Origin of the sequence: Brachyspira alvinipulli ATCC 51933 (genome assembly GCF_000518245.1) — a bacterium.
Lineage (GTDB): Bacteria > Spirochaetota > Brachyspiria > Brachyspirales > Brachyspiraceae > Brachyspira > Brachyspira alvinipulli.
In genome coordinates, this window is sequence record NZ_KI912405.1 from 24,110 (window position 1) to 81,780 (window position 57,671).

At 27.3% G+C, this 57,671-nt stretch carries 45 protein-coding genes and 2 pseudogenes (1 of these 47 cut by a window edge); 18 read left to right on the forward strand and 29 right to left on the reverse strand.

The genetic code is table 11. The features are described 5' to 3' along the window. From T324_RS17340 to T324_RS0112130, 4 genes and pseudogenes are all read right to left on the reverse strand, one after another. Window positions 1-1,352: pseudogene (locus tag T324_RS17340) on the reverse strand (periplasmic flagellar collar protein FlcA); the annotation flags it as partial. A 107-nt stretch (window positions 1,353-1,459) separates the two neighbouring features. Next, on the reverse strand, window positions 1,460-1,882 hold the full coding sequence (locus tag T324_RS0112120; RefSeq protein WP_028330493.1) for a FoF1 ATP synthase subunit delta/epsilon: 423 nt from the start codon (window positions 1,880-1,882) through the stop codon (window positions 1,460-1,462). Between the two features lie 16 nt (window positions 1,883-1,898). After that, window positions 1,899-2,204 (reverse strand): hypothetical protein, encoded by a 306-nt coding sequence (locus tag T324_RS0112125; RefSeq protein WP_028330494.1) that lies wholly within the window; start codon window positions 2,202-2,204, stop codon window positions 1,899-1,901. Window positions 2,205-2,216: 12 nt separating this feature from the next. Further along, window positions 2,217-2,630: an acyl-CoA thioesterase gene (locus T324_RS0112130; protein WP_028330495.1), complete on the reverse strand. Its 414-nt coding sequence runs from the start codon at window positions 2,628-2,630 to the stop codon at window positions 2,217-2,219. A gap of 346 nt (window positions 2,631-2,976) precedes the next feature. On the opposite strand from T324_RS0112130, the gene coaD reads away from it, so the two are divergent. Together coaD and miaB are read left to right on the forward strand one after the other, a co-directional pair. Beyond that, on the forward strand, window positions 2,977-3,465 hold the full coding sequence (coaD, locus tag T324_RS0112135; protein ID WP_028330496.1) for a pantetheine-phosphate adenylyltransferase: 489 nt from the start codon (window positions 2,977-2,979) through the stop codon (window positions 3,463-3,465). A gap of 19 nt (window positions 3,466-3,484) precedes the next feature. Then, the gene (gene miaB, locus T324_RS0112140) at window positions 3,485-4,792 is read left to right on the forward strand and encodes a tRNA (N6-isopentenyl adenosine(37)-C2)-methylthiotransferase MiaB (RefSeq protein WP_028330497.1); all 1,308 of its coding nucleotides are present in this window, start codon (window positions 3,485-3,487) and stop codon (window positions 4,790-4,792) included. A 38-nt stretch (window positions 4,793-4,830) separates the two neighbouring features. Here miaB and T324_RS0112145 read toward each other — a convergent pair whose 3' ends face one another. After that, on the reverse strand, window positions 4,831-5,355 hold the full coding sequence (locus tag T324_RS0112145) for a hypothetical protein (protein WP_028330498.1): 525 nt from the start codon (window positions 5,353-5,355) through the stop codon (window positions 4,831-4,833). A 146-nt stretch (window positions 5,356-5,501) separates the two neighbouring features. On the opposite strand from T324_RS0112145, the gene mfd reads away from it, so the two are divergent. Beyond that, window positions 5,502-9,146: a transcription-repair coupling factor gene (gene mfd, locus T324_RS0112150; protein WP_028330499.1), complete on the forward strand. Its 3,645-nt coding sequence runs from the start codon at window positions 5,502-5,504 to the stop codon at window positions 9,144-9,146. A 67-nt stretch (window positions 9,147-9,213) separates the two neighbouring features. Here mfd and ispG read toward each other — a convergent pair whose 3' ends face one another. Then, window positions 9,214-10,281, reverse strand: a complete 1,068-nt coding sequence (gene ispG, locus T324_RS0112155; protein WP_028330500.1) for a flavodoxin-dependent (E)-4-hydroxy-3-methylbut-2-enyl-diphosphate synthase — start codon at window positions 10,279-10,281, stop codon at window positions 9,214-9,216. Window positions 10,282-10,530: 249 nt separating this feature from the next. Between ispG and T324_RS0112160 the strand changes: the two genes are divergently transcribed. Both T324_RS0112160 and T324_RS0112165 read left to right on the forward strand, forming a co-directional pair. After that, window positions 10,531-11,088, forward strand: coding sequence for a phosphatase PAP2 family protein (locus tag T324_RS0112160; protein ID WP_028330501.1), 558 nt, complete (start codon window positions 10,531-10,533; stop codon window positions 11,086-11,088). A 111-nt stretch (window positions 11,089-11,199) separates the two neighbouring features. Continuing rightward, entirely contained in the window at window positions 11,200-11,568 is a 369-nt protein-coding gene (locus tag T324_RS0112165; protein ID WP_028330502.1) for a PepSY-like domain-containing protein, read from the forward strand. A gap of 2 nt (window positions 11,569-11,570) precedes the next feature. On the opposite strand, the gene T324_RS0112170 is transcribed toward T324_RS0112165, so the two are convergent. The 3 genes from T324_RS0112170 to T324_RS0112180 form a co-directional block, all read right to left on the reverse strand. Beyond that, on the reverse strand, window positions 11,571-12,245 hold the full coding sequence (locus T324_RS0112170) for an ABC transporter ATP-binding protein (RefSeq protein WP_028330503.1): 675 nt from the start codon (window positions 12,243-12,245) through the stop codon (window positions 11,571-11,573). Next, the gene (locus T324_RS0112175; RefSeq protein ID WP_028330504.1) at window positions 12,242-12,805 is read right to left on the reverse strand and encodes a hypothetical protein; all 564 of its coding nucleotides are present in this window, start codon (window positions 12,803-12,805) and stop codon (window positions 12,242-12,244) included. The genes T324_RS0112170 and T324_RS0112175 overlap by 4 nt, the downstream gene beginning before the upstream one ends. 79 nt (window positions 12,806-12,884) lie before the next feature. Next, window positions 12,885-13,973, reverse strand: a complete 1,089-nt coding sequence (locus T324_RS0112180; protein WP_028330505.1) for a PP2C family protein-serine/threonine phosphatase — start codon at window positions 13,971-13,973, stop codon at window positions 12,885-12,887. Between the two features lie 180 nt (window positions 13,974-14,153). Here T324_RS0112180 and T324_RS0112185 point away from each other — a divergent pair, with 180 nt between their 5' ends. The 3 genes from T324_RS0112185 (at window position 14,154) to T324_RS0112195 (ending at window position 16,746) form a co-directional block, all read left to right on the forward strand. Next, the gene (locus T324_RS0112185; protein ID WP_028330506.1) at window positions 14,154-15,050 is read left to right on the forward strand and encodes an N-acetylneuraminate lyase; all 897 of its coding nucleotides are present in this window, start codon (window positions 14,154-14,156) and stop codon (window positions 15,048-15,050) included. 61 nt (window positions 15,051-15,111) lie between these two features. Beyond that, complete coding sequence (locus T324_RS0112190) at window positions 15,112-15,576, forward strand: NanQ anomerase/TabA/YiaL family protein (protein ID WP_028330507.1); 465 nt, start codon at window positions 15,112-15,114, stop codon at window positions 15,574-15,576. A 219-nt stretch (window positions 15,577-15,795) separates the two neighbouring features. Next, on the forward strand, window positions 15,796-16,746 hold the full coding sequence (locus T324_RS0112195; RefSeq protein ID WP_028330508.1) for a flavodoxin family protein: 951 nt from the start codon (window positions 15,796-15,798) through the stop codon (window positions 16,744-16,746). An 85-nt stretch (window positions 16,747-16,831) separates the two neighbouring features. Here T324_RS0112195 and T324_RS0112200 read toward each other — a convergent pair whose 3' ends face one another. The 5 genes from T324_RS0112200 to T324_RS0112220 all read right to left on the reverse strand — a co-directional run bounded on the left by T324_RS0112200 (window position 16,832) and on the right by T324_RS0112220 (window position 23,250). Continuing rightward, a complete protein-coding gene (locus T324_RS0112200) occupies window positions 16,832-18,580 on the reverse strand; it encodes an NADH-dependent [FeFe] hydrogenase, group A6 (protein WP_028330509.1) in 1,749 nt (582 codons plus the stop codon). Between the two features lie 29 nt (window positions 18,581-18,609). Beyond that, window positions 18,610-20,298: a NuoF family protein gene (locus tag T324_RS17345; RefSeq protein WP_051436849.1), complete on the reverse strand. Its 1,689-nt coding sequence runs from the start codon at window positions 20,296-20,298 to the stop codon at window positions 18,610-18,612. A gap of 18 nt (window positions 20,299-20,316) precedes the next feature. Beyond that, entirely contained in the window at window positions 20,317-20,820 is a 504-nt protein-coding gene (locus tag T324_RS0112210; RefSeq protein WP_028330510.1) for an NADH-quinone oxidoreductase subunit NuoE family protein, read from the reverse strand. Window positions 20,821-21,186: 366 nt separating this feature from the next. Beyond that, on the reverse strand, window positions 21,187-22,077 hold the full coding sequence (locus T324_RS0112215; RefSeq protein ID WP_028330511.1) for a DUF4261 domain-containing protein: 891 nt from the start codon (window positions 22,075-22,077) through the stop codon (window positions 21,187-21,189). 57 nt (window positions 22,078-22,134) lie between these two features. Further along, on the reverse strand, window positions 22,135-23,250 hold the full coding sequence (locus T324_RS0112220; protein ID WP_028330512.1) for a hypothetical protein: 1,116 nt from the start codon (window positions 23,248-23,250) through the stop codon (window positions 22,135-22,137). Between the two features lie 327 nt (window positions 23,251-23,577). Between T324_RS0112220 and purH the strand changes: the two genes are divergently transcribed. Continuing rightward, on the forward strand, window positions 23,578-25,107 hold the full coding sequence (gene purH, locus T324_RS0112225) for a bifunctional phosphoribosylaminoimidazolecarboxamide formyltransferase/IMP cyclohydrolase (RefSeq protein WP_028330513.1): 1,530 nt from the start codon (window positions 23,578-23,580) through the stop codon (window positions 25,105-25,107). 42 nt (window positions 25,108-25,149) lie between these two features. Here purH and T324_RS0112230 read toward each other — a convergent pair whose 3' ends face one another. The 4 genes from T324_RS0112230 to adhE all read right to left on the reverse strand — a co-directional run bounded on the left by T324_RS0112230 (window position 25,150) and on the right by adhE (window position 30,306). Then, window positions 25,150-26,616: a B12-binding domain-containing radical SAM protein gene (locus T324_RS0112230; protein ID WP_028330514.1), complete on the reverse strand. Its 1,467-nt coding sequence runs from the start codon at window positions 26,614-26,616 to the stop codon at window positions 25,150-25,152. Between the two features lie 14 nt (window positions 26,617-26,630). Further along, on the reverse strand, window positions 26,631-27,059 hold the full coding sequence (locus tag T324_RS0112235) for a YkgJ family cysteine cluster protein (RefSeq protein ID WP_028330515.1): 429 nt from the start codon (window positions 27,057-27,059) through the stop codon (window positions 26,631-26,633). A gap of 63 nt (window positions 27,060-27,122) precedes the next feature. Beyond that, window positions 27,123-27,563 carry a MarR family transcriptional regulator gene (locus tag T324_RS0112240; RefSeq protein WP_028330516.1) on the reverse strand — a complete coding sequence of 147 codons (441 nt, stop codon included), beginning with the start codon at window positions 27,561-27,563 and terminating at the stop codon, window positions 27,123-27,125. 139 nt (window positions 27,564-27,702) lie between these two features. Beyond that, window positions 27,703-30,306: a bifunctional acetaldehyde-CoA/alcohol dehydrogenase gene (gene adhE, locus T324_RS0112245; RefSeq protein WP_028330517.1), complete on the reverse strand. Its 2,604-nt coding sequence runs from the start codon at window positions 30,304-30,306 to the stop codon at window positions 27,703-27,705. A gap of 245 nt (window positions 30,307-30,551) precedes the next feature. On the opposite strand from adhE, the gene T324_RS0112250 reads away from it, so the two are divergent. Next, window positions 30,552-31,424: a glycine--tRNA ligase subunit alpha gene (locus T324_RS0112250; protein WP_028330518.1), complete on the forward strand. Its 873-nt coding sequence runs from the start codon at window positions 30,552-30,554 to the stop codon at window positions 31,422-31,424. Window positions 31,425-31,484: 60 nt separating this feature from the next. Here the strand turns inward: T324_RS0112250 and T324_RS0112255 are convergent, their stop codons facing one another. Both T324_RS0112255 and T324_RS0112260 read right to left on the reverse strand, forming a co-directional pair. Continuing rightward, window positions 31,485-32,006, reverse strand: coding sequence for a shikimate kinase (locus tag T324_RS0112255; protein WP_028330519.1), 522 nt, complete (start codon window positions 32,004-32,006; stop codon window positions 31,485-31,487). After that, window positions 31,999-33,108 (reverse strand): chorismate mutase, encoded by a 1,110-nt coding sequence (locus tag T324_RS0112260; protein WP_028330520.1) that lies wholly within the window; start codon window positions 33,106-33,108, stop codon window positions 31,999-32,001. Before T324_RS0112260 ends, T324_RS0112255 begins: the two co-directional genes overlap by 8 nt. A gap of 222 nt (window positions 33,109-33,330) precedes the next feature. Between T324_RS0112260 and T324_RS0112265 the strand changes: the two genes are divergently transcribed. The 3 genes and pseudogenes from T324_RS0112265 to T324_RS17350 all read left to right on the forward strand — a co-directional run bounded on the left by T324_RS0112265 (window position 33,331) and on the right by T324_RS17350 (window position 36,911). Then, window positions 33,331-34,068 carry a DeoR/GlpR family DNA-binding transcription regulator gene (locus T324_RS0112265; protein WP_028330521.1) on the forward strand — a complete coding sequence of 246 codons (738 nt, stop codon included), beginning with the start codon at window positions 33,331-33,333 and terminating at the stop codon, window positions 34,066-34,068. 23 nt (window positions 34,069-34,091) lie between these two features. Beyond that, complete coding sequence (pfkB, locus tag T324_RS0112270) at window positions 34,092-35,009, forward strand: 1-phosphofructokinase (RefSeq protein ID WP_028330522.1); 918 nt, start codon at window positions 34,092-34,094, stop codon at window positions 35,007-35,009. Between the two features lie 25 nt (window positions 35,010-35,034). Beyond that, a pseudogene (locus T324_RS17350) lies at window positions 35,035-36,911 on the forward strand (PTS fructose transporter subunit IIABC). A gap of 66 nt (window positions 36,912-36,977) precedes the next feature. Here T324_RS17350 and T324_RS0112280 read toward each other — a convergent pair. The 9 genes from T324_RS0112280 to murJ all read right to left on the reverse strand — a co-directional run bounded on the left by T324_RS0112280 (window position 36,978) and on the right by murJ (window position 52,806). Further along, complete coding sequence (locus T324_RS0112280) at window positions 36,978-38,591, reverse strand: peptide ABC transporter substrate-binding protein (protein WP_028330523.1); 1,614 nt, start codon at window positions 38,589-38,591, stop codon at window positions 36,978-36,980. 47 nt (window positions 38,592-38,638) lie between these two features. After that, window positions 38,639-40,255 (reverse strand): peptide ABC transporter substrate-binding protein, encoded by a 1,617-nt coding sequence (locus T324_RS0112285; RefSeq protein ID WP_028330524.1) that lies wholly within the window; start codon window positions 40,253-40,255, stop codon window positions 38,639-38,641. Between the two features lie 71 nt (window positions 40,256-40,326). Beyond that, complete coding sequence (locus T324_RS0112290; RefSeq protein ID WP_028330525.1) at window positions 40,327-41,724, reverse strand: methyl-accepting chemotaxis protein; 1,398 nt, start codon at window positions 41,722-41,724, stop codon at window positions 40,327-40,329. 59 nt (window positions 41,725-41,783) lie between these two features. Continuing rightward, a complete protein-coding gene (locus T324_RS0112295) occupies window positions 41,784-43,736 on the reverse strand; it encodes a methyl-accepting chemotaxis protein (protein ID WP_028330526.1) in 1,953 nt (650 codons plus the stop codon). A 177-nt stretch (window positions 43,737-43,913) separates the two neighbouring features. Continuing rightward, window positions 43,914-45,869: a methyl-accepting chemotaxis protein gene (locus T324_RS0112300; RefSeq protein WP_028330527.1), complete on the reverse strand. Its 1,956-nt coding sequence runs from the start codon at window positions 45,867-45,869 to the stop codon at window positions 43,914-43,916. Window positions 45,870-45,950: 81 nt separating this feature from the next. Continuing rightward, window positions 45,951-47,321 (reverse strand): MATE family efflux transporter, encoded by a 1,371-nt coding sequence (locus T324_RS0112305; protein WP_028330528.1) that lies wholly within the window; start codon window positions 47,319-47,321, stop codon window positions 45,951-45,953. A 384-nt stretch (window positions 47,322-47,705) separates the two neighbouring features. Then, window positions 47,706-48,086 (reverse strand): rod-binding protein, encoded by a 381-nt coding sequence (locus T324_RS0112310; RefSeq protein WP_028330529.1) that lies wholly within the window; start codon window positions 48,084-48,086, stop codon window positions 47,706-47,708. Window positions 48,087-48,208: 122 nt separating this feature from the next. Next, complete coding sequence (locus T324_RS0112315) at window positions 48,209-51,103, reverse strand: methyl-accepting chemotaxis protein (protein ID WP_028330530.1); 2,895 nt, start codon at window positions 51,101-51,103, stop codon at window positions 48,209-48,211. 89 nt (window positions 51,104-51,192) lie between these two features. Continuing rightward, window positions 51,193-52,806 (reverse strand): murein biosynthesis integral membrane protein MurJ, encoded by a 1,614-nt coding sequence (gene murJ / locus T324_RS0112320; RefSeq protein ID WP_028330531.1) that lies wholly within the window; start codon window positions 52,804-52,806, stop codon window positions 51,193-51,195. 852 nt (window positions 52,807-53,658) lie between these two features. On the opposite strand from murJ, the gene T324_RS0112330 reads away from it, so the two are divergent. From T324_RS0112330 to polA, 5 genes are all read left to right on the forward strand, one after another. Beyond that, window positions 53,659-54,087, forward strand: a complete 429-nt coding sequence (locus tag T324_RS0112330) for a rhodanese-like domain-containing protein (protein ID WP_028330532.1) — start codon at window positions 53,659-53,661, stop codon at window positions 54,085-54,087. Between the two features lie 122 nt (window positions 54,088-54,209). Next, window positions 54,210-54,650 (forward strand): DUF2752 domain-containing protein, encoded by a 441-nt coding sequence (locus T324_RS0112335; protein ID WP_028330533.1) that lies wholly within the window; start codon window positions 54,210-54,212, stop codon window positions 54,648-54,650. A gap of 130 nt (window positions 54,651-54,780) precedes the next feature. Beyond that, on the forward strand, window positions 54,781-55,464 hold the full coding sequence (locus T324_RS0112340; RefSeq protein ID WP_028330534.1) for an outer membrane beta-barrel protein: 684 nt from the start codon (window positions 54,781-54,783) through the stop codon (window positions 55,462-55,464). Window positions 55,465-55,666: 202 nt separating this feature from the next. Beyond that, window positions 55,667-57,199: a TonB-dependent receptor domain-containing protein gene (locus T324_RS0112345; RefSeq protein WP_245580709.1), complete on the forward strand. Its 1,533-nt coding sequence runs from the start codon at window positions 55,667-55,669 to the stop codon at window positions 57,197-57,199. Window positions 57,200-57,249: 50 nt separating this feature from the next. After that, on the forward strand, window positions 57,250-57,671 hold the start of the coding sequence (gene polA / locus T324_RS0112350) for a DNA polymerase I (protein WP_028330536.1). It continues 2,341 nt past the right edge of the window; the window shows 422 of its 2,763 coding nt (coding positions 1-422); its start codon is at window positions 57,250-57,252; its stop codon lies beyond the right edge, outside the window.

Below are 57,671 nucleotides of genomic sequence, written 5' to 3' on the forward strand. Positions count from 1 at the left end.
AGAGATTCTTCCTCTGATTTGCTTTCTGCTGGAGGCTCCTCTTTATCTTCTTCTTCATCTGGAATTAAATTATCCAAGTTCAAATCATTTTCATCATCTAATATATCATCTAAGCTATCAGATATATTATCAATATCTAAATCATTTAAAATATTGCTTGAATCATCATCAATATTTTCAATATCATTAATTTCCGGCATATCTTCTGAAGCACTAGCCACATCATCAACATAATCATCATCTATATCAGGCAAACTATTAGGTAAAGGAAGATCATCTAAAACTGGTAATTTTTCACTTTTTATATCAGAATTTTTAGATTTTAAATCTGAATCATTAATATCCATTGCAATTTTATCTTCTAATTCCTTATCCTCTGGTAATTCCAATGAATCTAAATCTCCAGAAATTTTATCATCATTTACACCTAAATCGTCATCTATACCTAAATCTTCAGGTAATCCTAAATCATCTATATTAGCTGATACTTTATCATCTTCTAAATCTTCAGGTAAATCTAAATTATCTACATCAGCTGATACTTTATCATCCTCTAAATCTTCAGGTAAATCTAAATTATCTATATCAGCTGATACTTTATCATTCTCTAAATCTTCAGGCAAACCTAAATCATCTATATCAGTTGATACTTTATCATCTTCTAAGTCTTCAGGTAAATCTAAATTATCTACATCAGCTGATACTTTATCATCCTCTAAATCTTCAGGTAAATCTAAATTATCTATATCAGCTGATACTTTATCATTCTCTAAATCTTCAGGCAAACCTAAATCATCTATATCAGTTGATACTTTATCATCTTCTAAGTCTTCAGGTAAATCTAAATTATCTACATCAGCTGATACTTTATCATCCTCTAAGTCTTCAGGCAAACCTAAATCATCTACATCAGCTGATACTTTATCATTCTCTAAATCTTCAGGCAAACCTAAATCATCTACATCAGCTGATACTTTATCATTCTCTAAGTCTTCAGGCAAACCTAAATCATCTATATCAGTTGATACTTTAGAATTTTCTAAATCTTCAGGTAATCCTAAATCATCAACACCCAAATCTTCAGGTAATCCTAAATCATCTATACCCAAGTCTTCAGGTAAATCTAGATCATTCACTGAATTTTCTTTATCATCAGTATCGTCCAAATCATCTAAATCATCAATGGAAGGCAAACCATTATCCTCACCAGGCATAGAACTAGCCATATGTTCATCTGTAAAAACTGACTTAAAACGATCATAGTCGCTTTGTGATATTTCTTCTGGTAAATCTTTATTACCTATTAAAAAGGCAATACTTCCTAATCTTTCTAAATCTTCTATTTTAGGCATATTCAATCATCTAATGTAAATTTTTTTAGTTAACATATTAAATTATATTAAAAATTAAAAAATATGTCAACTAAATTATCGGATAATAGAAAATTTACAATAGCATATTATTTAGAAGAAATCTCTATTTGTTTATTAAGTTTTTTTATTTGCTCACTATTTCTTCTAGCTTCTTCTTCATTTATAACCATTTGTTTAGATAATTTATTTATTTTTTCTTTATTAAGTGCTACGTCTATATCTTTTGGGTACAAAGCCGATTCAACTAATATACCAATAACATTTTGCATCACCTCTGCTATACCCTCTTCAACATACATATTAATAAGTTTATTATCCTCTGTATATATTCTAAGTTCACCGTAGCCTATTCTAACAATATATGGACAATGATCCAAATATATAGAAACATATCCGTCATAAGAAGGTATCTCAACATGATCTATACGCATGGATCTAAGTATAGGACCATTTCTAGTAATTACAGAACAAGTTAATGCTTTTTGATTCTTTTTAGCAGCTGTAGCCATATTAATACTCACAAAATTAAATTATATTCTTATATTTTAAAATAAAAACAATAAATATCAATGATAATATAAATAAAATAAGTAAAACAATAGAAATAAAAAAAAGAAATTTTACAACAATTTTTAAAGAATTCATCTCTGAATATACATGTTCTAATCCCTTATTTATTTTTGAATCTACCATATCCATAATCTCTTTTTCTCTTTCGTCTATTCTACTGTATATTTTTTTAGCTTTATTCTCCATTGCATTGTTTTTCACCAAATCTCCAACCATATTTGCTGAGGATAGAACAGTTAATATTATATTAATCCAATTCATAATACCCCCTATTTAAATACCTTTAGACATTATACTATATAAATGTTCATCTGGTTTTACTATCTGCCCCATTCTATTAACAAAAGGATGCAATGTATAGCCTGTACTATATAATATCTTCTCATCCTCTTTACTTCTTATTTCATATTTTAACTTTAATGATACATTTTTAAGTTTTTCAACTTTTGTATGTACAACTATAATATCATCATATTTTATAGAAACTTTATAATCAACAAAAGCCTCTTTTACAGGCAATAGTATATTATATCTATTTTCCATATCTTTATATGAAATTCCTAATTCTCGTAATAATTCTGTTCTTCCTATCTCAAAGTATCTAAGATAATTTGAATGATATACCACACCCATTTGATCTGTATCAGCATATATTACTCTTATTTCCGTTTTATTAACATGAGCCATGATAAACCCCTATTTGTAATTATATTAATTATCATTATAACACATAATAGAAAATATCAAATATTATTTTTACAATTTAACTGATATTGCATAATTTAATAAAATACTGCAAAATATCTTAATAAATTATTATACTTACAAAACATTAATTTATATAGTAAATTTAATTATACTATTTAAGATATAAATATGGTTTAGTAATTAGATATTTACTAAAAATATAGTAAAAATAGAACTATAAAACAATTGTTATAAAATTCTAATATAGTTTCTATATTATATAAAAACTATTAAAAATAATGCTTTTATATTGATATTATATTAATTTTGTATATAATGTTTCATTATGAAAAATGGAAAAGTAATATTCCCCGGAACATTTGATCCTTTTACATTAGGACATTTAGATGTACTTTATAGATTAGCTGATATATTTGAAAAAGTTTATATATCAGTAGCTGTTAATCTAGAAAAATCTCCAACTTTTACTGTAGAAGAAAGAAAAAATATGATAAAAAAAGTAATAGGAGAAAATGAAAGTATAGAAATAGTATCTATATCAGGACTTGTTACAAATTATATGAGAGAAAATAACATAAAAATATTAGCCAGAGGAATTAGAGACAGTGAAGATTTATACTATGAATTGAAAATGGCTAGGATGAATAAACTTTTATATTCAGAAATGGACACTATATTTTTGCATACATCTGAAAATTATGCTTATGTAAGTTCATCTTTAATAAAAGAAGTTCTAAAATTTAACGGTCCTATAAATGGTTTAGTTCCAGAAATATTAATAGATGAAATAAAAGCTAAATTCAATAAAAATTGATAATATAAAGATAAATAATATGAAAAATTTTTACCTAGAAAATTACGGATGCCAAATGAATAAGGCAGATTCAAACAGTTTAATTAATTCCCTTATGCAGGAAGGTTTTATACAGACAGAGAATTATGAAAATGCTGATAATATAATAATTAATACATGCAGTGTTAGAGCTCATGCTGAAGAAAGAGTGTTTTCAAGAGTTAAATTATTCAATGCAAATAGAAAAAAGAATAAAAAAGACACAAAAATAATAATTATGGGCTGTATGGCTCAAACTTCTAAGGAACATCTTGAAAGTCTAGGAGTTGATAAAATATTTGATGTATACAATGAAGTTAATATTATAGATTACTTAAAAGATGAGGAAGTTTTTGTAAGAAAATTTAATGATAATTACATATTTAATAAATCCTATGTTGACGAAGATAAACCTCATAAAGCATTTATACCTATATCTCATGGCTGTAATAATTGGTGTACTTATTGTATAGTGCCTCATACAAGAGGAAAAATGGTAAGTAGAAAATCAGATGATATAATAGAAGAATTAAAAAGATTAATAGATGATGGTGCTAAAGAGATAACTTTACTTGGACAGAATGTTAATTCTTATGGGCTTGATATTGATAATGAGATTAATTTTACAGAATTGTTATACAAATTAGACAAAGTTATTGATGAAAAATCTAAAAATAAAGTGTGGATAAGATTTTTAACTTCCCATCCTAAAGATTTTGATAAAGATTTAGCAGATGCTATATGGAATCTAAATAGTTTATGTAAGCATATACATTTACCTTTTCAAAGCGGTTCAGATAGAATATTAAATCTTATGAATAGAAAATACACAAAAGACGAATATGTAAAAAAAGTATCATATTTAAGAAATTATGCCGATGATTTTCCTATTTCAACGGATATAATAGTGGGTTATGCTGATGAAACAGAAGATGAGTATCAAGAAACATTAAATTTACTTGAAAGTATAGGTTTTGAAGAGGCTTACCTATATAAATATTCAGAGAGAGAAGGCTCTATTGCCTATAAAAAACATGTACAGTATGATAAAGCTGCTGGGTCAAGAAGACTTACTAATCTTGTAAATTATCAAAGAGAATTAGCTCAGAAATTATTATCAAAACAGGTTGGCAAAAAAACTTCTGTAATGGTAGATGATATAGCTAAAGATAATATGCATTATTTATGCAGAAGCAAAGAAAACAGAATAATTTTAGTAAAAAAAGAAAAAGAACTTAATATGGGTGATATTTTTGATGCTGAAGTTACAGAAATAAAAAGCCATACATTAATAGGTGAATTTATTTAATAAATTAATTATAAATATTGATTAAAAAATTAAGCAAATTATCTTAATTGTCCAAACTCTATAGTATTATTTAAATTTACTTCTTTCATATATGGAATAGGATACTCTCTCATATCCTTTCCTTCTCGTAAAGTATAATATATAGTTAAATTATTCTTTTTCCAATTATCTAATCTATCATTATATTCTTTTGTATATCCGGATGTCATTTTTATTTTATCATTTGAAATTATAAATCCAACAAACATATTAACATTACTTTCAGGAAGTCCATTTATACCATTAGCAACATAATCTAAAGGCATATTCTCGTAATAGTAAGCATTTGTTTCACTTTCAGCACATACAAATACTCCTTTTCCACGCACCATACCATTTATTTTATATTCAACATTTCCATTTTCTTTGAATGTATAAAGATAACCATTAGGAGCCATTACGCTTTTACCGCTTACAGTTTTTATCCATAAATCATTATAATTAATATCATTGTCAGAAAGTTTTACATTAGAAGCACAAGATGTTATTAAAAATAATAAAACAAAAGTAATATAGAGTCTCATATTCTTTCATCCAAATAAAAATATTATGTATATATTTTCGGAATAAAGAAATTATAAATTATAATCTATTGCTTTTTAATAAAATTTTATTTATTATATAAAAATATGTAAAATCATTTTTAAATTCTAAAGTTAATAAAGTTGATATGGAACAGAATAATAATATAAGTCAAATATTAATAAATAAATTTTCAGAAAGTGAAGAGTTTAAATCTTTTGATATAGAAAATACAAAAAGCATAACAGGACTTAAAGGCGGAAGTGATGCTTTATTTTTCGCATCACTTTTTAATGATAAGGACAAATCAATTCTAGTAATAAAAGAAAATGAAAGCGAGGCAATGCTTCTTAGTCAGTCTTTAAATTTTTATAATATTCCAAATTATTATTTTCCTGACTATGATACTGTACCATTTACAAAGATGTCCCCTATTACAGATATAGCACAAGATAGAATAAATATTTTATATAAATTAATTAATAAAGAAAAATGTATAGTAATAGCAACTATCAATTCTATAACAAGAAAAATAGCAAATAGAGATGATTTAAAAGATTTTTATATACCAATAAAAGTGCATGATAAATTGGATTTAGAAAATTTAAGATTAGCATTATATGATTTAGGATATGTAATAGAAAGAGAAGTATCAGAGAAAGGAACAGCATCTGTAAGAGGAAGTATAATAGATATATTTTCAATAGAATATGATAATCCAATAAGAATAGAAATGTTTGATGATGAGGTTGAAAGTATAAGATTATTTAATATAGAAGACGGAAGATCATTTCAAAACATAGAAGATATTATAATATATCCTGTACGTGAAGTGGTTTATGATGATTCAGCAGTAGAAGAGTTTATTAATAATAATGATATTCAAGATGAACTTAAAGATAATATAAACAAAAGAAAATATTTTGCCGGAAGCGAAAATTTACTTCCTATGTTCTATTCAAATTTAGAAACTATATTCGACTATTTTAATGATGATTATATATTTATTGATGATGCTTTAAAATTGAAAAGCAAACTTATAAATATATTAGACAGCATAAGAGAAAATTTTAATGATATAGATAATATATTTACAATAATAGGTGGAGTTGAAAAGTTATATATAGACAATAATTATTTTGCAGAAATCATAAAAAAATCCATTAATATTTCTCCGTTTATAGTTGACAGTCAAATTCATAAATTTAGTTTTAATGAAGGCGTATCGTTTAAATCAAAATTGACAGAGTTTTTAGATTATGTAAAGGAGTATAGGGAAAAAGATTATTTAATAATTCTATCTACCGGACATTATGATCAGGCTAATAGATTCTATAAAATAATGCATGACTTAGAACCAAAAATTATAATTCCAGAAGATGCAGAAATTAATAATGATGATACCAATAATATAGAAATCATAAAAGAAGAAGAAGAAATTGATTTATCACAAAATGAAAATGATTTTTATATTATAACAACTCAAGCCTCTTCAGGATTCATAAAAGATGATATAAAAACAATATTCATAGCAGATTGGGAAGTATTTGGAAGAAAAAGAAAAAAAATACGAAAGATACCAAAAGTCAATAAAAATTTGATAGAAACGTTTGTTGATTTGAATGTAGGAGATTATGCTGTACATGTTAATTATGGTATAGGTAAATATTTAGGACTTACAAGAAAAATGTCCAATGGAAAAGAAAAAGATTATCTTACATTGGAATACGCAAAAGGCGATAAATTGTACATACCTGTTGAACAGATGAACTTTGTACAGAAATATATATCCGGTCATGGAGAAGCACCAAAATTAACATTATTAGGAGGAAGTGCTTGGGATAAAATAAAGAGCAAAGCCCGAGAGGATGCATTAGCTACTGCAAGAGAATTAATAAAATTGTATGCCATAAGGTCTAATATTCAAGGAAATGTATATGGAGCTGACACTCAATGGCAGGATGATTTCGAGGCCTCATTCCATTATGAAGAAACTGTTGATCAATTAAGGGCTATAAATGATATAAAAGAAGATATGGAAAGCGGAAAGATGATGGACAGGCTCGTATGCGGCGATGTCGGATTTGGTAAAACAGAAGTTGCTTTCAGAGCAGTATTTAAAGCTATAATGGCAGGAAAACAATGTGCCATACTCTGCCCTACTACAATACTTTCTCAGCAGCATTATAATAATGCTAAAAAAAGATTTGAGGATTTCCCTATAAGAATAGAGGTTCTAAACAGATTTGTAACTTCAAAACAGGCTAAAAGAAATAAAGAATTATTAAAAAATGGTTCATGCGATTTAATAGTAGGTACTCATATGCTTTTATCAAAAGATATCGAGTTTAAAAATTTGGGGCTTATAGTAATAGATGAAGAGCAGCGTTTTGGTGTTAAACATAAAGAGGCTTTAAAGAGATTAAGATTAGAAACAGACGTACTTACTCTTTCAGCTACTCCTATACCTAGAACTTTAAATATGGCTTTAACCGGTATAAGAGATATCAGTATAATAGAAACACCTCCTTTGAATAGAATACCAGTAAAAACCTTTGTAACAGAATTTTCTGAAGAAGCTGTTACTAATGCAATAGAAAGAGAGCTAAAAAGAAACGGACAAATATTCTATCTCTACAACAGAATAGAAACAATAGAATCCTTTGCCCTTATGATAAAAAAATTATGTCCAAAAGCAAGAATATGTGTTGCTCATGGAAGAATGTCAGGAAATCAGCTTGAAAAAATTATGAATGATTTTATTAATCATAAGTATGATATTTTAGTATCAACAACTATAATAGAAAATGGAATAGATATACCTAATGCAAACACCATATTAATAGATAATGCCAATAAATTAGGATTATCAGAACTTTATCAATTAAGAGGACGTGTAGGAAGAAGCGACAGAGAGGCTTATGCTTATATGTTCTATCCTAGCGATTTAGCATTAACTGAAGTAGCATATAAAAGACTTGAAGCTATATCCGAGCATACAGATTTAGGTGCAGGATTCAAAATTGCTATGCGTGATTTGGAGATTAGAGGAGCAGGAAATATATTAGGTAAAGAACAGTCTGGAATGATATATCAAGTAGGATATGAACTATATACTCAAATGCTTGAAGAAGCTACAAATGAATATAAAGGAGAAATAAAAGAAGTTACATTTGATACTGTAATAGATTTAAAGCATGATTTATTTATACCAGACAGCTACATATCGGATATTAAAGAAAAAATATCAGCATATAAACTCATAATGCGTTCTCAAAGCAATGATGATATTGACTATGCAAAAGATTATATGATTGACAAATACGGTAAACTTCCGAAAGAACTTGAAGATATTTTTGACATTGCAAGACTTAAAGTTCTATTAAAGAAAATAAGAGTACTATCTGTAATAGAAGGTCAGTACAATATATATATAAAACTAGACAAATATTCAAAAATAGATATGAATAAACTTATAAATCTAATTAACACAAAAAATTCAGGTGTGTATTTCGATAAAGATAATCTTAATCAATTAATAATACCTGTTATAAATGAAAAAGAAAATGATCTTGATTGGAAAATAGAAAAAATAAGAAATACAATATTAGAAATAGAATCAGATAAAATAGATGAAATAAGCAGTTCTATAAAAAATGAAATTAATAGTAATGATGAAAATACTATAAGCCTTGCTGAGGCAAATATAAAAAATAATAAATCCAACAAGAAAAGAATTTCTGTTAAAAGAACTAAGGCTCCAAAACTTATAAAGGTTAATAAAGATAAATAAATTAATTTTATTAAAAAACTTTATTTGTATTCTATGCTAAAATGATAGAAGAATGTATATCAAATAGTTAAAATTCCTCTATTTTTTTGGTAAGGAAATTTATGATATTATCTTTAGTTACCTTTATAGGTTCATTTTCTTTTTCAAAAAATATAAAATTACCATCTCCTGTTCCAGCTACTCCAAAATCAGCATGCCTTGCCTCACCAGGTCCATTAACAACACAGCCCATAATAGCTATAGTAATATTCTTTTTTATATTCTGTACATGTTTTTCTATAAAGCTAGCCACCTCTTCAACATTAACCTGACATCTTCCGCATGTAGGACATGATATTATTTCTATGGAAGGCTCGTTTCTTATACCTAAAAATTTAAGAAGCATTTTTCCTGCCATTACTTCCTCTACAGGATCGCCTGTTATAGAATATCTTATAGTATCTCCAATACCCTGCATTATTAAATATGATAAAGCACTTGTACTTTTTATAAGAGAGCTTCTTAAAGTACCTGCCTCTGTTACTCCTAAATGTATAGGATAATCGAATTTTTCTCTGAATAAAGTATTAGCTTCTATTGTAGTTTTTATGTCCGAAGATTTTAAAGACACTTTTATATTTGTGAAATCTAAATCTTCCATTAATTTTATATGTTCAGCTGCACTTTTTACCATGTTTTCAGGAGTTACTTCTTTATATATGCTTCTGTCCAAACTTCCGCCATTTACTCCAACTCTTATTGTAAGGTTTCTCTCTTTGGCTTCTTTTATAACTTCTTTTACTTTTTCTTTATCTTTTATATTACCCGGATTAAGTCTTAAAGAATCAATACCGCTTTTCATACTTTCTAAAGCCAAACGATGATCAAAATGTATATCAGCAATTAAAGGAACTTTTGTTTGTTTTTTTATTTCTTTAATGGCTTTGGCAGCATCAATATCCAAAACAGCAAGTCTTACTATATCAACGCCGGCATCCTCAAGCGATTTTATCTGCTCAACAGTGTCTTTTATATTTCTAGTATCTGTATTGGTCATAGATTGTATGCTGATAGGATTATTTCCGCCTATTAGTACATTTCCAATTCTTACAGTTTTTACTTTTTTTCTTATATCATTAATATTATCTATATTCATTTTGTTTCCTTATACATTTTCTATTTTAATAACTTTCAATTATAGTATCATTTTCAAATATTTTTGCAAATATATTTTAACGTTTATATGTTTTTATAATTAATTCTAATAGAATAAATACTGCAACCAAAAATACTTGATAACCAATAATTAAATAAAATAATAATATTACAACAAATAAAATTAACTGTTTTTATTTCTATCACTTCAAATGATTTTAGTAATTATACAAACAAAGGAAAACAAATAATGAATATAATAAATATTTTTGATAAAACAATAATAGAGTTCGCTCATAGTTTACATAATAATTACAAAATATTAGATTTATTTTTCTCTTTAATAACTAATTTAGGGGAATCAATACCATTAATGATATTGACCATAATTTTAATATTTATAAAAAGAACAAGACTTTGCGGAATTAACATGATGGCAAGTTTATTTATATCAATATTTATAGGAGCAATAATATTAAAACCATTAATAGCAAGAGAACGTCCTTTTGTTGATCCTGTTTATAATGAATATTGGGCTGCTGTGGGAAAGCATTTAGAAACATCATTTTCATGCCCATCTTCACATACTACTGCTTCATTTGCTGTACTTTTCCCTATTTTTCTATATTTTAATAAAGAGTATAGTTTCATAGCAATAGTAATAGCATTACTCATAGGTTTTTCAAGGGTTTATCTAATTGTACATTATCCAAGCGATGTTCTTTTCGGAATGTTTATAGGAATAAGTGTATCATGCATTACATATTTATTAATAAAAAAAATTAATAAAAAATATTTGCATTTATAAAAAAATTGTTATATTAAAAATATAAAATAGTATTTATAATTGAATATTGATTTTTTACAGAAAAATACGAAAATATTATTGGAAGTATAAAATTATTTATTGGAGCAAAAAATGGATAGAATTGTAAAATCAATAAATACTAAACTCCCTTACAATGCCGAAATATTTATAAAGAGTAAATTTATTAAAGCTGAAATGATATACTTAGAAAAAACAGAAACAGGATATAATGTTGAACTTGATAATGAAATATCAATTACATTTGATGAAAATGGTAATTGGACTTCGATTAACAGCAGTAAAAAACTTCCTGACAATATTATTCCTAATGCTGTGAAAGAAAAAATAAATAAGCTAAAAAGATTTGAACCCGAATATAAAAATAAAGATCTAAATATAAATGAAATAAGAAAAATCATTAATTCGTATCGAATTCTAATAAATCACTATTTAGAAATGCATATATATAGTAATAGTTAAATTTATTTTAAACATCTTACTATTTTGCCATTAGACATTTCATAAACATTATTGGCATGTGCTGCTATATTATGAGCATGTGTAACCATAACAATAGTAGTACCTTGTTTATTAATTGTTAAAAGTATTTCCATTAAAGTTTTTGTAGTTGCAGGATCTAAATCACTTGTAGGTTCATCTGCTATCAAGCATTTACATCCATAAGCTAAAGCTCTCAATATGGCAACTTTTTTCATTTCTCCGCCTGATAAGTTAGAAGCCTTAGAATACATTTTATCTTTAAGAGAAAATAACTCTATATTTTCTTTTGTTTGATTAATCTTTTCTTCTGTAATCTTATGTTTAAAAGCTAAAGGCATAAGAACATTATCTATAATACTGATAGTTGGTATAATAACAGGATATTGGAATATATAAGAAAAATATTCCCTTCTAAAACTAGCTAAAACATCTTCAGAAGCACCATTTAATTTATATGAATCATAATAAATTGTACCGCTGCTTGGCTTAAGTATTCCGCCTACAATACTAAGCAATGTACTTTTACCGCTTCCCGTATGTCCTACAAAACTAATAAAATCTCCCTGATTAATATCCAAACTAATATCTTCGCAGGCATTGCATTGAGTAACACCTAAAGGGAAAGTCTTTGAAACATTGATTATTTTTATATTCATAGTGTTCCCCTCAAATCCTCATAAGGGTCTTTATATAAAAGTACAGAATTAGATACAAAAGCCCCTATCATAAATCCAACCATCAAAACTACATTAGCACATAATACTACAAATGCCCCATTAATAACATCAGAAACTTCTATTAAAGTAAGTATATATGATCTATATCTTAAATATAGTATAGACATCTCTATCACACAAATAATGGATGATATTGTAGGATATAATAAACTTATAAGCATAGCCAATTTCTTTATGGCTAATTTTGTAGCTCCGAATATACGGAGTGTAGAAAACATCCTATTATTTTTAGAAAATATATATGAGCTGGATATTACAGAAAATAGTACACCAATTATTAACAATACAATCAGCAAAGCATATATAGAAAACTCTCTAAAAAATGGTATATTATCATTTAATAGTATTTCATATTTCCACATCAAACTAAATATAGAAGCTATTGTCATAAGCTGAGACAAAGCAATAAATATTACTATAGAAAATACAATACTTCCTTTTATAAGTTTAGAAGCATATCCAATTGTAGAATTATACACAATAAAACCTTTACCTTTTTAAATATATCTTTCCATTTATAAGTATCAATATTATATCACATTACTTAAATAATTCAAATTAGTTTATCTTAAATAAAACAATAGTAAAATCATCATCAGGCGACATATATGAAAGATATTCATAAAAATCTTTTTTTATTAATTCAATACATGACTCTGCCTTGGAATGTCTATTGTCATAAATTGCTTTTTTCAGTCTATTAATACTGTAAAAATCATATTTATTTTTCGATCTTGATGCTTCTGTCAAACCATCTGTATAAAAGAACAATATATCGCCTTTATTTATATAAATAACTTCCTCTTCATAATACGCCTTAGGAAAAAGCCCTACTATTGTACCTCCTTTACTGTATTCTATTACATCTTCTCCCTTACTTAATAAAAGCGGAGTATGAGATGCATTAGAATATGTTACTTTATAATTTAATAAATCTATTTCTGCCACTATCATAGTTAAATAATAATTTATTGGAAGCGTATTAATTAAAATACTATTTATTTCACTTATTATGGAGCTTACAGATTCAAAAGAATTAGCTAAATTCCTAAAAGTAGATTTAAGCATAGCTGTTACAATAGCAGCCTCTACCCCATGTCCGCTGATATCTGATATAATGAATAAAATTCTATCTTGATCTATATATACATAATCGAAAAAATCTCCTCCTATAACTTCAAGAGGCTTATAAAGATAGGCGGAAGATATAAAATTATTATTAGGCATCTTTTTAGGAAGCATAGATTCTTGAAGTTTTCTAGCTTTCTTCATGTCTTTTTTATATTGATTTTTTAGATTATTTAGTACATCATATCTTCCTAAAATATAACTGTTTTTTTCTTTTAAATCTATTATAGCTCTTTGATAATCATTTATTATTACGCTGTTAATTTTTGAAAATCTGTAAACTTTTCCATTTAGTGATTGCTCTTCTATCTCTTTATAATCTCTAACAATATACAACCTTAGAATATATTTATAAAATATTAGAGATGGTATAAAAAATAGTATAAATAAAATAAATAATAATATAAAAATAAATTTATTTTGATAATGAATTATAGAAACTATATTAAGAAATATAAATAGTACTAAAAATACTATGGAAGTAAATCTAAGAAAAATTAAAACACGTTCATCTTTCATAAAAGAGCTAATAAAAAAACAATTATTACAAAATTGATATTTAGAAAATTAATTATATCAAAAAGATTATAGTTTGCAAATATTTTTTATAAAATAAATACCATATATATTGCAAAAATTAAACTTAATTTATACAATATATATATATATATAATCAAAAAATATTATAAGGAGTAGAGTATGAATAAATGTTCCGGTATATTATCCGCTCTAATGACACCTTTCACTAAAAATGGAAAATTAGATGAAAAAGTGTTAAGAAAATATGTAAGACATAATATTGACCGTATGAAAGTAGACGGTTTATATGTAGGTGGTTCTACAGGAGAAGGACTTTTAATGTCTAAAGATGAAAGAATAGCAGTTCTTGAAATAACAAAAGAAGAAGTTAATGGTAAAATTCCATTGATAGCTCATGTTGGCACATTAAATCTTAATGAAGCATGTGAAATGGCACAAAAGGCAGAAGAATTGGGATATGATTTAATATCAGCCGTTACTCCATACTACTATCCTTTTTCATTTGCAGATATAAGCAAATACTATAACACTATATTAAAGTCTACAAGCAAAATTCCTCTTGTAATTTATTTTTTACCTAGTCTTTCAAATAACAGCATATCTTTAGATGATTTCGGAAAATTATTTGAAGATAAAAGAGTAATGGGAATAAAATATACTTCATTTGATTTATTCCTATTAGAAAGATTAATACAAAAATTCCCAGATAAAATGATGTGGGCTGGTTTTGATGAAATGTTATTGGCTTATGCTTCTTACGGATTAAGATCAGGAATAGGTTCAACATATAATATACAAGCTCCATTAGCTAAAAAAGTTGTTCAAGCTGTTGAAAATAAAGACTTGTCTAAGGCATTGAAAATACAGCATGATATGAATGATATAATAAAAACATTATTAAATGTAGGAATATACCCTGCTCTTAAAGAATGCATATCATTCTATGACCCTTCAGCTGTTGCATACTGCAGAGCACCTATGGGTTCAAAACCATTTGGTAAATCAGAGAAAAAATTACTAAAAGATATGTTTGACAAATATTTATCTAAACTATAATTTTTTTTTGATAATCATTTGTTCACGTGGACATTAAATAAAAATTATAAAGGATTTATTTATGATATTAAAACCAATAAAAAGCGAATTTAATCAAAGTTTTCATGATACTATATGGAAAGCAAAAAACTATGTAAGAGAACATTATGAAGACTTAAAAAAACTTTCTGTAGGAAAACATGCACTAGACAAAGAAATCTGTGAAGGTGCTTTCATCAATGTTATGGAATACGATAATAAAGATAATCCTCATTGGGAATCTCATTTAAAATACGTTGATGTTCAAATAATTTTTGAAGGTGCAGAAGATTTTATAATAGCAAATACTTCTACATTAAAACCAAAAAATTATGATGAAGCTTCAGACTACCATGATTGGGAAGGAGAAGGAACTGCACGCTTAACTCTTACACCAGGAGATGTTTTAATACTTCTTCCTTATGATGCTCACAGAGTTGGACTTCCTCCAAAAACAGGAAAAACTCATGTTAAAAAAGGCATAATAAAAGTTCCTTATAAAGTTTGAGTTAAATTGATAAAATAATAATAGCCGGTGCATAAAAGTACCGGCTATTTTTTAATACTTGACAATTAAAAAAATATATTGTATGCTATATACTATACAAGGTAGGGCTTATATTTCATATAAGATTTCCGATAAACTTCGCTAATATCATTAAAAAAAGAAAACGAAGACTGGCAGCCTATCCAGTAAAAAATTCTAATAAACAGGAGAATTAATTTTATGAAAGTCATAGGAATAGTTGCCGGCAGACATAATGGTAACAGCGAAATATTAGTAAAACAAGCTTTAACTGCTGTAAAAGATTCAAAAGGCGAGGCAATATTAATTAATTTATTTGATTATAATATAAAACCTTGTTCAGGATGTGAATCATGCACAATAGCTATGGGAAAAATATTTAAAGAAGGTGGAGAATATAAAGGTTGTATATATAAAGAAAAAGATGATATGGATAAAATTGTTAATGTTATGAATGAATGTCAGGGAATAATAGTAGGATGTCCTACTTACGATTTGCTTCCTTCATCATTATATTTATCATTTGCTCAAAGATTTTTAGCTTATGAATTATCATTTAGAATAAAAATAGGACAAGTAAAAGAAGATCCTCATACTGTAGCCGGACTTATAGCTGTTGGAGGCTCAAAACATGATTGGCAGACTATGAGTTTGGAAGGACTTGCAGCTACAATGTTCACACAGTCTATAAGTGTAGTTGATATGTATTTAGCTACAAGTGTAGGAAGACCTGGAAATGTCCTTATACATAAAGATTATTTGGAAAGAGCATACAAAATGGAAAAAAATATTGTTGAAGCAATAAATACACCTGTAAATGAAACAAAATGGCTTGGTGATCCTGATTTAGGATTATGCCCTAGATGCCATTCTTCATTAATATATCCTGGAGATGAACATTGGGATGGTGTAAAATTTAACTTTGAATGTGCTGTTTGCGGAGCAGGAGGAGATTTAGTAAAAGATGAAAACGGTAAATATAAATTTATGATTGCCGAAAATGGTCTTATAAGAGATAGAAATATAAATGAAGCTAGAGCCATACATTTACAGGAAATAATAGAAACAAGAGAAACTTTTATGTCAAAAAAATCTGAAATAGAAGATGAATATAAAAGATTTAGAGAAATGAAATTTGAAACTATTAAATAGCTGTTAATAAAACTTTTTCTATAAATAATAAAAAAGCACTATGATAATTTTTATCATAGTGCTTTTTTATTATAAGCTATACAAATTATTTTGTATATTTTTCATTAGCCTGATATTCTGTATGCAAGTAATGATGAGATCTTTCTCCAAGAGGTTTTCCTAAAAACTCATCATAAAGCTTTTTAAGATTTTCATTTTCATGAGAACATCTATGTTTTACAGTCTTTTTATCTTCATTATACAAACCGCAGGCTCTTTCAAGTCTAACTTCATTAGTAGGACCATAAGGCTGACCACCTCCTCCTACACATCCACCTGGACAAGCCATAACTTCTATAAAATGATATGGAGGATTTTCTCCTTTTTCTTTAGCAGCTCTGATCTCCTGCATTACAGGATCAACATTATGAAGTCCATTTACAACAGCTACTTTTACTTCTTTATCCAATACTTTTACTGTAGCTCTTTTTACTCCCTCTAATCCTCTAACATCTTCAAAATCAAGATTGCTCATATTAGATCCGGATATTATATTATAAGCAGTTCTCAAAGCAGCTTCCATAACACCGCCTGAAGCTCCAAATATAGTAGCCGCACCTGTATATTCACCTAATATACTATCAGCTTTATCCTCAGGTATTCCAGCAACATCTATACCATAATGTTTAATCATTCTTGCAAACTCTCTAGTAGTAAGAACAACATCAACATCTTTATATCCGCTAGAATACATAGATTCATTTTTTCTAATCTCATTTTTCTTAGCAGTACATGGCATAATAGATACATTGAATATGCTGAAAGGATCCACATGAGCTTTATCTGAATAATATGTTTTAGTCATAGGCGCCAACATCATATGAGGCGATTTAGCTGTTGAAATATTATCAAGTAAATCTGGATAATATTCTTCTGCATATTTTACCCAAGCAGGACAGCAAGATGTAGTCATACAAGCAGTACCGTTGCTTTCTGTAAATCTCTTAACAAATTCATTAGCTTCTTCCATAATAGTCAAATCAGCACCAAAATTAGTATCAAATATTGCATTAAATCCAATCAAACGCATAGCAGCATAGATTTTGCCAGTAATATTGTCGCCTGGTTTTAATCCGAAATATTCACCTAAAGCAACTCTTACTGCAGGAGCCATTTGAACTGTAACATAAGTATCAGCATCATCTATAGCATCTTCAACTTCTTTAGTTTGGTCTTTTTCATATATGGCAGCAACTGGGCAGTGAGCAGCACATTGTCCGCAGTCTACACAAGGAGAATCTTTTAATGATACTGCACTAGGAGCAAAATAAGTTTCAAATCCTCTATTAACAAATCCTAAAGCATGTACATTTTGCATTTGCTGACAAACTACAACACATCTTCCGCATTTAATACATTTTTCTGGATTAAGTACTATACTTCCTGCAGATTCATCTCTAGGGTGATTTTGTTTTATATTATCATATTTAGAATTTCTAACACCAAAATCAGCAGCAGCAGTTTGAAGTTCGCATTCTCCGTTTCTTATACAGTTCAAACAATCATTAGGGTGTGCTGATAATACTAATTCCAATACACCTTTTCTTACTGTATTAATTTCTGCATCATGAGTGATGATATCCATTCCTTCTTCTACAATCATAGAACATGATCTAACATATTTATTTCCTTGATTAGCCAATTTTACAACACATATTCCGCATGCAGATGTTGGAGGAATATCTGGGTGATAGCATAATGAAGGAATTTTAATGCCTAATTTTTTAGCTGCTTTTAATATAGTAAGACCTTCTTCTACTTCTATTTCTTTTCCGTTAATTTTTATTTTAACCATAATTTATACTCCTTGAATACCAACTATTATTAATTCTTTTTAGGAACAGGAGGGCTAAATATACCAGCTTTATATTCATCTTCAAAATGTTTTAATGTAGACATTACAGGGTTAGCTGCTGTAGAACCTAAAGCACATAATGAAGCTTTTTTCATAGTTAAAGCAATATCTTTTAATTTTTGTATATCTTCTTCTTTAGCTCTCTTTTTAGTAAACTTTTCTAAAATTTTAAGCATCTGCATTCCGCCTACCCTACAAGGCACGCATTTTCCGCAGCTTTCATCAACACAGAATCCAAGATAAAACTTAGCAAAATCAACCATATTGTTATCTTCATCTATAACTATCATACCGCCTGAACCCATCATTGAACCTAAAGCAACCAAATTATCAAAGTCTATATGAGTTCCAAAAAGCTCCTCAGGTATTATACCTCCTGAAGGTCCTCCTGTCTGAACACCTTTTACAAATTTATCATTAGGTATTCCGCCTCCAATATCAAATACTATTTCTCTGATAGTTGTACCCATAGGAACTTCAACAAGTCCTGATACATTTATATTTCCAGTTAAAGCAAATACTTTTGTTCCTTTTGATTTTTCTGTACCAATAGAAGCAAACCATTCTCCGCCTTTATTAATAATAGCCGTAATATTAGCAAATGTTTCAACATTATTAATAACGGTAGGTTTTTCAAATAAACCTTTAATTGCTGGGAAAGGAGGTCTAGGTCTAGGAGTTCCTCTATTTCCCTCAATAGAAGCCAATAATGCTGTTTCTTCTCCGCATACAAATGCACCTGCTCCAAGCCTTATATCCAAATCAAATGAGAAATTACTTCCCAATATATTATTTCCTAATAATCCGTAATCATAAGCCTGCTTTAACGCTATTTTTACTCTGTCAACTGCCAGTCCGTATTCAGCCCTTATATATAAATATCCTTTACTAGCACCTATAGTATATCCTGCTATTGTCATTGCCTCTATAACAGAATGAGGATCCCCTTCTAATATACTTCTGTCCATATATGCACCAGGGTCTCCTTCGTCAGCATTACATACAACATATTTCAAATCTGATTGTACAGACTTAGTAAAGCTCCATTTCTTCCATGTAGGGAATCCTGCTCCTCCCCTTCCTCTAAGTCCTGAAATTTCCAATTCTTTTACAACATCATCAGGAGTCATATCAAATAATACTTTTGAAAGTGCCTTATATCCATCATTGCCTATATATTCGTCTATATTTTCAGGGTCTATAATGCCGCAGTTTTTAAGCACAATTCTCTGCTGTTTTTGATAGAAGTTAATTTCTTTAGAAAAGTCCCTATGTTCTCTTTGTTCTTTGTAAAGTATTCTCAAAAGAAGTTCATTTTTTAATATATGTTTTTCTATAATATCTTTAGCATGTTCCGGCGTAACATGTGTATAGAACACTCTTCCAGGCATAATTTTAACAACCGGTCCCTGACTGCAGAAACCAAAACATCCTGTTTTTATTACAACAACTCTGTCAGCTATCCCATTATTTGCTGCATGTTCTTTTAATAATCTTACTATTTTATCACTTTTATTGGATTCGCATGCTGTACCTCCGCAAACCAATATATGAAATTTACCGTCTGATATATCTTCGCCGCCTTTTCTTACTTCTATTTCTTTGGCTTTAATCAATCTATGTTCTTCTAATTTTTGTCTGTCTAATTTTTCTGACATCTTCATAACCTCCAATTCTTATTGTTCCTTATCATCTTTTTCTGTTTTTATAAATTTATCTATATCTTCAACAACAACTCTTCCAGAAACTTCACCATTAAATGTAAGAACAGGAGCTAATCCGCAGCAGCCTATACATCTAACTTCTTCTAATTTATATTTCCTATCTGCAGAATATTTTTGGTCGCCTTTTAAATTTAGCTTTTTTTTGATCTCTTCAACCAGCATACCGCCGCCTTTTAAATAACAAGCTGTACCCATACAAACTGCTATATTATTTTCAGCAGGTGGTTCCATAGAAAAATAATTATAAAAAGTAAGTATCTCATAAATTCTGGCAAGCGGTATATTTATTTGCTCGGATACATATTTAGCAACATTTCTAGGCACATAACCATAATGTTTCTGAATACCATGGCAAATCATTATGAGATTTCCTTCTGAATTTTTCCATTCCTTTACTAAGGCTTTGACCTCATCGGCAATGTCTTCTTCTGTTAACAAAGAAACATCTTCACTCATTATTATTATCCCTCCATTTTTATACAAAATAAAAATTTAATTAAACTGACGTTTTCTAGTATAGGAAAAAACAAAACCAATTTCAATAAAAAATATATTTCAATATAATATTTTTTTATGATTAAGCACAATATTTATTCATTTTTGATAATTTTTATATATTTATAAGATTTATTTTTATGTTCAAAGAAAATTTTAAATTGCAAAATTATTATTAAGTTATATAACAATAAAAATTGGACAAACAATGTTATAATATTTTAAAAGTTTTAATTATTATTTTTTATTGGTAAAAAATATAGTATTTAATACTAAAACTAAATCAACAAATATATTTTAATATACTGTATTATATATACAATATTTTTAATTTTTTCTGCTACCAGATGCATATTCAAGCATGTTTATATCTAAAATTTCTCTATTAGGTTTTAATAAAGAATTTTCATATCTACATTGCCATTGAACATTTTCAAATATACTTTGTATGGTATCACCGCTCTTTATAATATCACCTTTATCAAATATATAGGCAGCTATATTTAAAGCATGCGATATAACATCATTAACATTCAAACCATGAAAATGGTACTGTATATCCGGCAAACCTATAGCATACATTCCTAAAGTGTCTACTATGATATCATTGGAATTTTGAACATTAAAAAGTCTTATATTAACGCCTGAAAATAAAAATCTAAAATCTTTTGGGTAACTATTATTAAGTATTTGTTCAGGTAAAAGGAGTTTTCCGCTTTGTTCATTATAAACAGCTATACAGTTATCAAAAAGCTGCAATGCTGTATAAAGCCAATTATTGAGCAAAGTTGTTCTATCCTTATAATCAAGTCCTGCAGCTAAAAAATCGCTAAGCATTATTTCATAGTTACAGTTTTTTATAAGCTCTTTTGGTTCTTTTACATCCCACATTTGACTATAATAATAATCACTTATAGATGTATAATCAAATTCCATAGCATCAGGCATCAATACTTGAGCAGGTATTTCTTTGTCATCCTTATATTTTACTTTTAAATCATTAATAGCAATACTGTAAATACCTTTATCACTAGATACAACATCAATACTATCATAAAATTTCCTAATCTTCTGCTTTAATACTTCTATATTAGGCAAAGTCGGTTTATTTTCAAATAAAAGCTTATAAAAATAAACATGAGAAAAACTTGCTTCATCATTATTTTTATGAGGGCTTTTATGTTCTAAATTTTTATTTAATTCTTTATCATTACTCATAATAAAAACTCCTGCACAAAAATATTACTATATTTTAGAATAAAAGCAATTTTATTATTATTGTTTAACAGGCACTAAATATGTAAAGTCAAATTGCAAAGTTTGGTCATATCTAATACCTATTTCATTTTTTTCATTAAGGAATAAACCATTAACAAAACCAAGCCCCAAAACGATACCGTTATCAAATACAAAATCTTTCTTTATATTAAGTCCGAAATAGAAAGGAACTCTATAAAAAGGATCACCTTCAACACTTATAAATTTATGTCTTTTATCTATATACCACCCTGAAACAAATATTATAGGCTCTATTTCAAACCAAGTTTTTACTGGTATTGTTCCTCTTAAAAATATGCCATGACCGAATTGTGTTACATTATTATCCCTATCTGTTATATTATAAGATGCCATATAAAGTATAGATAAATAATAACTATTAATACCTATGGCTCCAACATAATTTTCTGTAATAGCAGGAGTGCCTTCAACAAAAGGATATTCATGTCCTCCGTTATGCCAATAGTGAATTCCTATATAAGGAGTCGCTATTTCATGTGCAAAATCCATAGAATAAGTAACACCTACATCAAATCTTTCCCTATGTTTGGCATTGTTTTGTATCTGCCAATTCATATATACTTCTCCATTACCTCCTTTAAACCATTGAAAAGAAGCACCATATTCATAAAATCCATGTGTGAAAGGTTCATTATACTGATATTCTTCAGGACCTTTTGCTATTAAAGTATTATCCGGTGTAGAGCGTACAACTGGTGTCATATCCATTAAAGGATCTCTTATAGGTGCAGGAAGATTATGTCCTCCTGTCATTGTACCTATTCTCAAAGACACATATTCATTAGATAATTGAGTTGTTACTATTGGAAATACTCTTATACCTTGAGGAAATTCAAATGTAAATGGGAAAAATACTGAAGCACCAACTCTTAAACTAATAAAATCATTAAATTTGATATCAAAAGCTCCTTCTGTAAAATTTTCAAAATATGTCAATGTTGTTCTCGTATCCTGCCAAAGTGTATTTTCACCATTATATGCATAGGAACTTGTAAATAGTCTAAAATCTACAGTAGTATTTGCATGTAAAAAATACCCCCCCCCGTATACAGTTATTAACATACATAATAAAAAACGAAATATATGTTTCATATGGCAACCTTTATTTTAATAAAATATTATATTTAAATGAAAAAAACAATATGAATGTTCATTATAACACAGTTAACATAAAATTACAATTATGATAACTATATAATAAATATATATTAATTATTCAAAAAATTAATATATATTTATTATATAAAAATATTTTTTATTAAACTAATAATAATTAAATTAAGAAAACTGTATATATTTTTATATTTAACTATTTAGTATTTTAAAATTACTCTTTACAATAAGGCATTTTATATTATAATTGATTAATCATTTTGATTCTTTATTCAAAATTAAAAAACTATTATTAGGAGTTATACAATGATAAAAAGAGCATTAATATCTGTATTCTACAAAGATGGAATATTAGACTTTGCTAAGTTTTTGACTTCAAAAAATGTGGAAATAGTTTCTACTGGAGGAACTTATAAATATTTGAAAGAAAATAATATACCTGTAATAGAGGTTGCTGAAGTTACCGGAGCTAAAGAGATGCTTGACGGCAGAGTAAAAACTTTAGACCCAAAAATACATGGGGCAATACTTGCTATAAGAGATAATCCTGTTCATATGGAAACTATTAAAGAAAGAGGAATAACTCCTATTGATATGGTGATAGTTAATCTTTATCCTTTCTTTGAAAAAGTACAAGATGATAATTTGAAATTTGAAGAGAAGATAGAGTTTATAGATATAGGCGGACCTACAATGCTTCGTTCTGCTGCTAAGTCTTTCAAAGATGTTGTTGTTATAAGCGATGTTAAAGATTATGATTTAGTAAAAAATGAAATGGAAAAAGGCTATGTAAGTTTTGAAACAAAAAAATATTTAGCTTCTAAAGTATTCAATTTAACTTCTGCTTATGATGCTGCTGTTTCTGAGTTTATGTTTAATTCTTTAGAAAATAAAGAAAACAAAAAACTTAATTATTTGAATATGTCTTATGCATTACAGGAAGAATTAAGATACGGAGAAAATCCTCATCAGGGGGCAAGCTATTATATTTCTACTACAGATAAAGGCTCTATGAAAGATTTTGAACAATTAAACGGAAAAGAGCTTTCATTTAATAATATTAGAGATATGGATATAGCTTTAAAAATAGTATTAGAATTTGATGAATCTAAAAAAGAATATGCTTGTTCTGCTATAAAACATTCTACTCCTTGCGGTGCTGCATTAGGAAACAGTGTATTAGAATCTTATAATAGAACTTATGAATGCGATCCTACTTCTATATTCGGCGGAATAGTAGCTTTCAATAGTACAGTAGATGAAGCAACTGCAAAAGAACTTATTAAAATATTCTTAGAGATTGTTATTGCTAAAGACTTCACTCCTGAAGCTTTGGAAGTATTAAAAACTAAAAAGAACTTAAGAGTTATAAAATATAAAACTAATACCAGCGATAAAATTAATGTTGTTAAAGTTGACGGCGGATTACTTGTACAAGATGAAGACACTACTTTAATAGAAGACTACAAAGTTGTTACAGATAAAAAGCCTACAGAAGAAGAGATGAAGAATTTAATATTCGGAATGAAGGTTGTAAAATATGCTAAGTCAAATGCTATAGTAGTAATAAAAGACTGTATGGCTAAAGGTATAGGAAGCGGACAAACTAACAGAATTTGGGCTTGTGAAGATGCTTTAGAGCGTGCAGGAGATGGAGTTGTAATGGCATCTGATGCTTTCTTCCCATTCAGAGATGTTGTTGATGCTTGTGCTAAATATAATATTAAAGCTATAATTCAGCCTGGCGGTTCCATGAGAGATCAGGAATCAATAGATGCTTGTAATGAACATGGTATTGCTATGATATTCACTGGAATAAGACATTTTAAACATTGATAAATTAAAGCGGAGTTAATTTTTATTAGCTTCGCTTTTTTATTATTCTAAATTCAAGTAATATGATAATATATTTTTAAATGACCTTAAATGATACATTATATCATAAATATCTCTTATATTTATAATTTTATGCATAACATAAAAAGGATTAAAAGATAAATTATAGAAATATTCTATATATTTGAATATTTTTTTATCCTCAATAGGAAGCTTCATTATAGTTTGACGCATATCATAATCAAACCAATTCTTAGTTTTTATAATACCATTTTTATCGCAATATTCAAAAAGTTTAGTACCAGGATACGGAACAAATATTGAAGCATTCATAGAATTAATATAACCGTTAAGCATTAAATATTTAACAACATTAAAAGTATTTATTATATCTTCATCTGTTTCCCAAGGATATCCTATTTTTACCATCATATCAGTAAAAAGTCCGGCTCTTCTAGCCAATTTTATAGATTCAACCATAGTATCAACTGTATTATTTACTATTTCAAGTTTTTCTATAGTGCTGTTGTTTCCGGAAGGCAAATTAAAAATTATAGTTTTAAATCCTGACTTTTTCATCATCTTATAATCTTGATAATCAAGAGCATTAAGATACATATAACAATCTATATATACTTTTTTATTAAGTTTTCTTTCTTTCATTGTCTCGCAAAATATAGAAAGCCATTTACCAGTAGGAAAATAAACACTGCTGTCAATAATTTCTTTTATACCATAGCGTTTGTTTAAATACTCAATTTCATCTATTACGTTTATTGGATTTCTAAGCCTTACATTATTAAATAATATATTTGAAGAATTACTATTGTAATTATTGTATAGGGATCCCCTTCCTGACATTATAAAAGTACCTGGAGTTTTTTTAAAATGTTCATTTTTTTTTGAATACAGTTTCCAATTTGTTAAATTTCTATCTATAAAAGGAAGCCTGTCCAAAGAATTTTCCAGAACAAAAGCACCTGTACTTTTTATATTACCTGTAGAAGTTCTGTAATATATACCTTTATTTAATTTTTCACCGTAATTTAAATGATTAATCAAATTAAGCATAAGCATATCATAATCACCGCCTGTAAGTATGAAATCAGCTTTTGAATGAATCAAACTTTCTTCAGGCATGGCGGTAACATGATCTCCTGCTAAAACAACAAGAATTTTATTATATTTTTCTTTTATTACATCTATCGTATCCCAAATATAATTTATAATAGGTGTTTTTACTTCAAAAAAAATCAAATCAGGAACTATTTCATCTATTGAATTAAACCATTCAATAGTAGTCATATTTCTGGCTATAGTATCAAGAAAAACAACATTAATACCATTATTTTTAAGCAAAGTAGCAGCATAAGATGGTATTATAGGATATGCATATGAAGGATTTTTCAGCCATTGAAATTGTCTATTTAAAGATATTAATGGATAGCCATTATTATATTCAAAAGGAGGATATGTTATGCATACTTTCTTTACTTGTTTTTTCTTCATAATACAATAAATAATTATTTAGTTTTTTTGGCAGATTTTTTGCCTTTCTTTTTAATGATTTTATTTTCGTATACATATTTCTCTAGCTCATACTGATCATCGAAAATAACATCATACCATTCTTCATATCTCTCACATTTAGGAGGGCTATGTTTAGAACATATATCATTTCTATTTTCATAATTTTTGCATAAATATGTTTTCTTATCCAAGTATCTGCATTCGCTTCTTATCATGTGATACCAAGTATTTTCATGTATAAAAATAAAAGAATGTCTAAAATGAAGATACCACTTTAATGTATTTAATTCATTTTCATTTTTAGGAGGAGATATTTCCATAACTAAATCATGACAGCACAAAGAATTACAGTCTGCACATAATTTTTCACTTACCTTTTCCTGTCTGTTTTTTAATAAACTATCTGATGGAATGACTTTCAAAATAAGACCGCCTTATAATAATATTAATAACATTATAATAGTAATTAATTAAAATTCAATACATTAATTATTAAAATAATTTTCCATAAAATTAATAAGTTTTTTCTGAGAATCTATATAGTTTTTAATATTATCTTCGGTTAGGCATTTAAGCATTACTATATCTAAATTTTCACATTCTTTTAAAATAGGTTCTGCAAATGTCATTCCTTTTTTAGTGAAACTTATTAATCTATTTCTTTTATCCTTAGGATTAACTTTTTTCTTTATATAACCTTTTTTCTCAAAGTTGTCTAATATAGAACATACTGTTTGTTTGGGAATAGATAGTTTTTCTGTAATTGTGCTTTGTACGCATTCTTTATTGTCATATATTATCTTTAATGTAAATAAAGCCAAATCAGTAATACCATATTGTTTAGCCCATAAATAATAAAACCTATTAGAAGTATACCAACAATCATATATAACTTCCATATATTTTTTTATATCTTCACTTTTCATTAAAATACCTGCTTTTTAGTATTTATTATTTTAATTATATTAAACAATAAATTTAAAATAAAACAAGTATAAAAACATAATAAATAAGGCTGCCATTAAGAATAAATGACAGCCTAAAATTATAGAATTATTTTATTTATTAATATACTCCGTTATAAGCATCTAAATAAATTTCTCTTAATTCTTTAATAAGAGGATAAACAGGATTAGCACCTGTACATTGATCATTAAATGCTTGTTCTACTATATCATCAAGTTTAGCCATAAAGTCTTTTTCAGCTACTCCGTATTCTTTTATGGATAGAGGTATATCCAAATCTTTTTTAAGTCCGTTTATAGCCTTAATTAAATTAGCTACTTTTTCTGTTTCATTTTTACCGCCAAGCTCAAGCAAGTCAGCAATAGCAGCATATCTTTGTCTAGCATGAGGATATTTATACTGAGGGAATAAACCTTGTTTAGTAGGCTTTTCATTAGAGTTATATTTTACAACCTGACATATTAAAAGAGCATTAGCAAAACCATGAGGTATATTGAAAGCCGCACCCAATTTATGAGCCATAGAGTGACAAATACCAAGGAAGGCATTTGCAAAAGCCATACCAGCTAAAGAAGCAGCATAATGCATTTGTTCTCTTGCTTCAGGATTTTCAGCACCTTCTTTGTATGAAGAAGGCAAATATTTAAATATTAATTTAATAGCTTTTTCTGCATTGCTGTTAGAAAACTCAGTAGCACATATAGAAGCATAAGCCTCAAGAGCATGAGTTAAAGAGTCAATACCGCTTGCAGCACATAAACTCTTAGGCATGCTCATAACCAAATTAGCATCCAATATTGCCATGTTAGGTGTAAGAGCATAATCAGTAATAGGATATTTAATATGTGTAGCATCATCAGTTATAACGGCAAAAGGAGTAGTTTCAGAACCTGTACCTGAAGTAGTAGGTATTGCAACAAATTCAGCTTTTTTTCCTAACTCTCCTGCATCACATATTCTTTTTCTTATATCCATAAATACCATAGCTATATCTTCAAATTTTACTTGAGGATTTTCATATAATAACCAAGCTATTTTTCCAGCATCTATAGGAGAACCTCCTCCCAAAGCAATAATCAAATCCGGCTCAAAAGCATTGGCAACTTTTAATATATCCATTACAGTACTTATAGTAGGATCCGGTTTAACATCAGAGAATACAGTATATCTTACTCCTATATCATCCAATACCTTAGTAACATTATCAGTGATACCTAGTTTATAAAGAGGTCCGTCTGTTATAATTAAAGCTCTTTTTTTCTCAGCATATTCTCTTAAAGCAACATCTAAAGAACCTCTCTTCAAATATATTTTTCTTGGTACTCTATACCATAACATATTTTCTCTCCTTGAAGCTACAGATTTAATGTTTAAAAGATGTTTAACGCCAACATTTTCACTAGTAGAGTTATTACCCCAGCTTCCGCATCCTAATGTTAAGGAAGGCTCTAATCTAAAGTTATAAACATCTCCTATAGCTCCCTGAGAAGAAGGCATATTGATAAGTATTCTTCCTGTAGGCATTTTCTCATAGAATTTTTCTATTCTCTCTTTTTGATTATCTTCATCTGTGTATAATACAGAAGTATGACCTAATCCTCCGAATACTATCAAACTATGTGCTTTATTTAAAGCATCTTCATAATTATCAGCTTTATACATTCCAAGAACAGGAGATAATTTTTCATAAGAGAATGCTTCATCTTTACTTATACTGCTAGCTTCTCCTATAAGTATTTTAGTTCCCTCAGGAACAGTAATACCAGCCATTTTTGCTATAACATGAGCAGGCTGTCCTACTATTTTAGCATTTAAAGCACCATCTATAATTATTACCTTACTAAGTTTAGCTTTTTCTTCTTTGTTGAGTAAGTAAGCTCCTCTATAAATGAACTCTTTTTTTACTTCCTCATAAACACTTTTTACAACAACTACAGTTTGCTCACTAGCACATATCATACCATTATCAAAAGTTTTACTCATAATAACAGAGTTTACAGCCATTTTAATATCAGCTGTTTCATCTATAATAGCAGGGGTATTACCAGCACCTACACCTAAAGCAGGTTTTCCGCTTGAATAAGCAGCTTTAACCATACCAGGACCACCTGTAGCTAAAATCAAATCAATTTTTGGATGGTTCATTAAAGCAGCTGATAATTCAACTGTAGGCTCTTCAATACATCCTATAAGTCCGTCAGGAGCTCCATGTTCTACTGCTACTTTATTTATTATTTTACATACTTCTGCTGTACATTTTTTTGCTCTTGGGTGAGGAGAAAATACTATAGCATTTCTTGTTTTTAATGTTATCAATGCTTTAAAAGCTGCTGTTGATGTTGGATTTGTAGTAGGAACAACACCTGCTATAACCCCAATAGGTTCAGCAACTTTTTTTATCCCCATAGCCATATCTTCGCTTATAATTCCGCAAGTTTTTGTATTTTTATATTTATTATAAATATATTCTGAAGCAAAGTGATTTTTTATAACTTTATCTTCAACTACTCCCATACCTGTTTCTTCGCATGCCATTTTTGCTAAAGGTATTCTTCTACTATTAATAGCAATAGCACATGCTTTAAATATAGCATCTACTTGTTCTTGAGTGAAAGAGGCATATATTTCCTGTGCTTTTTTTGCTTTCATTATCAATTCATCAAGCAAAGGATTTTCTATTTTTGGTTTATTATCTTTACTCATTTTTACTCCCTTATCAATTTGTGATAAAAATATGATATATTGTACTACTAATTATATATAATGTCAATACATATTATCTTATTTGTATACATACTTCAATATATAGAAAATAATTTATATATTATTATGTAATTATCAAATTAATTATAATAATTTTTTGATAAAATGATAGCATTAAAATTAATCATATTATATAATTAATGAATAAATAATTTTTTTAAAATAATAAACGGAGATAATTAATTATGACTTTCTCAGATTTAATTATGAATTTAAACAAATTCTGGAGTGAAAATAATTGTATAATACAGCAAGGATATGACTTAGAAGTAGGAGCAGGGACTTTTAACCCAGCAACTGCATTAAGAGTATTAGGACCAGAACCTTTTAATGTAGCTTATGTAGAACCTTCAAGAAGACCAACAGACGGAAGATACGGAGAAAACCCTAACAGACTTCAGCATTATTATCAATATCAAGTTATAATGAAACCATCTCCGGAAAATTTTCAGGATCTATACATACAAAGTTTAGAAGCATTAGGCATAAGTTTCAAAGACCATGATATACGTTTCGTACATGATGACTGGGAATCACCTACTCTAGGAGCTTGGGGATTAGGATGGGAAGTTTGGCTTGATGGTATGGAAATTACTCAGTTTACATATTTCCAAGCCGTAGGAGGCGTAAACTTAAAGCCTATAGCAGGAGAGATTACTTATGGACTTGAAAGAATATGTATGTATCTTCAGAATGTTGATAATGTATATGATTTAGAATGGGGACATGGAATAAAATATGGAGATGTACATTTACAAAGTGAAAGAGAATTTTCTAAATATAATTTTGAAATAGCTGATACAGATATGTATTTCAGACATTTTAAGGAATATGAAGAAGAATGCGACAGATGTTTGGCTAACGGATGTGTTCTTCCTGCTTATGATATGGTTATGAAAAGTTCGCATGTATTCAATATGCTTGATGCTAGAAATGCTATAAGTGTTACTGAACGTGCTGGATATATAGCAAGAGTTAGAGAGCTTATGAAAAAAGTTTCTGCTGCTTATATAGAATCAAGAGAAAAAATGGGATATCCATTAATAAAAAATAAATAATATTTAAACACTAAAAATAAAAAAGGCTGGTATATGATAATATATATCAGCCTTTTATTTTTATATATAACTTTTTATTTCTTCCAAAAATTTTTTGAAAGTATTATTTATACTATCTTCCCAAGTATTATGAGTAAATATTATATGAGCTGTTTCTCTGTATAAAGTATCTCTTTGTTTTGAAAGTTCTAATAATTTGTTTTTATCTTTAGCAAGAAGAGGTCTTTCTCTAGGATCTATATTCTCAAGTATAATATTAGGGCTTCTATCTATAAAAATTGTTAATCCTTTTTCCTTCATAATTTTTCTGTTTTTTTCTGCTAATACTATACCGCCTCCCGTTGATATTACAACATTATTTAAATTACTAAGCTCTTCTAAAACATTGCTTTCAACATTTCTAAAATAAGATTCTCCGCTGTCAGCAAAAATATTCGTTATAGTTTTATTTTCTTTTTTTTCTATAAATGAATCCATATCATATAAAGTATAATTTAAATGTTCAGCAAGCATTTTAGATAATACACTTTTACCGCATCCCGGCAATCCTATTATAAATATAGTGCTATAATTATTATTCATCATACTGCCCCAATATTACTAAATTCTCAACGCTTCTTTCAAAATCCATTAACTCCTCATTATACTTATCAAAATCACCAGTCATATCAATATAAAAATAATACTGCCACTTTCTATCACTATGAGGACGGCTTACTATAGAAGTTAAATTAAAACACTTTAACTTATCAAGAGAATTGGCTAAACTTCCATTCTCATGCGGAAGTAAAAACTTTATGGTCATTTTGTTTCCAGTTTTTAATGAATTGTCATAATTAGCAACTATTATAAAACGAGTTGTATTTCCTTTTATGTTTTCAATATTTTCTTTTAACATTTCCAAATCATAAATTTTGCATGCATTTTTATTTGAAATAGAAGCAATAGTTTTATCATTTTCATTTGCAACTATATATGCAGCCTCAGCTGTGTTTGATGCTGCAGCCTCTTCAAAATTATTTTCTTTTATAAAATTTGAACATTGCTTTAAAGCCTGATGATGAGATATAACTTTTTTAATATCCTTTATACTGCTTCCTTTCTTCGCCATAAGTCCGTATTCTATAGGAAGATAAATTTCTCCTACAATTTTACAATTATAGTCAGCTAGTATATCTAAAACTTCATTAACCATACCTGTAGAAGAATTTTCTAAAGGAAGAACTCCGTAATAACTTTCACCGCTTCTTATACTTTCCAATACCTCATCAAAATATGCTTTTTTTATAAACTTCGCATTATCTCCGAAAAATTTACAAGCAGCTTCATGTCCGTTTCCACCCTCGCGTCCCTGATAAACAACAGTTTCATCATACTTTATTTTATTTTTATTATCACTCTCTGTTTTTGCTTCATCAATTAAATGTTTCTGCAGCTGCTTTGATGTATACATTATATCATTATACATAGTTGTAATTAAAGATGATAATTCTTTATTCTCAAGTAATTCTATCTTACTTGCAATAACCTCTTTTTCTCTTTTAGGATCAAATATAGGAATATTGTTTTTTTTCTTAGTTTCTCCAACCATCAAGCTAATTTTCATTCTTTCATCTATTAAATTTATTATTTGCTTATCTATTCTGTCAATTTCATTTCTTAGTTTAATTAACTCTTCATTCATAAAAAATTTCCTTACAAACTTTAATATGTAGATTATACAAAAATGAATACAAATTGTAAAGACTTTTATTAATTCTATATATTTTATAAAACATATATTACATTTATATTATTTTTTATATATTTTCTGATTGATTATGATTGTTTTTGATTGAATTTGATTGATTTTTGTGTTTTTTTTTATATAATTATTAATATAAAGACTAAATAAAGGCTGAATCAAATGCTTAAAGTAAGCAGATACGAATTAATATTAGAACTCATAAAAGATAAAAAAAATATTAAGCTTGAAGAATTAATTGAAAAACTTAATGTATCTGAGGCAACCATAAGAAGAGATTTAACATTCCTTGAAGAAGCAGGAAAAATAAGAAGAGTTCATGGAGGAGCAATACTAATTGATTATGAGGAAGAAAGTTTAATATATAAAAAAGAAATTCATTCTGAAGAAAAAGAGAAAATAGCAAAGTTTGCATCTTCTTTTGTTGAAAAAGGCAATATTATATATTTAGATGCAGGAACTACTGTGTTTGCAATGATTAAATACTTAGCTGGTATAGAAAATATAAAAGTTATAACAAATGGACTTACTCATGTAGAAGAACTTTATAATAAAAAAATAGAAACATATTTAATAGGCGGAAAAATAAAAATGCTTACAGGTGCTTTGGTTGGGGCAAGTGCTGCTTTATCAATTAAAAGTTTTAATTTTGATTTAGCATTCATGGGAGCAAATGGTATCGACATTAACGGATATTCTACCCCAGATCCTGAAGAAGCATTAATAAAAAATGAGGTTTCTCTAAAAGCTAATAAAACTTATTTTTTATGCGATGAATCTAAATTCAATAAAAAAAATTTAATAAATTTTTGTAATTTGGAAGACACATATTTAATAACTAATTCCAAAGAAGTAAATGATAATATAAAAAATAAATTAAAAGGATTATATATTATTTAATTAATAAAATAGGGAGATTATTTATGGTATATACTTTAACATTAAATCCTGCTGTTGATTATTATATAGATATGAATAACTTTGAAGAGGGAGAATTAAATAAAGTTAATAATGCCTATACATTAGCCGGAGGTAAAGGCATAAATGTTTCAAAAGTTCTTAAGAATTTCAATGTTGATTCTATAGCTTTAGGATTTTGCGGAGGTTTTACAGGAGATTATATAAAAAAGCATCTTAAAGAATATGGTATCAAAGAAAATTTTATATATTTGGAAGAAGATACAAGAATCAATATAAAATTAAAAACAAATAAAACAGAAAGCGAAATAGCAGGAAAATCCCCTAATATTTCAAAAGAAAACATTATTGAGTTATTATTCTTTATTAAAGATAATATAAAAGATAATGACATACTGATATTATCTGGAAGCGTTCCTAATTCTATTGAAAGCAATATATATGGAAATATTATATTAAATATAAATAAAAATATAAAAGTAATATTAGATGCTAGAGACGAAGCATTCAAATTCGGATTAAAGGAAAAAGTATTTCTTACAAAACCTAATAAAAAAGAATTAAGTGAATACTTTAATAAAAATATAGAATCAACAGAAGATATTATAAAGTATGCTAGAGAACTAATAAAAGAAGGAAGCGAAAATGTAATAGTATCATTGGGTAAAGAAGGCTCTGTTCTTGTAACAAAAGATGAAGCATATATAGGAAATGCCCCTGAAGGAAAATTGATAAGTTCTGTAGGTGCTGGAGATTCTATGGTAGCAGGTATAGTTTACGGCATAAGCAATAATTTAAATATAATTGATTCTTATAAATATGCTATAGCAAGCGGAAGCTCTACTGCATGCTCTGAAGGGTTAACTACATTTGAAAATATGAATAAATTTCTAGAAAAAGTAGAAATAAAAAAAATTAATTAATGTTATAAATAAATGGAGGCTAACAATGCTAAAAGACGTTATAACTTTAGATTGTATAAATATTGATTTAAAGGGACAAACAAAATCAGAAATTATAGATGAAATGGTTGATATTCTCTATAATAACGGTAAATTAAATGACAGAGAAGAGTATAAAAAAGAAATTCTTAAAAGAGAAGCCCAAAGTTCAACAGGTATGGAAGAAGGAATAGCTATACCTCATGGAAAAACTAAGGCGGTAAAAATTCCTACTGTAGCAATAGGAATTTCAAAAAAAGGTGTTGATTATGAATCTTTAGACGGTGAGCCTTCTCATTTATTTTTTATGATAGCAGCTCCGGAAAACTCTAACGATTCTCATATTGAATTATTATCAAAAATAACTACTTTACTTCTTGAAGATGATATAAGAGAAGCACTTTTAAATGCTAAAAGCAAAGAAGAAGTATTAGATATATTAATGAAAAATGCTGAAAAAGATAATGAAGATTCATCTCTAAATCAGGAAAATAATTCTGACAGCACATATCAAGTATTAGCTGTAACAGCTTGTCCTACTGGAATAGCACATACCTATATGGCAGCAGATGCATTACTAAAAAAAGGTAAAGAATTAGGTATTACTGTTAAAGTAGAAACTAATGGTTCAAGCGGTGTAAAAAATGAACTTACAAAAGAAGAGATAAAAAATGCAAAAGGTATAATAGTAGCTGCTGATAAAAATGTTGCTATGGAAAGGTTTGCAGGAAAGAATGTTGATATAGTAGGTGTAAAGGAAGCTATAAAAAATCCGGAACAGTTAATAAAAAATGCTGTAAATCAAACTGCACCAATATATCAGTCAAGTAATGAAGGTTCTTCTTCAAATAATAGATTTGCCAAAAAACCTAAAACCGGTGTATATAAGCATTTGATGTCAGGAGTATCAAATATGCTTCCTTTCGTTGTAGGAGGAGGTATACTTATAGCTTTTTCATTTATGTTTGGAATTAATGCGAGCAATCCTAATGATCCTTCTTACAATTATTTTGCGAAGCTTTTAAATGACATAGGCGGCGGCAATGCTTTCTTCTTAATGGTGCCTGTAATGGCTGCATTTATAGGTATGAGTATTGCCGACAGACCTGGATTTGCTCCTGCAATGGTTGGAGGTTTAATATCTTTAAATAGCGGCGGCGGTTTCTTGGGTGGTTTAATAGGAGGATTTTTAGGCGGATATATAACACTTTTACTAAAAAAATATTCAGCAAATTACCTGACAGTTTGGAAGGAATAAAGCCTGTTTTATTGTATCCATTATTTGGTATATTCTTTACAGGTGCTATTATGTATCTATTTATAGTAGACCCTATAGCAGCAATCAATTCAGGACTTTCAGTATTTTTAAAAAGTTTAGGAACTGGAAACTTAATACTTCTTGGTGCTATATTAGGAGCTATGATGTCAACTGATATGGGAGGACCTATAAACAAGGCAGCTTTCACATTTGGAATAGCAATGATAGCTTCAGGAGACTATGCCCCTCATGCTGCTGTAATGGCAGGAGGTATGGTTCCACCTTTGGGAATAGCATTGGCTACTACAATATTCAGAAATAAATTCACAGCTGATGAAAAAGATGCAGGAAAAACATGCTATATTATGGGATTATCATTTATTACTGAGGGTGCTATACCATTTGCCGCATCTGACCCTATTAGAGTATTACCTTCATGTATAATAGGTGCTGCAATTTCAGGTGCTTTATCTATGGCTTTCCATATAGAACTTAGAGCCCCTCATGGAGGATTATTTGTACTTCCTATAGTTAATAACCCAGTATTATATTTACTTGCTATAGTTATAGGATCTGTTATTACTGCTGTAATACTTGGATTTATAAAGAAACCGGTAAATAACTAACATATATTCTTCAAAAAAAGGCTAGAGTTTATATAAAACTCTAGCCTCAATTTTTTAACAATTAAACTATTCTAAATAACATTTATGAAATCTATGGAAACCAAGAGAATCATAATAAACATCTTTAAGTTTTGGAGATACAAGCAATGGTTCTGTATAATAATATATAGGTATTATAGCTTCTTCTTTCATAAGCATTTCTTCAGCCTTATGCATAGTTTCCATTCTAAACTTTTGATCTCCGGAAAGCATAACTTCATTAATCATATCATCATAAGCCTTATTACTATAAACACTATAATTGTTTGGAGAATAGCTTATACATAAAGTCATAAAATTAACAGGATCATCAAAGTCTCCATTCCATCCACCGCGTGCCATAGTGATATTTCTATCATATCTAGTCTGTAAAAATACAGCCCATTCTTCCTGTGTTAAAGTTACATCAATACCAAGATTCTCCTTCCACATTTGCTGAACAGCCTCAAATATTTTTACATGTATTCCAGGATCAGCTTTAAATTCCATAACAGGAAAACCTTCTCCATTAGGATATCCAGCTTCAGCCATCAATTTTTTAGCTTCTTCCACATTTTTAGCATATCCTTCTTTACTTACATCAATATATTCTCCAGCATTTTCTCTAAAATCGCCTTCATAATCTGATATACCGTAAGGAACTAATGCACCAGCTGGTTTTTCTCCTCCCATAGTTACCTGCTCTACTATATAATTTCTATCAATAGCAAGAGATAATGCTCTTCTTACTCTAACATCTTTTAATATATCATTAGTTAAATTTAAACAATAATAATATGATGATATTCTAGGCTTAATAACTATAAGTCCATCTTCCTGCAATGCTTTTATATCCTGTCTAGGAAAAGATCTAGCAAAATGCAAATTGCCTCCTTTAACTCCTGCCACAGAACCAGTTTCATTTTCCATTAATACAAATGTAAGTTTATCTGGAACTATATTTTCTATATTCCAGTAATTAGTATTCTTTATCATAACAAGACTTTCATCTCTGTTTCTCTCTACAAGTTTGAAAGCACCATTTCCAATATAAGTATCTGCTTTTAATGTCCATTTGTCTCCGTACTTATCTATAATATCTTTTCTTAAAGGATAGAAAGTAGGAAAACTTAAAAGCTCCAAAAAGTAGGCTGTAGGAGCTTCTAATGTAACTTCTAAAGTATAATCATCAATGGCTTTTATACCTAAACTTTCTTTAGGCATCTCACCTGCTGTTATTGCCTTAGCATTTTTTACAGGTTCATGCTGATATCCATATTGACTTCCAGTAGCAGGATCAACAACTCTTTGCCAAGAATATACAAAATCATTAGCTGTAACAGGTTTGCCGTCTGTCCATTTAGCATTAGTTCTTAATTTAAATGTATAAGTAAGACCGTCTTCGCTAATTTCCCAGCTCTCTGCAACTGCAGGTGATAATTTACCGTTAAAATCTTTTTCTACCAAACCTTCAAATGTATGTGTTAAATAAAATACTGCATCAGAAGTAACATTAATACTTGGATCAATAGTATTAGGTTCAGGACCTGTGTTTATAAATATAGATATGCCGTCATTTGATGAAGCAGTCTTTGATGAAGAACATGCGGATATGAACGACATAATAATAATTAAAATAAATGTTATACTTATCCTATTCATAGTATATCTCCTAAATAATATTTATTGAATTAAAGTAGATTTTTTTATTATTCTAAATATGCCTTAGAAAAACTATGTTTACCCATAGAATCGTATTGAACACCTTTTAATTTTGGAGATACCAGCAAAGGTTCATTATAAAAATAAATGGGTATTATAGCCATATCTTTTATTAATAATTCTTCTGCCTTATGCATACTAAGCATTCTATGAGAAGGATCGGTAATTAAAGTGGCACTTCTTATTAAATCATCATATCTATTATTACTGTAAACACTATTATTATTTGCCGAATAACTCAAAAATAGAGATAAAAAATTAATAGGATCGTCAAAATCACCATTCCATCCGCCGCTTGCTATTTCTATATTTTTATCGAATCTTTGGGTTACTAAATCTGACCATTCTAATTCTTCTAAAACAACATCAATACCAAGATGTTCTTTCCACATTTTCTGTATGGCTTTAAATATATATTTATGTACGCCATGAGTAGTTTTAAAAGTTAAAGTAGGAAATCCTGAACCATTAGGATAACCTGCAAGCATCATAAGTCTTTTTGCTTCTTTAAAATTATCATCATAACTTCCCTTAGTCAAATCTATATAATCACCGCCATTCTCTCTAAAATCTCCGAAAAATCCTGATACTCCATAAGGAACTAAAGCTCCTGCAGGTCTCTCACCGCCTTTTGTGATATTTTCAACTATATAATTTCTATCTATAACTAACGATAAAGCCTTTCTGACATTAATATCAGATAAAACACTATTAGTTATATTGAGAAAATAGAAGTAGCTTGCTACTCTTGGCACATTATGTATATATCCGGATTTATTTAAAGTTGTTATATCCTCTCTTGGAAAATTTCTAGAAAAATGAAGCTCATTATTTAATACAGCATTAGCAGAATAATTATTGTTATTGGTTAATATAAATTCCAATTTTATTGGATACACTTCAGCCTTATTCCAATAAAATTCATTTCTCTCCATAACAATAGATTTATTAAACTCTCTTTTTGTAACTTTAAAAGGACCATTGCCAACAAAAGTTTCTGGAGATTTTGTCCAATTACTTCCGTATAAATCTATTATATCTTCTCTTAATGGATAAAAAGTAGGGTATGCTAAAATTTCTAAAAAATATGTTAAAGGCAATTCTAATATTATTTCTAAAGTATAGTCATCAATAGCCTCAACTCCTAAATATTTTGTTTCTATTTCACCACTATTAATAGCTTTAGCATTCTTAATAATATTATATTGATAAGCATATTTACTTTTTATTTTAGGATCAAATAATCTTCTGAAAGAATAAACAAAATCTTTAGCTATAACAGGATTACCATCACTCCAATAAGCATCATTTCTAAGATGAAAAGTATATACAAGTCCATCACTGCTTATATTCCAACTTTTAGCAACAGCAGGTATTATCTTACCATCCTTATCTTTATTTACTAAACCTTCAAATATATGAGTTAAATATATTAATGTATCGGATGTTACATTAACACTTGGATCTATTGTATGAGGCTCTGAACCTATATTAATTACCAATTCTTGATCTTTATTGACCTGTTTATAGGGTACAGCCTCTTCTATTTTAGAACATGAAATAGACAATAAAAATACAGCTAATAAAAAACAATGTTTTAACATACAGCATTCCAATAAATATTACATGATATATTTGAGTATATATTCTATATAAATTAATGTCAAATAGTATTTTACTCTCTTAATTTAAAATAAGATATTATTTTCTTTAATTCTTTAACTTCATCTGATAAAAATTTAGATGATTCAGTAGCCTTATCAATAAATTGAGAATCTGTAGCATTATTAACATCTTTACTAGAATCGTTAATCATATCAACATATTCATGTATTTTGTCAGAATTATTTGAAACTGTATTAACCTTGCCTTTTACAACAGTAATTATATCGTTTAAATATTTTACTGTACTGTTAATTCCTCTGCTCATATCTCCAATTTCATCATTTAATTTAAGATAATCTTCAGAAACATTCCAAGATATATCTCCATCTTTTATCTTAACAAGACTGTCATTCAAAACATTCACAACTGATACTACTTTTTTATTTATAATGGAAGGTACAATAATTACTATAAGTATAATTGTTGCTGATACTATAATCCACATCATTATTATTATTTTATAATTACTTAAAAATTCTGCTTTAGCAGATACAGCCAATTCTATTCCCCAATACACATCATCAAACATATGTATAGGTTTGAAAAGATAAAAATATTTACTTGAGCTTTTTTTATTATATGATTCCTTCAATATAGTTTTATTAGAGCATATAGTTTCTAATAAGTCGCTATCTATATATAATATATCAGATGAATTAGTAATATTTTCTCCTATACGATATCTATCTGTAGTACAATAAACAATATTACCTTTCTCATTAAAAAGTGAAATTGTGAATCCATTTGTATCTTCATAAAATGTAATATTATCTAAAGATAGATTTAAAGAAGATACAGCAATTATTTTATCATCCTTATCAAATATTGGTATTGAGTATGTATACATAGGTACATATTTTCCGCGTACAGGATAATAATTTAATGATGTAATATGAGGCTTTCTACTTTTTATAGTGGTATTCCAATAACTATATTTTAAATCTGATGTTTTTATATTTATTCTAGAGACATTATTATCCTTATCTTTCAGTAAATATATGCCTAATCTTCCATCTATATTTTGATATAAAGGATTATTAATATACATACTGTCACTATCAATAGCATTCGTAGAAAATATTAAATATACAGATGTTGCATTAGTACTCATTTCATTTGCAAATTTTGTCATTAAATCTTCATATATTTCTCTATCTCTAACATTATAATCATATAAATTTTCTACAGAATATTTTATATTATTAAGATAGTTTAATTCTACATCAATTATACTTTCTATTTCAAAAACTTCTTTATCAGCCATTTGAGATATAGCAAATAATGATATTTGTTTTGTTATATTATATATATAAATTGTATTTATAATACCAAATATTAATATTATCGTTATTACAGGTATCATAATAAATAAACTTATTTTGATATTTAAGCTTACTTTATCATTCATAAAAACTCTCTCAATTTTTAATTTAAAAAATCATAAGTTTTGAATACAACATTAATAATTTAATCTCTTAATTTGAAATATCCAATCACCTCTATTAATTCGCTTGCTTCATTAAGAAGAGATTGTGAAGAAGCGGTTGCCTCTTCAACCAAAGCAGCATTTTTTTGAACAGAAGAATCCATATTTCCTATAGCTAAATCAACTTGTTCTATACCTTTCTGCTGTTCCTGAGATGCTATATTGATTCTATCCATCATATTTGAAGCACTATCCATTTTCTGAGAAATATCTATAAACATTTCTTTAGAAGATTTTACACTTTCAGCAGCTAAATTAGTTTTTTCATTACTGTCTATTATAAGTGCTGTAATATTTTTTACAGATTCTTGAGTATTCTGAGCAAGATTTCTTACCTCACTTGCAACAACAGCAAAACCCCTTCCCTGCTCCCCTGCTCTTGCTGCCTCTACAGAAGCATTCAAAGCAAGTATATTAGTTTGAAAAGCAATGTTTTCTATAAGTTTAGTAATATCCATTATCTTAGCACTTGCCTCATAAACATCATTCATTTTATTAACGCTCTCTTCTACTATTATACCGGCTTTATTCAATGATTCTTTAGCATCAGATACAATAGATGCACTTTCATATACACTTTCGGCTGATTCTTTTATAGCACTAGCCATTTCATTCATAGAAGCAGCTGTTTCCTCCAAACTGGATGCCTGAGCTTCTGTTCTTTGAGATAAATCATTATTACCGGCTAAAACTTGATTTGCAGCAGTAGAAACTTGTTCAGCCGAATTTTTTACTGTTTTTACAACTTTATTAAAACTATTTAATATATTATCCAAACTTGTAGCTATATCTCCCCACTCATCATTCATATTTAAAAATTTATCTGATATGTGAAATGATATATCTCCGCTTGAAATCTTAGACATATCCTTAGATAAAGATGTTATCACACTTACAACTCTAGTTCTAATTATAAAAGGAACCATTATAGATGCTACGATAATTATTATTAAAGAAATAATAATCATAACATTTCTTAACATATCACTGTCTTTAAATATATCTTTACTTGCTGCCATTATTTCAAGTATCCAATACTGACCTTGTACAATTTCTAAAGGAATGAAATAATAAGTGGCATCCCCTTTATAATAAGATGTATAATCTTCAAATGAAGTTGATTTACCACTTGACAAGATTTCATATACATTATGAGTTTTATATTTAGGATACATATCATACATATTTCTTCCTAAATCTTTATCATCTACTAAATCATATAATAAATTACCTTTATGATCAAACAAAAGCCCCTCTGAAGTTTCAAATGGATTTATAGATTCCATAGTACTTTTTAATGTTTCTACATTTATGTCGGCAGTTATAACACCTATAGGTTTGTTTTTATACATTATAGGTATAGCCCAAGTATACATTTTTACTATATCATTATCGCCTACATTAAATTCATATATTCCAGATAAATATTCTTTAGCTTTTCTCATAGGCTCTACATAATAATCAGAACTTATATCTTCTTTTGATAAAGCTCTTTCATTTATTTTATTATCAGATGATCTAGATACATAATATGTCTGTTGTCCGTCTGTTAAAGGATAATCATTTATAAAATTAATATCATTTCCCAAAGCATTAGTTTCAAAAGCTATCATAACTCCAATTACAGTTTCAGGCAATATATCAAAAAAATTTCTAGTAACATTTTCATAAGCTTTTCTATCCACAACACCTGAATTATACATATTTTCTAATGTATATTTAAGCCCTGTTATTTGATAGAGATCGTCTTTTACAACAGCAGTTAATTTATTTCCCTCTCCTTTTCCTACTTCTTCTAAAATTTTATAAGATAATTTACTGCTAATCTTTTGCACATAAATAATATTAACTATATTAGATATAGCAATCATTATTAATATTGGTATTAATATTACCAAACTAATTTTTACTTGAAGACTTACTTTCTTAAACATTTTATAACCTCAATTATTTTATATATTTAATAATTTAATATCAAGCATAAACCTTACAAATATTAACCTTTAATTTTTCATTTAAAACAATTAAAATTAACCAGAACAATTATATACAATTAAATATATATTTCAATAATAATTATTTTATTTTAAATAAAATAATTATAATATTTATCAATATTTTAATTTAAAATATTCTATAGACTTAACTAAGTTATTAGCCTCGCTCAATAATGATTCTGATGAAGATGCAGCTTCAGATACTAATGCTGCATTCTTTTGAACAGAAGAATCCATATTGCTTATGGCTATATTGACTTGATTGATCCCTTTTTCCTGTTCTTTAGCTGCAATATTAATTCTATCCATTATAGAAGAAGCTTTATCCATTTTTTCAAATATTTCATTGAAAATATTTTTTGATTCCTGAACACTTGCTGCTGCCAATTTGATTTTATCATTACTATCTGTAATTAATGAGGTAATATTTTTTACAGACTCCTGAGTATTCTGAGCTAAATTTCTTACCTCACTTGCAACAACAGCAAAACCTCTTCCCTGATCTCCTGCCCTTGCTGCCTCTACAGAAGCATTCAAAGCAAGTATATTAGTTTGAAAAGCAATATTCTCTATAAGTTTAGTAATATCCATTATTTTAGAACTAGATTCATAAACATCATTCATTTTATTTACACTGTCTTCTATTATTAATCCTGCTTTGTTCAAAGACTCTTTAGCATTTGATACCATGGAAGTACTTTCATATACACTCTCAGCAGACTCTTTTATAGCACTAGCCATTTCATTCATAGAAGCAGCTGTTTCCTCTAAACTGGAAGCCTCTGTTTCTGTCCTTTGAGATAAATCATTATTACCTATCAAAACATCATTTGCAGCGTTTGATACTCTATCTGCAGAATTTTTTACAATTGATACTACATTATTTAAATTATCTAATGTTGCATCTAAATTTTTAGCTATATCTCCCCATTCATCATTTCTTTTCTCAAAGTTTTTAGGTATTTCTATGCTCAAATCGCCAGTAGACATAGCAATAATATCTTTAGCCAAAAGTGTTATAACATTAGATACTTTCATTTTTATTACAATAGGAGTAATAACCACAGAAACAATTAATATAAAAATTAATATTAATATCATAGTATTTCTAATATATGTTGTTTCAGCTTGTATAACTCTGCTTGGGGTAAGAATTTCTATTCCCCAATTATGCCCTTCAAGCATTTGTATAGGAGAAATTACATAAGTTCCAACCTCATTAAGTACAGTTGTGTAATGCTCAAAATTTAAAGATTGTCCTTGTTTTACTTTTTCTAATATTTGAAAATCTTTATACCAACTGTAAACATCATAAGCATATTTTCCAACACCATCTTGCTTGCCTGCATTATATATTAAATTACCACCGCTATCAAAAAGAATAACTTTACTTTCTGCATATGGTTTTATTTTTTCTATAGATTTACTTATACTTTGCGGTGTTACATCAGCTATAACAATACCTATATTTTTTCCTGTCTTATCATAAACAGGCACAGACCAAGTATATATTTCAGTTTGTTTACCACCTACATTATATGGATATATTGGTGTTATATAAGGTTTTAATGTATTTTTGGCAACTGTAAAATAATCAGAATTTAAATCTGATGCTAAAAGTTTCTGCCTAATTGCAGAGCCATTATTTTTTATAAAGTATACCCCAAACTGTCCGCCAATATCATTATAAAAATCATCATTAATATAATTAGCATCATTGTCCAATAAATTCTTATTCAATAAAAATCCCATAGCAATAATGTTTGCCTCATCTTTTGACAAATGATTTTCTACTACATCCAAATATGATTTTCTATCTCTAATACCTATATCATATAAGCTTTCTATTGAAGAAGCAACTTCATTTAGATAGTTATATTCTATTTTTAATATATTTTGACCTCTATAAGATTCTGCTTCTACAGATTTCTTTAGATAATCTAATGATTTTTTTCTATTGGCATTATTAACTAATATAATATTAACAATACTTGAAACTATAATCATAGCAAAAAATATACTTAAAATAATTAAACTAATTTTAAATTGTAACCCTACTTTTTTAAACATAGCCAAAACTCCTGAAAAACATGTAAAAAAATATCATATAATAATTAAAGTCAATATATTTCATATTAAAATTAAATATCATTAATTAATTAATTTTCTAAAATATATAGTAAACAAAGTAACAGTTGTACAAACTGCTAAAAAATCAGCTATAGGTTCTGCTAATAATACAGCCATAACTTTATTTTCAAGAAAAATCGGAAGTATAAATATAAGAGGTATCAATAATATAATTTTTCTCAAAATTGCCAAAAATGAAGAAATTTTAGCATTCCCCAAAGCTATAAATGTTTGCTGACATGCAGTTTGTGCCCCAAATATTAATGAACTAGCCATATATATTCTTAAAGCCCATATACTATAATCTATAAGTTCTTGATTGCTTGTAAATATTCTCACAAAAAGATATGGAAAAAACTCGGATATAATCCACATTAGTGTAGAAAAAGATATACAACTTATCAATAATATTTTAAAAGCACTCTTGACCCTATCAATATTACTAGCTCCATAATTATAACTAATAATAGGCTGTGCTCCTTGAGTAAGTCCCATTATAGGAAGAAAAGAAAACTGCATAATACTGCTTAAAATAGTCATAGCACCTACTGCTAAATCTCCTCCGTATTTTAAAAGAGATGTATTAAATGATACAAATAAGACACTCTCTGTAAACTGCATTATGAAAGGTGAAAATCCTAAAGCTAAACATGGCAATATTACATTAGCAGATATTTTTAAATTACTTACTTTTAATTTCAATACAGTCCTTTTTGAAGTCATAAAGGACAATATCCACACACAAGATATAGCCTGAGATATAATAGTTGCAAGTGCTGCACCTCTAACATCCATATCAAAAACAAATATAAATATAGGATCTAGTATTATATTTGTTAAAGCTCCAATTAAAACAGTAAACATACTAGTTTTTGCTTTACCCTGTGCAGTTATAAATGCATTAAGCCCCAATGCTAATTGAACAAATATTGTACCTATTGAATATATCCTTAAATATCTTAAAGCATAAATAATTGTATTTTCACTAGCTCCAAAAAGCATTAATATAGGCTCAGCAAATATTACCAATAATATTGTTATAATAATAGATATTATAATTAAAGTTAAAGTACAGTTTCCAAGAATTTCTTCTGCTTTATCATAATGCTGTTTACCCATCATAATAGAAGCACAAGGAGAGCCACCCATACTTACAAGATATGCAAATGATGATACAGCAATAATAATAGGCATTGTAACTCCTATTCCCGTTAAAGCCGATGCTCCTATATCAGGAATATGACCTATATACATTCTATCCACTACATTGTACAAAACATTTATTATCTGTGCTATTATAGCCGGCAATGATAATTGAAATAATAATCGAAAAACTGGTTTGTTTGCAAGCTCATTTGCTTTGCTGTCCATTAATACTGATTCATTACTCATACTTAACCCATAAATAATTAAAAAATATAGTTTTAATATGATAAACTTATTTATATTTTAGTCAAATTAAATAAATAATATAATTTTTATAAAAAAGCATCAAAAATTGTAATATGTCTGCATTAAAGTAAAATCACAGCAAATGATAATACATAAAAAAATAATTCAAAATATAATATTGCTAATTTTTTATTTTATAACAAATATTAATAATAGAAACTTGTACATACGAACTTAATTAAATATTCAAAGGCAGTAAATTATAATTAGATATAATGATTTATATTAGACTAAATTATATAAAAGAGAAAAGTTATTTATTTTAAAGAACATAAAAAATAGAAATTCATATTTTTTACATTCTTTAAATACAATTTATTAATATTAAACATATTTTTCCATTTGATGATATATTATATCAGCCAAACCGAAAGTTTTAGTTTTTGAAAATTCTTTTGCATATTCATCGTAAAGCATATCTTCAAAAATTTGTTCAGCCATACCGCCGTCTATTAAGCCGCTTTTATCTACTGTTTTTCTCATTTCTTTAAGCATTTGATTAATCATTAATGCTTCAAAATCTTCCGATACTTGTCTTAAACGTTTTTTTTCAAACTCTTTATCATATTTTCTTATATTATTATTTTCTGCAGAAGAAGTTTCTTCTATAGAAAACTTAGCATTTCCATATTGTTTCTTAGTATTTTCTAATTTAGAAATATTAGCCGTATTCATGCTTAAATTATATTTATCAGTTATATTCATTATTTTAATCCAAATCGTTAGTATATGAAATTTTATCGGTAAAGTTAATAAAGACATTAGTATATTTTTAGTTAAATAAAAAGGCTTAAACCATTAAAGATTTAAGCCTTTTTATTTCTAAATTACCAAGTTACAATATATTCTGTATAAATATAACCCTTACTTATTGATTTAGTCATTTTTACTTTAGAACTATTAGGGTATTTATATCTAATTATATTTTTTATCATTTCATCATAATATGTTTCTATCATAGAATCATAGTTAGGGAAATAATGTAAATGATAAATTATACGCTTTTTCTCTGCTTTAACTACTTCAATATTAATATTTTTAAACATCTTCTTATTAAAGTTAATAAATACATCAGCTAACCTGTGTTTATGAGAAATTTTTATTCGTATCTTAGTAAGCAAGCTGAATTTTTTAAAGTCATATCTAGCTTTTTCTCTTATACCGTCTCTTGATCCTTCATAGAATTCATCCATTATGCTAGTCATTGGTATGAAGCATGAAGAAGATAGAGGATATTTCTTTCTAAATTTCAATTTTTTAATATCTTTAAATAGAATTTTAGAATCATCCGGTAAACTATCAAGCATTTTTTGATATTTATCTTTACCAAAATTTCCTACTACAAATTTATATATACTTTGAACAAATGTACGTCTTCCGTAAGCTCTGTCACCTTCATTAATAATCTTAATCTTTTCTTTGATAACTTCTTCAAAATCTTTTATAACATAATCGGACATTTCTTTTTCCAAATTGTCCACAGAATCATTAGCAACATTAGATAATTGCTCTATCTCTTTAATAAGTCCGAATACATTTCCTATACTTTCGCTCATATTCTGAGTTTTAGAAACTATATCATCAGTATTCTGAGATACCATTTTCATAGCTTCATCATTCTTCTTAGACAAATCGGAAAGATTTACCAAATCATCTTTAGCAATAGATATTCTTCCATGCAAAGCAGTATATTGTTCTTTAATATCTTTTACAGCATCGTATAAACTTTCTATAGAACTTGTTATTTCATTTGTAGAAACATATTTTTCATCAGAAACCTTTTTTACCTTCGTCATAGTATTAACAAAATTCTGCATTTTATTAAGCATATCTTCTATACCTATTATTCTGTCAGTCATACTAGACATAATAAGGTTCATTTCTTTTTCTATATCTCTAAGTATTTTCCAAGCCTTTTCAGACTGTGAATTTGTAGTTGTAGCTAATTTTCTAATCTCTTCAGCAACAACTGCGAAACCTTTACCTTGCTCGCCGGCATGGGCAGCCTCAATAGCAGCATTCATCGCCAACATATTTGTCTGCTGAGAAATATCTATAGTTGAATTTACGAAATCTGTTATACCTCTTATAGAAGTAATAAGAGATTTTGTAATGGTCTCTGTTTTCATTATTTTTTCTTTACTATCTTCTGTTAAAGCAACCATTTTTTCAGATTCTTCTTTTGCCTTTCCTACAGAAGCTGATACTTCCTGCATATCCTTCTGCATAGTTACTGTTAAGGAATTAATCTGATTCAAACTAACAGACTGATCATCAATTTTTCTTTGAAGATTATTAGTCATATCATCAATAGAAATTAATTCTGCCAAACTTGAAGCTATAATCTTATATATCTCTAAATTACTGCTTTCTACATGTTTGAACTCTGTCTGCTGAGATGATATATTGTCTACTATTAAACTTACAGATTCTGTCATTGATCCTGCAGACTCAGATATATCTATCATCTTTTCTTTTAAAGCATTGCTTTGCTCTTTGGATATTTTAAGAGTTTTTGATACACTTGAAAATACATGCTGAACCATATCAAAAAATATTCTTATCCAAGTACTCAAATCACCAAGAGAATCTTTAGAATTAATTCTGCTTACATTTACAAATATATTATTATCAAATACGCCTGATTCCAATTCTTGTGATATTTTATCCAAAGGTTTTAATGATATAGGTATTGTAACATTCAATACAACTATAATTATTATTATAGCAACTATCAATATTAGGAATATTGTATTATTGGTAGCTGTTAAAACATTATAGAAGAAATTTGTAGGAACATACATGAAAATATTATAAAAACCATTATCAAATTGTCTGAAAAATAAAGAATAAGAATTATCTCCAACCATATAATTTTCTCTTATTCTTGTATTAGTATAAAACGTTGTATTATCAACGGCATTATTAACCCAATCTATATTTGTTATGTTTGAAAGTATATAATTAGGGTCATCATGATAAACTATTTTTTTATTTCTAGAATCAAAAATTATTGTATTAAAAGGACCTGTTTTAACTATATTAGTAAGCATTTCATAAGCTATATCTAAAGAAAGATCAGATAATGAAACTCCTATAAGATGATCATTAATACTTGAATATATAGGAGATGAGAAAGAAATAACTTTCTGCGGCTTATCTATATTTTTTAGATATGGAGAAGAAAAATATATAGGGCTTGGTCTTTTAGCTTCTCTATTCCAATTATTAGGCAAAGCTAGAGAATAAAACTCCTCTTCAGTATAATTATCGCTAGCTGTTTCAATTTTAGGCTGCATATTTCCTGTATTGCCTACATCGTATAAATATAATGAATAAATATCTCTCATATAAGGATTATTTTCTATAATATTTGGTTCAAAATATAGACCATTAGCAATTACATGATGTAAAGCTGTTTGAGACTTATGAAAGCGGTAAATAATTTTTCTAAGGTTTGTAGCTACATCCCTAACTGCTCCTGTAGAATATAAGTCATAAGATACTGTGGCAATATCTGATAAAGAAACTGTTCCAACACTTGTAGAGGCAAATATATTATCAAAAGTAGATACCATATCATAGAAATAGTTCTGAGATACTGACATCGCTGAATCATACAATGCCTTCTTATTTGTTCTTGTATTTATAAAGATAGTAGGAGATAATGCCAAAATGACTACTATGACAACCAAAAGAAGTACCTTATTCTTTAAACTCATATAAAAACCTTATTATTTTATTAAAAAATTATTACTTAAATTGTCGGATACTTTTAATATATTATTGAGAGCTATAAAAAAATATATATTTATTTTTTGACAAACTTTCTTAATAGTTTTCCTTTAAACATATTAATAAAGGATACAAAATCATCATTTCTCAATACTATATTAGTTATAGAATATACTAATATTCCAAGCAATATCAGTATAAAAACTTTAAATATAAAAAATATCCTAGAATCACTATTATTATACAATAAATAATATTTTACACCAAAAACAGCAGCAGCCATAAATAAACTTGATATAATAGTTTTCACTACCTCAATCTTTTTATTAATTACAGATTTAATAGCCATTCTTTTCATAAGCAATATATATAGTATACAAAAAGATACAATATTTGCAATAACACTTGATATTGATATTCCTATAATATCGAATTTAAATATATAAACACATAAATAATTACTAACGGCATTGATTATAAATGTAAAAAATGCCACATAAACAGGAGTTTTCATATCTTTCATAGCATAAAAAGACTGAACCAATATCCTATAACTTGCTACAAAAAATAATGATATAGATAAATATCTTAAAGCACTTGATACTAAATATGTAGATTGTGAAGAAAAAGCCCCATACTCAAATATCATTCTTACAATTTCTTTGCCCAATACAACAAATCCGAAAGTAGCTGGAATTGTAACTAAAGCAACTAACCTTAATGAATATCCTAAATTTTCTACAGCTTCATCTTTTTTATTATCAGCTATTAATTTACTTAAAGTAGGAAGCATAACAGTTGCCACACTTACAGCAAAAACGCCCAAAACAAATTCATGTATTCTAGTAGCAAAAGTAACAGCCGAAACCCTACCCTCTCCAATAGCTCCAGCAAATGCAGTAGAAACTAGTAAATTTATCTGATATATACTGGCACCGAAAATACCGGGAGCAAATAATTTTATCATTTTTATAACATAAGGTTCTTTGAAATGAAAATAAGGCTTGAAACTAAAACCTTGTTTATGTACAAATGGCATTTGATATGCAAATTGAACAAATCCTCCAAGCAATACCGCAAAAGCAAATACATAAGCCATATTATTAAAGAAGTTAGGTAAAAAGAATTTAAAAAATAAAGCCATCGATATAATAACTGTATTTAATAAAATAGGACTTGCCGCTGATATGGAATAATATCCTCTTATATTAAGCACTCCCTGCATCAAAGCGGCTAATGATATGAATAATAAATAAGGAAACACTATCCTTGATAAATCGGCAGCAAGATTAAGTGCTTCTATATTATTATGTGCTGATTTATAAAGTATTTTTACAAGCAAAGGAGAGATTATTATTCCGATTCCTACAACACCTATAAGTATTAATCCAAGAAGAGTAAACACAGCTCTAAAAAATTTCTTTGATTCCTCTATACCCTTTTCTTTTTCAAGTTCAGTGAATACTGGTATAAAACTAGCTACCATATTACCTTCAGCAAATAAACGCCTTAAAAGATTCGGAAGTATAAATCCTATGGCAAAAGCATCAGCTATAAATGTAGTACCAAGTAAAGCAGCCTGTATTTGATCCCTTACAAGTCCGAATATTCTGCTTACTGTAGTCACTAATGACATTTTTAATGATGATTTGGCTATTTTCTCTTTGCTTACTGTTTTATTTTCCGGCATATTTCCTCTGTATTTAATAAAAAATATTATTCGCTATATTATTTATATAATAACAGCATATAAAACATATCATAAAAATATAAATTAGAAAATAATAAAAAACAATATTACAATAAATATTTTATTATTTAATCTGTCAATTTTATTTATATTGTATGATAATGTATTAAATAATTAAATGTAGAAACAAGATTATTATAATACATAAAATCAATATCAAATTACATAATTATATAAAGAATAAACATATTAAAATAAATATTTTAGTTATTATTAACAGCATTTGTATGTAATGCTAATAATCAAAATTATTAAAAAACAATATATTAAATTGGTGAATTAGATAAACTGCTTAACTATTTTATTTATATAGTATTAACTAATAATAAACAACAATAAATATAAAATGGATAAATTAATTATATGAATAAATATTAAAATTTTATGATACGATTTTAAATTTAGATAATTTAGAATGTATAAGATATGATACCGTTTCTTCTAAATTATATTTTACTTTCTTTTTTGTAACAGTTAATTTAACTGAAAAAGAATTTAAATATTTAACAGAGTTTTTAAAAAATGATTTTAAATTCCATGAAATTAATAAAAAAATTAGCAGTTTTCAGCTTATGTAATAATATTCTCCGCAAAAATAGTATAATCAAAAAAATACTAAAACAAATATAAAAGAAATTGTTTATCACTGGCTATTTTTTTACATTATTAACTTTATTAATAGCATTTAACTTAATAACATATAAAAAATAACAAAAATTAAATTTTGAGGAACTTTCATAAAATAATATTCGTCTAACTAATAAATTAAATATACCACTAGAGAGTACAGCTATGAAAAGAAATATTTTTGTCATTTTTATGCTATTATTAACAGTATTTGTATGCAATGCCCAGACAGCAAAAACTAATGAGACTGCATACGAACTTAACAATGTAAAAGTTGTGGGTAAAAACGGCTTGACCCTTAATGATTTTATATCATTATGGAAATCTGATCCTAATATAATATTAGTTGATGTAAGAACACCTAAAGAAATTAAAGATACAGGAATTATAAAAGGAGCTATCAATATTGACTATAGAGCTAAAGAATATTCAAAAAAAATATTATCATTAGATAAAACTAAAAAATATATGTTCTATTGTAAAAGCGGCGGACGTTTAGGAAAAACAGTTCAATATTTACTTGATAATAGATTTAAAAATGTGTACTATCTAAAAGATGGAGGATACGTGGAATTTTCAAAAGCTTTAAAATAATTATTTTTAGCCAAACATAGGGACTGTTTTTACAGCCCCTTTTTTATTTACTTATAATCAATTATAAAATTTATTATATATAAAGCTATTGAATAAATGTATTTTAAATATATTATAAATTAATGTTTAAAATCATAAAAATTATATTAATAGCATTATTGGTCCTATTTATAAACTATGATAATAAAAATCATAAAGCAGTTTATAATATACCAATAGATGATTTATGTATTATAAGAAATAATACTGGATTTCCATGTCCAAGCTGCGGAATGACTAGAGCACATATAGAAGTTTTAAAATTAAATTTTGAAAAAGCTTTTTATTATCATCCGCTATTCGTGCTTCCAAGTATAATTTTTTTGGTTGTAATGCTAAGAAATAAATCAAAAATAGCAAATTACATATACAACAATAATTTTATTACAATTACTGTATTAATAATATTTATAGCAGTATATATAATAAGATTTATAATGCTTTTTCCACATACGGAGCCTTTCACGTACAACTATGACAGTAATTTATACCTATTTATTAGAATAATGCAAAACATAAAATAAACTATTAAGCATAAATTTTATAATATTAAATTATTGATTTTTTTTTGATATTATATATAATACTTTGACACTATATTTTACATAAATTATTGCTTATTTATTTTTATTTACTAAATTGGTTGGATATCTTATGATGATTTTTAATAAAGTAAAACTATATATAATAGTTTTTATAATATCATTTAACATTGTATTTGCTAAAAGTGGTTTTGAAGCCATTTTAAATGTTCCTTTTGGGATAACATTATCATATCCAAACGAACATATAAAAAGTTTAGGATATCATATGGCCCCTAATTTAGATGCTGCTGTACTTTTTCAAACAGGATATATGTTTTCAATAGTTGACAATTTTGCTATAAGCACATTAGCAGAAGTAGGATATTCTTATGACTCATTCTCTATATACAAAAAAGAAAATGATATTACAGAATTAGTTTCATGTTTAACACATAATATACAATTGGGTATATTATCAAAATTCAATATAAAACAGTATTCTATAGGTATAGGAGGAGGAATGAAATTTCCACTCCAAGTTAATTATCTAATAAAAAATAATAATTCAATAGTAAATAATCATGTTATAAATCAATCTAGTATGAAAAATTATTTCGCATCTGCTTTTTCTTGGTATGTAAAAGCTAGCATAGATTATTATGTATTTTTTACAGATATTCTGGCATTAGAGATAGGAGCATATTTCTTATATGATTTTGGATTAAAAGGTAAAAATGAATATATGAATACTATCGGATTTAGCAGCTTTGATGTAGGTTTGCAAATAGGATTCAGATTCGGTCCAAAACCGTAAAACAAGTATTAATCACACAAATAATACATTTTATAATTTTATCTTTAATACAACATAAATTATTTTTATATATTTATATTGGTATGGTTTAATTTATGTACATTTTTTTACGTTAATGAATGAAAAAAACGACATTAATGTTATAATATGCAATGGGAGTTTTTAGTTAATTATGCCAAGTGTTGAAATAGGAAGATAAAATATGAGATTTTTATTAGTATTATTTATATTGTTATCTGCATATTCTTCACTTCTTTCTGAAGAAATTAACACTAACGAAAATACTAATAATATCTATATTAATACTAATGAAGAAAATAATACTAATAACCTATATATTAATACTAATAGAAATAATACAAACACCGTATATCTATATGTAAACAAAGATTATACTAATGTCATAAATATTGATACAAACAAAGAATACACTAATGATTATGAAATATATGATGATGTAGATATTATAGAAAATATATTAAATGAAGATAATACAGATGTACAAGTGATGCATAAGAAAAAACAATTATTAGTTGACAGTATGATAATTATAAGGAAAAAAGACATAAAAGAGTCAAAATCAAAAAATATTGCTGAACTAATAAAAGAATATGCCAATATAGATATAAAAAATAAAACAGTATATTCCCAATCTACATTTATATTAAATGGAGAAATACTAAATAATGAAAAGAAAAAAATATATTTGTTTTTATATGATAAAAATAATATAGACTCTATAGATATAAATTATCATATATTAACAGGAAGAATAGTATACAACATTTTAAGCAAACAATATGCTAAATCAGAAGAAGTATTATATTTAAATCTATCAAGAGATGTTCAATTGGAATCATCAAAAACTATAGGATATAAAAAGATACAAACCAATGAAAGCAAATCTTCTGGAAAAATGAGTTTATTGGAATATAATATAAAAAATCAAAATAACAGTTCTCTCAAATTCAACTTAAATACATCTGGGGAAGAAAGAGGATTCAGCGGAAAGAAAAGTACATCTGCTGATTTTAGATCATATATAAACGGAGATGTCAATTTTAATCTTAATCCAATAAAAGAAATAACGCTTACAGGTAAATATTTTGTAAATATGCAAACTGATATTGCTTTATTAAATAAAGGCTATACTAATAGTATAAAAAATCAAAATATATATCAAGGCGGAAATATAGGATTATCCATAAAGCCTATAAGTATGATAACAATAGAAGCATTATATTTCATAAGCAGTAAAAAAGACTTATTAGATGTAACTAATAACACTTATTTAACAACACAGGGAAATAGAACTAGTGTAACATTAAGCATACCTATAAAAAATATACATTCTACTATAAAAATAAAAGGTAATTATTCTTATTTGGTTGGAAAAAACTTATATAATGTAAGCGTTCAAAATAATAGTTTGCCTGGACTTCCTAAACATCAATTTAATACGTCATTAGAATATATATATAGTAAAACAACAGATTTAGAATCAAGTATACTTTTTAATGTTCAGTATATAGGAGATGAATATAATAATGCCACTCAAACAGAGCTTGATAGAGCATATACGACTTTTGATATTATTAGCTCATTTGTTTTCAAAAAAGATATATCATTAAAATTTGGAGTAAAAAATATATTAGATGTAAAATATGAAAATATAAAAGGATACCCTATATCAAGCAGAGAATATTTTATTAATGTATCAGCGAAATTAAGATAAACTATAATTCTATATTTACTTATTTTTATAAAATAGTATAATGACATATTATGAAAAAGACATTTCTTATTATTGACGCTTTTGGTATACTTTACAGATACCATTTTATTTTTTTGAAGAGACCTCTTTTAAACTCTAAGGGGCAGAATGTTTCATCTATCAATGGTTTTATGAGAACTTATTTCTCGCTTATTAATACATATCCTGCAGAATATGTTGCTATAGCTTTGGATAGTTCAAGAAAAACTTTTAGAAATGAAATATATAAAGAGTATAAAGAGAATAGAGAGAGCATGCCTAATGATTTAAGAAGTCAGATTCCTATACTTTATGAACTTATAGATGCATTGGGAATATCGAGAATTGTATTAGATAATTATGAGGCTGATGATATTGTAGGCACTATTGCAGAAAGAAATAAAAAAGAAAATATTAAAACTATTATTTATTCCCCTGATAAAGATATACTTCA

Coding starts and splice junctions, on each gene's coding strand:
- T324_RS0112255 (WP_028330519.1), bottom strand. CDS start 32,006: ATGAATAATAATTATAGCACTATATTTATAATAGGATTGCCGGGATGC.
- pfkB (WP_028330522.1), top strand. CDS start 34,092: ATGGTATATACTTTAACATTAAATCCTGCTGTTGATTATTATATAGAT.
- T324_RS0112195 (WP_028330508.1), top strand. CDS start 15,796: ATGAAAGTCATAGGAATAGTTGCCGGCAGACATAATGGTAACAGCGAA.
- T324_RS0112210 (WP_028330510.1), bottom strand. CDS start 20,820: ATGAGTGAAGATGTTTCTTTGTTAACAGAAGAAGACATTGCCGATGAG.
- miaB (WP_028330497.1), top strand. CDS start 3,485: ATGAAAAATTTTTACCTAGAAAATTACGGATGCCAAATGAATAAGGCA.
- T324_RS17345 (WP_051436849.1), bottom strand. CDS start 20,298: ATGTCAGAAAAATTAGACAGACAAAAATTAGAAGAACATAGATTGATT.
- adhE (WP_028330517.1), bottom strand. CDS start 30,306: ATGAGTAAAGATAATAAACCAAAAATAGAAAATCCTTTGCTTGATGAA.
- T324_RS0112170 (WP_028330503.1), bottom strand. CDS start 12,245: ATGAATATAAAAATAATCAATGTTTCAAAGACTTTCCCTTTAGGTGTT.
- T324_RS0112215 (WP_028330511.1), bottom strand. CDS start 22,077: ATGAGTAATGATAAAGAATTAAATAAAAATTTAGAACATAAAAGCCCT.
- T324_RS0112165 (WP_028330502.1), top strand. CDS start 11,200: ATGGATAGAATTGTAAAATCAATAAATACTAAACTCCCTTACAATGCC.
- T324_RS0112120 (WP_028330493.1), bottom strand. CDS start 1,882: ATGGCTACAGCTGCTAAAAAGAATCAAAAAGCATTAACTTGTTCTGTA.
- T324_RS0112335 (WP_028330533.1), top strand. CDS start 54,210: ATGTTTAAAATCATAAAAATTATATTAATAGCATTATTGGTCCTATTT.
- T324_RS0112200 (WP_028330509.1), bottom strand. CDS start 18,580: ATGGTTAAAATAAAAATTAACGGAAAAGAAATAGAAGTAGAAGAAGGT.
- T324_RS0112230 (WP_028330514.1), bottom strand. CDS start 26,616: ATGAAGAAAAAACAAGTAAAGAAAGTATGCATAACATATCCTCCTTTT.
- T324_RS0112295 (WP_028330526.1), bottom strand. CDS start 43,736: ATGTTTAAGAAAGTAAGTCTTCAAGTAAAAATTAGTTTGGTAATATTA.
- T324_RS0112180 (WP_028330505.1), bottom strand. CDS start 13,973: ATGAAAGATGAACGTGTTTTAATTTTTCTTAGATTTACTTCCATAGTA.
- murJ (WP_028330531.1), bottom strand. CDS start 52,806: ATGCCGGAAAATAAAACAGTAAGCAAAGAGAAAATAGCCAAATCATCA.
- T324_RS0112185 (WP_028330506.1), top strand. CDS start 14,154: ATGAATAAATGTTCCGGTATATTATCCGCTCTAATGACACCTTTCACT.
- T324_RS0112305 (WP_028330528.1), bottom strand. CDS start 47,321: ATGAGTAATGAATCAGTATTAATGGACAGCAAAGCAAATGAGCTTGCA.
- T324_RS0112330 (WP_028330532.1), top strand. CDS start 53,659: ATGAAAAGAAATATTTTTGTCATTTTTATGCTATTATTAACAGTATTT.
- T324_RS0112190 (WP_028330507.1), top strand. CDS start 15,112: ATGATATTAAAACCAATAAAAAGCGAATTTAATCAAAGTTTTCATGAT.
- T324_RS0112340 (WP_028330534.1), top strand. CDS start 54,781: ATGATGATTTTTAATAAAGTAAAACTATATATAATAGTTTTTATAATA.
- T324_RS0112280 (WP_028330523.1), bottom strand. CDS start 38,591: ATGAATAGGATAAGTATAACATTTATTTTAATTATTATTATGTCGTTC.
- T324_RS0112315 (WP_028330530.1), bottom strand. CDS start 51,103: ATGAGTTTAAAGAATAAGGTACTTCTTTTGGTTGTCATAGTAGTCATT.
- T324_RS0112145 (WP_028330498.1), bottom strand. CDS start 5,355: ATGAGACTCTATATTACTTTTGTTTTATTATTTTTAATAACATCTTGT.
- purH (WP_028330513.1), top strand. CDS start 23,578: ATGATAAAAAGAGCATTAATATCTGTATTCTACAAAGATGGAATATTA.
- T324_RS0112345 (WP_245580709.1), top strand. CDS start 55,667: ATGAGATTTTTATTAGTATTATTTATATTGTTATCTGCATATTCTTCA.
- T324_RS0112290 (WP_028330525.1), bottom strand. CDS start 41,724: ATGAATGATAAAGTAAGCTTAAATATCAAAATAAGTTTATTTATTATG.
- mfd (WP_028330499.1), top strand. CDS start 5,502: ATGGAACAGAATAATAATATAAGTCAAATATTAATAAATAAATTTTCA.
- T324_RS0112285 (WP_028330524.1), bottom strand. CDS start 40,255: ATGTTAAAACATTGTTTTTTATTAGCTGTATTTTTATTGTCTATTTCA.
- T324_RS0112220 (WP_028330512.1), bottom strand. CDS start 23,250: ATGAAACATATATTTCGTTTTTTATTATGTATGTTAATAACTGTATAC.
- coaD (WP_028330496.1), top strand. CDS start 2,977: ATGAAAAATGGAAAAGTAATATTCCCCGGAACATTTGATCCTTTTACA.
- T324_RS0112265 (WP_028330521.1), top strand. CDS start 33,331: ATGCTTAAAGTAAGCAGATACGAATTAATATTAGAACTCATAAAAGAT.
- T324_RS0112130 (WP_028330495.1), bottom strand. CDS start 2,630: ATGGCTCATGTTAATAAAACGGAAATAAGAGTAATATATGCTGATACA.
- T324_RS0112300 (WP_028330527.1), bottom strand. CDS start 45,869: ATGTTTAAAAAAGTAGGGTTACAATTTAAAATTAGTTTAATTATTTTA.
- T324_RS0112125 (WP_028330494.1), bottom strand. CDS start 2,204: ATGAATTGGATTAATATAATATTAACTGTTCTATCCTCAGCAAATATG.
- ispG (WP_028330500.1), bottom strand. CDS start 10,281: ATGAATATAGATAATATTAATGATATAAGAAAAAAAGTAAAAACTGTA.
- T324_RS0112240 (WP_028330516.1), bottom strand. CDS start 27,563: ATGAAAAGTGAAGATATAAAAAAATATATGGAAGTTATATATGATTGT.
- T324_RS0112250 (WP_028330518.1), top strand. CDS start 30,552: ATGACTTTCTCAGATTTAATTATGAATTTAAACAAATTCTGGAGTGAA.
- T324_RS0112160 (WP_028330501.1), top strand. CDS start 10,531: ATGAATATAATAAATATTTTTGATAAAACAATAATAGAGTTCGCTCAT.
- T324_RS0112310 (WP_028330529.1), bottom strand. CDS start 48,086: ATGAATATAACTGATAAATATAATTTAAGCATGAATACGGCTAATATT.
- T324_RS0112260 (WP_028330520.1), bottom strand. CDS start 33,108: ATGAATGAAGAGTTAATTAAACTAAGAAATGAAATTGACAGAATAGAT.